Raw genomic sequence first — 55,561 nt, forward strand, 5'->3', positions numbered from 1 at the left:
CACCCCGGCCGACGCCTCCCCCCGGGGCCGCAGCACCGAGCACCGTCCCCGGCTCGGCGGCCGCAACCCCACCGCCCAACAGGGCGCAATACGCTCCGCCGACGGTTGCGCCGGCCTTCCGCGCCGCGCCCACGACGACCACACCCCTGCCTCCACCGCCGCGTCCGCCACAGCGTGATCTGACGCCGATCGCGATCGGTGCAGGTGTCGTCGCCGGTGCTGTGATCGGCGCCACCATCGCCGACTACCGCAACCAGCGCCGCGAATCCGTCGAAGGCGGCCGCACCGTTTACACCGAGCCGGACCGCATCATCGTTCGAGATCCGGGTGGGCAGACATACGTCCGCGGCAACGATCTCTATCGCTTCCGCTATGGCGCCCGCGACATCCGCACCGACACTGTCGGCGGCGATAACCGCACCGTGGTGATCCGTCCCGACGGCAGCGAGATCATCACCGTGGTGGGTCAGGACGGTCGATTGCTGCGTCGAATCCGCAGGGACCCAGCCGGGCGCGAGATCATCATCATCGACAACAGCTACCGCGATCCGCGGTCGGTCGGCGGCTTCTACGTCGACGCGCCGCCTCCGGTGGTCAACATTCCCTACGATCGCTACATCGTCGACGCCGAGGAGGCGTCGCCGGACGTGATCTACCAGACCATGGTGGCACCGCCGGTGCAGCGGATCGATCGCCGCTACACGCTCGACGAGATCCGCTACAGCCCCAATGTTCGCATGCAAATGCCGAGCATCGACGTCAACACGATCAACTTCGAGACAGGATCGTGGACCATCCCACCGGACCAGGCGGAGAAGCTGCAAGCGATCGCCGACGGTCTCAACCGCGCTATCCAGGCCAACCCGCGCGTGGTCTTCCTGATCGAAGGTCACACCGACGCGGTCGGCAACGACGTCGACAATCTGTCATTGTCGGACCGCCGTGCGCAATCCGCGGCCGAATTGCTGACCCAGCAATTCAGTGTGCCGGCTGAGAACCTGACGTCGCAGGGCTACGGCGAGCAGTACCTGAAGGAGCAGACGCAAGAGCCGAGCGCGATCAACCGGCGCGTCACCGTCCGCAACATCACGCCATTGCTCAACGGCGGCCAGGCCTCACTGCCGCCGCCCCCGCCCGGCACTGCGCCGCCGCGCTGAGGCGACACACAAATGCAAAATGGCCGGGAGCGATCCCGGCCATTTTTTTCGTCATTGCGAGGAGCGAAGCGACGACGCAATCCAGACTGCCGCCGCGGAAAGATTCTGGATTGCTTCGCTTCGCTCGCAATGACGAACGAAATCGCAATCCCTGTTCCGGCTAACCCTTGTCGTTCTCCAGCCGGAAGATCTGCGAGCCTTCGCTGCCCGAGAGCAGACCCGTGTCGCTGTAAAGCTTCAGCTTGGCGCGGGTATCGTTGATGTCGAGGTTACGCATGGTGAGCTGACCGATGCGGTCGGCCGGTGTAAACGCCGCGTCCTCCACCTTCTCCATGCTGAGCCGCTCCGGCGCATAGGTGAGGTTGGGGCTCTCGGTGTTGAGGATCGAATAGTCGTTGCCGCGGCGCAGCTCGAGCGCCACCTCGCCGGTGACGGCGCGCGCGACCCAGCGCTGCGCGGTCTCGCGCAGCATCAGGGCCTGCGAATCGAACCAGCGACCCTGATAGAGCAGGCGGCCGAGACGCATGCCGCTGATGCGATATTGTTCGATGGTGTCCTCGTTGTGGATACCGGTGACGAGGCGCTCATAGGCGATGTGCAGCAGCGCCATGCCCGGCGCTTCATAGATGCCGCGGCTCTTGGCTTCGATGATGCGGTTCTCGATCTGGTCGCTCATGCCGAGGCCGTGGCGGCCGCCGATCGCGTTGGCTTCGAGGAACAGCGCGACGGGATCGCTGAAGGTCTGGCCGTTCAGCGCAACCGGCTGACCTTCCTCGAAACGCACCACGACCTTCTCGGCCTTGACGTTGCAGTCGTCGCGCCAGAACGGCACGCCCATGATCGGGTTGACGATCTTGATGCCGCTGTCGAGGCTTTCGAGATCCTTGGCCTCATGCGTGGCGCCGAGCAGATTGCTGTCGGTCGAGTACGCCTTCTCGGCGCTCATCTTGTAGGCAAAGCCCTGCGCCGCCATGAAGGCCGACATCTCGGCGCGGCCGCCGAGCTCGTCGATGAACTGCTGGTCGAGCCAGGGCTTGTAGATGCGCAGGCCCGGATTGGTCAGAAGGCCGTAGCGGTAGAAGCGCTCGATGTCGTTGCCCTTGAAGGTCGAGCCGTCGCCCCAGATGTTGACGCCGTCTTCCTTCATCGCCGCGACCAGCATCGTGCCGGTGACGGCGCGGCCGAGCGGCGTGGTGTTGAAATAGGTGATGCCGCCGGTCGAGATGTGGAAGGCGCCGGACTGGATCGCGGCGATGCCTTCGTGGACGAGCTGCGTGCGGCAATCGACCAGCACCGCTTTCTCGGCGCCGAACTCCATCGCCTTGCGCGGGATCTCGTTGTAGTCGGCTTCATCCGGCTGGCCGAGATTGGCGGTATAGGCGTAGCAGCGCGCGCCCTTCTGCTTCATCCAGAGCAGCGCCGCGCTGGTGTCGAGGCCGCCCGAAAAAGCGATACCGACTTTCTCACCCTTGGGCAGGCTTTTCAGGATCGTGGTCATGGGGCTTCCAATCGGTCTCGAAGGGCTGATGTCGTTTCACGGGTTGACCGCGCGATTATCAAATTTCGCGGGTCTCGGCACCCATTTAATGGCTCAAACTGAGGGCTCGGCGCCCGTCTTGCGGCCGAACAGGCGCTGACGAAGCCTGTAGGCGGGCCAGTTCAGCCGGGTCAAGGCGGCATCGACCGCCGCGTCCGAGAACCGGGTCCGCGGCCAGCGGTAGATCAGCGCGAAGGCAAACCAGATCACGACGAAGGTCACGAGGCCGGCGATCGAGACATCGGTGAAGAAGTGGCCGCCGAAGGCCATCCGCAGCCCGCTGGTCACGAGGCCGAACACCACCGCTCCGGCATAAGCGAGCGGCCGCCACGCCGGCGGCGCCAGTGCCGCCGGCGCCAGCGTCCAGAACGCGGTCGCGCCCTCGCCCGAGAAGAACGAGCAGTTGCGCGCGCAGCCGCCGCGCGGATCCCACCACGGCACGAATTGCTGGTCGCCGGCAAACTGCGTCACCACCACCGGGCGCGGCCGACCCCAATAGGTCTTGAAGGTGAGATTGGTCAGGATGCCGGCCGACAGGATGATCGTGACCAGCAGGAAGACGATCGCGCGCCCCGATACCATCAGCGGGCGGTCGGGACGGACCATCTTGACCACAAGCGCGATCAACGGAGGCAGCACGAACGCCCAGGAGACCCACATCGCGGCATCGCGCGCGAAGCCGGCCCAGCCGTTCAGCTTGAGCGGAAACGTCTTGGTGTCAGGGTCGAAGAACAGCGCAGCAAGCTTGAGATCGAGCTCGGGATAGACGCCGAAAACGACGCCGATCACGAGCCACAGCGCCAGGGCGATGAAGAGTCCGGTCCGGTTCATGGCGCGCGGTTTAGCGGAGTGGGGCGGGGATGGAAACCCCGAGGGAAGCCAGGAAAGTCAGCGCGAATCCGGCCTTGAATTCGCCGGCAGCGGCGGAGGCGGCGTGCGCGGGGGCGGCGGATTACGCCAGGCACCGGCGTTGCGGCCGGCGATCAGCCAATAGACGATTCCGGCGACAATACCGGCACCGGTCATGATCTCCAGATGCCGCCGCACCACGCCCTCGAACTGCAACGTATCGGGGTGAAAGGGGATCAGGCCGAGATAGCAGGCGAGCCCGACGATGCCACCGCCGCCGGCGTAGGCAAGCGCGCTTCGGATGTAGAGCGCTTCGGTGATCGCGACGATCACCGCCGCCGGCACCAGCGCAAAGCCCGAGACGAAGATGAAGCCGAAGCCGAGCAGGATGTCGATCGCGCCCTGATCGACGGGGCCGGCGCCAAGATCGGCAAATTCCGGAAACAGCAGCGCGACGACGACGATCATCCCGCCGACGAAACAGGCGGCGAGAAAGCCGATGAAAATGACGATGAGGCGGCCGATCAGGGACATGACGCCAAAACCACCGTCATTGCGAGGAGCCCGCGACAAAATTGCGAAGCAATTTTGCGCTGGTGCGACGAAGCAATCCAGACTGCTTCCGCGGTGACATTCTGGATTGCTTCGCTTCGCTCGCAATGACGAGGAGGCGAGAGCGCGAGCATGATCAGGTCAATCCGTCATCGCCATGGCGCGCAGCGTCTGGCGTTCGCGCACCGAGAGCTTTTCAGTTTCCGACTTGAGCTGGCCGCAAGCGGCGAGAATATCGCGGCCGCGCGGAGTGCGCACCGGCGAGGAATAGCCGGCGTTGAAGATGTATTCGGAGAACTTTTCGATCTGGTCCCAATCCGAACATTCATAGGCCGTGCCGGGCCAGGGATTGAACGGGATCAGATTGATCTTGGCGTGAACGCCTTTGAGCAATTTCACCAGCAGCTTCGCATCGTCGAGCGAATCGTTGACGCCCTTGAGCATCACATATTCGAAGGTGATGCGGCGCGCGTTGGACGCGCCGGGATAATCGCGGCAGGCTTGCAGCAGCTCGGCGATCGGATATTTGCGATTGAGCGGCACGAGCTCGTTGCGCAGCTCGTCACGCACCGCATGCAGCGAGATCGCGAGCATCACGCCGATCTCGTCACCGGCACGCACGATGTTCGGCACCACGCCCGAGGTCGACAGCGTGATGCGGCGGCGGGAGATGCCGATGCCTTCATTGTCGCCGACGATGAGCAGTGCATCGCGCACCGCCTCGAAATTGTAGAGCGGCTCGCCCATGCCCATCATCACGATGTTGGTGACACGACGCGTGCCGTCCTCGCGATCGGCCCAGTCATTCAGACGATCCCGCGCGACCATCACCTGTCCCACGATCTCGCCGGCGGTGAGATTGCGCACCAGCCGCTGCGTGCCGGTGTGGCAGAAGGAGCAATTCAGCGTGCAGCCGACCTGGGAGGACACACACAGCGTGCCGCGATCGGTTTCGGGGATGTAGACGCACTCGACTTCATGCGCCCGCTCGACATTGTCGCCGCTCGGCAGCCGAAGCAGCCATTTGCGGGTGCCGTCGTTGGAGACCTGCTCCGCCACGACTTCGGGCCGGTCGACGGTAAAGCGCTCGGCGAGATCGGTCCGAATGCCCTTCGAGATCGACGTCATATCGTCGAAGCTCCGGGCGCCGCGGAAATAGAGCCAATGCCACAGCTGCTGCACGCGCATCTTGCGCTGCGCCGGCGCGACGCCGATCTCGCCAAGGCAATCGGCAAGCTCGGTGCGCGACAGACCGACGAGCGAGGGCCTCGCCGGCGGCACATAGGTTTCGAGCGGAGTCTTCTCCACCAGTGTTGCGTTGTGCGGCTCGGTCATCGGTTGCCTGAGATTGCTGCTGTCTCGTCATGGCCGGGCTTGTCCCGGGCATCCACGTTCTTTATCCGCCCGTAGCCAGCGCGTGGATGGCCGGGACAAGCCCGGCCATGACGGCTGTACCTTGGGAATAGCCCCTATATAGCAACCGGAACCGCCGATTGCGACCGTGATACCGCCCGCAGCCTTAACGCCTGCAATCCTGCGAAATCCGGTCAAGCGCCTGCGCGAGGCCCTTCAGCGAGAAGGTGTCGGTTGTCTCGGTTCCCTTGGCTGAGACGCCCTTGACCACGAGATCGGCGGATTTGCGCATGGCCTCGACCATCCGCTCTTCCTCGGCCGCGTTCTTGATCCAGAGACCGTCGCCCTGCGAGTACATGGCGAAAGCGCCGCCACCGACTTCGACCGAGGATTCGGAGCCCGGCTTCAGCGCGTAGCCGATCATGACCGAGACTTCGTTGTTGACCTTCTCCGCCGGGCGGGTGGAGACGAAGGCATAGGCTGGATCGCGCGGCCGATTCGGCGGGTTGGTCTTCGACGACGACGGCTTGGCCAGCGCGAAGCAGACCTTTTTGCCGTTGGGCGCGGCCGAATAGGCGCCCCAGGTGCCGAACTGGCCGATCAGGGTTGGCTCGGCGCCGCCCGCAACCGCCGCGGGAGGGGCCATCGGCTTGCTCTCGGGCTTTGCAGCCGTCTTTCCGGTCGTATGGGCCGCCGGCGCAGCCAATTTCGGCGCGGTCTCCTTCGGTGCAGTTTTGGGCGCCGGTTGCGCCGTCTGCGCCCGCGCGGAATCGGTGATTCCACCGGCTGCCACGCCAGTCATTAGAGCTAAAATCAGCACCCGCCACATGCTGGAGTGGTTCCCTCAATATTGTGACTGGAAGATGGCCCGGCCGCGCGTTGTCCCCGCGGCAGGGATAGCCGGAAAAGTCCAATTTGGGAAGGCAGTTAGCGAAGGTCGCGGTGACTAGGCCCTGGATCGCGCCGCACGCTGCTCCGTCCATTGCGCATCGGTCCAGCGCAACAAATCCTCGGCGCCGGAGCTGCGCAAATGCGCGCCACCGTCGATCACCACCATCTCGCCGTTGATGTAGCCGGCACGATCGGAGACCAGAAAGCTGGCGAGGTCGGCAAGCTCGCTGTGCTCGCCGGCGCGCCCCATCGGGTTGCGCGCGGCCCACCCTTCGTCGCGGCCCTCGGGACGAAGCTGCCCTGAGGCACCAGCGGTCGGGAACGGTCCCGGCGCGATCGCGACGGTGCGGATGCCCTTCGGGCCCCACTCGACCGCAAGACTCTTGGTCATCGCCAGCACCGCCGACTTCGCCATCGCCGACGGCACGGTGAAGGCGCGGCCGGTGATGGCCGATGTCGAGAGAATCGAGAGCACGACGCCGCCATGCTTGCCATCGATCCAGCGCTTGCCCGCGGCAAGCGTGCAATACATCGCGCCATGCAGCGTCGGCGCGAGGACCGCATCCGCTGCACGGAACGACAGATGCTCACTCTGCGCGATGAAGGTCGCAGCGGCATTGTTGACGAGAATATCGAGCGGCGCCTCGCGCCAGATGGCATCCATCATGTTCTCGACGGCGGCGCCGTCGCGGATATCGCAGGCCACGGTGGTGATCTTGCCGCCGGTCTCTTCGCGCATCGAGCTCGCCGTCGCTTCCAGCCGATCGAGCTTGCGACCGCAGATCACGAGCTCCGCACCGAGCGCAAGGAAGCGGCGCCCCATCGCCGCGCCGAGACCCGAGCCACCACCGGTGACGAGGATGCGCTTGTCCCTAAGCAGGCTCGTTTCAAACATCCTTTGAATCCTTCTTGTTATTTCGTCGTTGCGAGCGAAGGCAAGCCATCCGGAAACCGTACCGCGGAAATAGCCTGGATTGCTCACAATGACTGGAGGATAGGCCGGCGCGCAGATTCTACAAAGAAACCGGATTGTCGCCCGTGCCTAAATCCGGCAGAAACGGGCAAACTGTAATTCCACTCGAAACGCCCAAGGTGCCGCCATGAAAGCCATCCTCTGCTCGCAATATTGCCAGCCCGACGATCTCGTTCTGGCCGACGTGCCGGATCCGGTGGCAGGTCCCGGCGAAGCCGTGATCGCGATCAAGGCGGCGGCGCTGAACTTCTTCGACATCCTGATGATCCAGGGCAAGTACCAGATCAAGCCGCCGTTCCCGTTCTCGCCGGCCGCCGAAGTCGCGGGCGTGATCGAGAGCGTCGGTCCCGGCGTGACCGACGTGAAGGTCGGCGACCGCGTCGTCGCCTCCTGCGGCCACAACGGCGCGCGCGAAAAGATCGCGCTGCCGGCGGCATCGATCGTGAAGATTCCCGACAATCTCGACTATGACCGCGCGGCTGGCATCATCATCATCTACGGCACCGCGCTGCATGCGCTGGAAGATCGTGCGAGCCCGAAGCCGGGCGAGACGCTCGCAGTGCTGGGCGCCGCCGGGGGCACCGGCCTTGCCGCCTGCGAGCTCGGCAAGCTGATGGGCCTGAAGGTGATCGCCTGCGCCTCGTCGGACGAGAAGCTCGAATTCGCGAAAGCGCATGGCGCCGAGCTGACGCTGAACTACGGCAAGGAAGATTTGAAGGAAGGCTTGCGAAAACTCACCGGCGGCAAGGGCGTCGACATCATCTTCGATCCGGTTGGTGGCACCTATGCCGAGCAGGCGTTGCGCTCGATCGCCTGGGAAGGCCGCTTCCTGGTGATCGGCTTCGCAGCCGGCGACATTCCGAAGATGCCACTGAACCTCGCACTGCTGAAGGGCTGCGACATCCGCGGTGTGTTCTGGGGCGCATGGACGCGCCTCAACCCGGAAAAGAACCGCGCCAATCTCGAGAAGCTCGTGAAGTGGACGGCGGAAGGAAAAATCTCCTCGCATGTCGACCGCGTCTTCCCGCTGGCACAGACTGCCGACGCGCTGAAGGTGCTCGCGGGACGCCAGGCCATGGGCAAGGTGATCTTGCATCCGTGAGGTCAGGGCGACGCAGTCGCCCCCATGCGCAACCGTCATCGCGCGAAAGCCGGCGCTGCTGAAGCTGCGCCGGTTTTTTCGTGCGCGCTCCATGGTGAAAATGCCGTCAACCATCACCGCCAAAATTGCGGTGCATTCCCCCGCCTCGCCGTAATCAAACCCAAATGTTTCCCAATTCGCGCAAACCGCCGTCGTTTTTTGGGCTGAATCGGACGGCGATTTACCGGTTCCAGTTTGCGGGGCGCTTCTGGACAACAACAAGAAGACTGGAGCCGGGAAGGCCCCTGCGTTGCGTAATAATGGGGAGCATCACACCATGGAGACGACGGCATACCGTCCGTCCAAGGAGTCGGGGGCGTTCGACTCCGATCAATCTGCGTCACATCCGCCTGCCAGGTCCTACATCCGTGCGCGCGCCGCACGGGCCGATATTTCAGACGATCCAATGCCGCTGTTCCTGTCCGATCCGCTCGGGGCACCGGACCCATTGGAGTACGCGCCACCGGGTTTGCGTCCCAGAACGAGGATGGTCTCGCGCGTTCTGGCCGCCATTCTGGTGGCGTCCACCCTCGCGATCCCGGTCACGTTGTTTCAGTCCGACCTTCGCCGGCTGCTGGCCGGCGATGCCGGAGGCTCGACCGACGCAGCCCCGCAGCAAATTGCGACACCGGTCGGTCCGCCGGCCGCCCGGCAGACCCCGCTGAAGGATCCCGCCCGCGTAACCAACCCGATGCTGGCGAGCGCCGACCCGCAGGCCCTCCCTGCACCGTCGATGCCAAGCCGCGAAGCGATCGCGACCGCCTATCAGATCGCGCTGCAAACCCAAGGTCCCGTGCCGGCACCGGCGCCGCTCGTGGCGCAGCTTCCACCACCCGAGCCCGTCAGGGCACTCGATGCCGAGACGCTGGCGGGGCTGATGACGCGCGCAAGGAGCCTGATCGGCATCGGCGACATCACATCGGCGCGTTTGCTGCTCGAACGCGCGGCCAATGCTGGGGATGCAACGGCCGCGCTTCTGCTCGCACAGAGCTATGACCCCGCGGTGCTTGGCGCCAGCGACGCGCGGAGCGTCATTGCCGACGCATCGGTCGCACGTGACTGGTACCAGCGAGCTGCATCGCTCGGATCTGCGGAGGCACGCCAGCGCCTCGCCCGGTTTCAGAACTAGAACTCTTCAGGGGACATCATGCGTAACACTTTGCGAATGGCGCTTGCCGCCATCATGACGATCTGTGCCTTCACCGCCCGCGCCGAGCAGACCGAATACGATCCGGCGAAAGTATCGGACAGTTTGAAAGCCATCTTCCAGTTCGGCTCGAGCTCGACCAAGCAGGCGCTGAACGCCAACACCGTCACGCTGATAACAGGCACGATCGGCGGCACCTATGTGCAGTTCGGCGCCGATCTCGCCTCCGTGCTCGACGACGGCAACAAGATTCGCGTGCTGCCGATCGTCGGCCGTGGCTCGGTACAGAGCGTCGCCGACATCCTGTTCCTGCAAGGCGTCGATCTCGGCGTCGTGCGGGCCGACACGCTCGACTATCTCGAGCGCAAGGGTTTTGCCAAGGACATCAAGCGGCAGTTCACCTATGTGACAAAACTCTACAACGAGGAGATGCAGGTGATCGCACCGAAATCGGTTGCGACGCTCAAAGACCTCGAAGGCAAGACTGTCGGCGTCGATCTGCCGAACGGCGGCACCTTCGTCACCGCGCTCACCGTGTTCGAACGGCTCGGGATCAAGGCAAAATTCGTCTATGTCGAGCAGCGCATCGCGATGGAAAAGCTGAAGGCCGGCGAGATCGACGCCGTCATCGTGGTCGGCGGCAAGCCGTACAAATCGGTCTCGACGTTCGGCAATGACGGCCGCTTCCATCTTGCGAAGGTCGACTATGCTAAGCCGCTCCAGAACGACTATCTGCCGGCGACGCTGACTGCAAAGGACTATCCGAACCTGATCAAGGAGGGCGAAAGCGTCGACACGATCGCGGTGCCGGCGGTGCTCGCGGCCTATAATTGGGCGCCCAACACCGAGCGCTACCGCAAGCTCGCGCTGTTCGTGGACGCATTCTTCACGAAATTCCCTGCGCTCCAGAACCCGCCTTTCCATCCCAAATGGAGGGAGGTTTCGCTCGCGGCACCGCTGTCCGGCTGGAGCCGATTGCCGGTGGCGCAGCAATGGCTCGACAAACACGGCGTCGAGCCAGTGACGCAGAAGCGCTTCGAGGCCTTTTTGAAGCAGAGCTCCACGGCTGCGAAAGTCTCCGACGCGGACAGGGAGACGCTATTCAAGCAATTCCAGGCGTGGGACGCGGAGAAGGCGCGGGCGCAAGCTGGGCCGGAGAAGAAGTAGCGAGCGCTCGTATCCACACACTCAGTCGTCATCGCCCGGCTTGATGACCGGGCGATCCAGTACCCGGACGCGGCAATGATTGAACCGCACGGTCGCGGCGTACTGGATTCCCCGCCTTCGCGGGGAATGACAGCGTGCTTGTGGCGAACGCTACGACAAGGCTCCTAGATCGCCTCCACCTCATCCACCCCGCGCTTCAGTGCGGCGCGGGCGGCTTCGCGATGCTCGCTCGTGATGTGGCTGGCGACCATGCGGATCGCGGTGGCGAGCACGGCGGCGTCATCGGTGAAGCCGAGGATCGGCATCACGTCGGGAACGAAGTCGAACGGCAGGATGAAATAGGCGATCGCCCCGAGCAGCGACGCCTGGATATGGCGCGGCGTCTGCCGGTCGAAGGCGCAGTAATAGGCGGCGAGCAGATCCTCTGCGAATGGCAGTTGCGCGGCGACACGCTTCAGCTTGCGCCAGAAGCGGCGGCGCACGCTCTCGCGATCTTCCGCGAGCCGGTCGGCCGGCTCGAAACCAACGCTGTGTTCGGCAGCCATGGTCGACAAACTCCATTTCAGCCAAGGGTGGCGTCAGAGCGGCAGATCGCCGCATCGCGTACTGATCACAAGATGGGGACGCGGCAGCGCCTCGCAAGACGTCAGCCTGGTGTCAGCTTGGCGATGGCGTTCATCGCCTTGGCGAGCTCGATGTCGAGCGCGGTGACGCCGCCGGCATCATGGGTCGCCAGCACCACCTCCACCGTCTTGTAGACGTTGCGCCATTCGGGGTGGTGGTCCATCTTTTCGGCGACCAGCGCGACGCGTGCCATAAAGCCGAACGCCTCGTTGAAATCCTTGAAGACAAAGGTCTTCCCGATCGCGTCGCGTCCTTGAACCACGGTCCAGCCAGGGAGTCCGCCCAGCGCCTGTCTGCGCGCCTCCGCCTCGAGCCGTTCTGCCATCGTCGCCTCCGTCCTTCAGGGGAACTTTACCCTAACACCGTGCTGGCGCCCCGGGTTCATACGGGATTTGTGCCGTCCGCTAACCATGACGGAGATGTAACCCCGCCGGACAGGAAATTTGCTACACTTGCGGGTGTAAATCGCCGGCCAAGATGAAACTGAACCTCAAGCGACCGTTCGGGAGATCGATGACCGGGGGATTGGACCTGGCCGAAGCGCCCACCCCGCCTTCGCCGCGATCAGCGGCGCGGAAGACGGCGCTCGTGTCTCTGGCACTCGTGCTTGCGATCGTGGGCGCGCTTGCCGGCGGCTATTATTTCGCGATGCGGCCGGTGACGCTGAAGATCGCGGTCGGTCCCGCCAACAGCGATGACCTCAAGGTCGTGCAGGCGCTGACGCAGGCCTTCACTCAGAACAAGAGTCAGGTGCGGCTTCGGCCGATCCAGACCGACGGCGCCACAGCCAGCGCCGAGGCGCTCGCGGAAAGCAAGGTTGATCTCGCCATCGTGCGCGGCGACGTCGACGTGCCGAAGAACGCGCAAGCGGTCGCGACCCTGCGCAAGAACGTCGTGGTGCTGTGGACCGTGCCCGGCAAGGGCAAGAAGAAGGGCGCGAAGATCACCAAGATCGCGCAGCTCGCCGGCCATCGGGTCGGGGTGATCGGCCGCACCCAGGCTAACGTCAATCTGCTCAAGGTGATCCTCCAGCAATACGGCGTCGATCCTGCCAAGGTCGAGGTCATACAGTTCCCCGCCAACGAAGCCGCCGAGGCGATCAAGGCCCAGAAGGCCGATGCCTATCTCGCGGCCGGCCCTGTCAACAGCAAGATTACGTCGGACGCGATCGCCGCCACTGCCAGGGAGGGCGGCACGCCGGTCTTCCTCGCGATCGATTCCGCGGATGCGATCGCGCAGAACCATCCGGTTTATGAAGCCTCGGAGATTCCGGCCGGCACCTATGGCGGCTCACCCGTTCGCCCCGATGACGAGGTCAAGACGATCAGCTTTTCGCACCACATCGTGGCGCGCAAAGGCGTATCCGAAACCAACATCGCCGCGTTCACGCGCCAGCTTTTTGCCGTGCGCCAGCAACTGGTGACTGAATTCCCGCTGGCGGCGAAGATCGAAACGCCCGACACCGACAAGGATGCGGTGATCCCGGTGCATCCCGGCGCGGCCGCCTTCGTCGACGGCGAGGAAAAGACCTTCCTCGACAAATACAGCGATTACATCTGGTGGACCCTGATGGCGCTCTCGGCCATGGGCTCGATCGGCGCCTGGTTTGCGGGCTATTTGAAGAAGGACGAGCGCGACAACAACAACCATCAGCGTGAACGCCTGCTCGACATGATCGCGGCGGCACGCAAGAGCGAGACGACCGAAGACCTCGACCAGATGCAGACCGAGGCCGACGACATCCTGCGCAATACGCTGCGCTGCTTCGATCACGGCGCGGTCGAAGAAGCCGCGCTCACCGCCTTCAACATCGCGCTCGACCAGTTCCATGCGGCCGTCGCCGATCGTAAGGCTGTGCTGTTCAGCCTGCCGCAGAACCTGCAACGTGCGGGCGCGCAGTTCAGGGCCGCCGGCAGCGCGTAATCGCTGCGTCACATTGTCTCGATATAGCGTCGGACTTCACCGTAGCGGCCGCCTTGGGCGGTCGCGTCACGCGATATCGAGACCGTCCCATGAACATCAAATTTTCACGCCGCCGTTTCCTCACGACCAGTGCCGGCGCGCTTGGCGCGGTCGCAATGCCGCATCTTTCCCGCGCGGCCGACCGGCCGGCTGTGACCCATGGCGTGCAGTCTGGCGACGTCACCGTCGACGGTGGCGTGGTCTGGGCGCGCGCCGACCGTCCCTCGCAGATGCTGGTCGAGGTGGCGACGACGGAGTCGTTCAGGGATGCCCGCGCGCTGCCGCCGATCGCGGCGCTGCCCGAGAGCGACTTCACCGCAAAGATGCTGATCGAAAACCTGCCGGGCGGGCAGGACATCTTTTATCGCGTCCGCTTCCGCGACCTTTCGCACACCGCGGTGGAAAGCGAGCCGGTGACCGGCCGCTTCCGCACCGCGCCCGCCGACCGCCGCGACGTCAGCTTCGTCTGGGGCGGCGACGTCGCAGGACAAGGCTGGGGCATCAATCCCGACGACGGCGGCATGTTCACCTTCTCGGCGATGCGCAAGCACCGTCCGGATTTCTTTCTGCACTCCGGCGATACCATCTATGCCGACGGTCCTATCCAGTCCGAGGTAAAGCTCGCCGACGGCAAGATCTGGAAGAACGTTACGATCCCCGAGAAGGCCAAGGTCGCCGAGACGCTGGACGAGTACCGCGCCGCGCACAAATACAATTTCACCGACGATAACGTTCGCGCCTTCAACGCCGAAGTGCCGATCTTCGTGCAGTGGGACGACCATGAGGTGACCAACAATTGGTCGCTGTCGAAGGAGCTGCCGGCGACCTACAAGGAGCGCGACGTCACGCTGCTCGCGGCGCGCGCAGGCCGCGCCTTCCACGAGATGTATCCGATGCGCGAGAGCATCGTCGAGCCCGGCCGGGTCTATCGCCAGATCTCCTACGGCCCGCATCTCGAATTGTTTGTGATCGACGAACGCAGCTATCGCGGCCCGAACGGCCCCAACCTCGAGACCGCTTACGGCCCGGCCAGCTACTTCCTCGGCCCGGACCAGATGACCTGGCTCAAGCGCGGCCTCCTAAATTCGCGCGCGACCTGGAAGGTGATCGCCTCTGACATGCCGCTCAGCCTCGTCGTGTCAGACACGCCGAAGGGCGGCTCCGAGGCGTTTGCGCAGGGTGACGGCCCGGTGCGCGGCCGCGAATTCGAGATCGCCGACATCCTGCGCTTCATCAAGATGGCGCCGATCAAGAACACCGTGTGGCTGACCGCGGACGTGCACTACGCCGCCGCGCATTATTACGATCCGAACAAGGCGCAATTCCAGGAGTTCGAGCCGTTCTGGGAATTCGTCTCGGGGCCGCTGCATGCGGGCACGTTCGGTCCGAACGAACTCGATAACACTTTTGGGCCGGAGGTGCGCTTCGTCAAGGCGCCGGGCAAGGACAACCAGAACCTGCCGCCGTCCACCGGCATGCAGTTCTTCGGTCACGTCAAGATCGACGGCGGGTCCGGCCAGATGACGGTGACCTTGCGCGACCGCGCCGACGTCGCGCTGTGGTCGACCACGCTTGATCCTAAACCGGCTTGACCAGCTTCAGGCGCCACGCGACCGCAGCGCGATCTCCAGCGCCTCGCTCGAGCATGGCTTTTGCAGACGCGGCCGCTTGACGAAATCGGGCGCGATCCGTGCTTCAACGTCGTAACCGGTGACAAAGACAAAGGGAATTTGCAGGGCCGCCAGCCGCTCGGCGACCGCAAAGCTCTTCTCGCGGCTCAGCTCGACGTCGAGCAGCGCAAAATCGGGAGCCCGCGCCGCGATCGCGGCCAGCGCCTGCGCCACCGATCCCACCGTGCGCACGCTCTTCACGCCAAATCCGAGCAGGCGATCCTCGAAGTCGATTGCGATGATCGGATCGTCCTCGACGATCAGCACATCGGCAGGACAGTCTGAACCATCGGAAAGAGCGGGTGCCATCGCCACAACTTGGAGCATGAGGTTTCTCTGATCAGGACAGCCGCGTCACGACGCCTGCGCCCAGCGCGCCGGAGGGTTCCCGGAACGAAACCCACCACATCGCAGTTGTTAGGTCTGTCCACTTGTGCACACAGGACCTGGCCGGAACTCGCTAATGTGGAGGCGGATGGGAGTTTAAGATGGACGCGCGCACCAGCAACGCCACCGAGATCGACAGCCGGCCGACCAACAATCTGCTGCGGCGCCTGAGCCAGGCCGATTTCGCCCTGCTTGCACCACACGTCATGGTCGAAAACGCCACGGCGAATGAACTGCTCTACAACCCCGGCGACGACGTCCAAGTGGTCCATTTTCCATGCGGGCCGGCGCTTGCGACCTTTGTGGTTCCCAATGAGGACGGCCGCGATGTCGAGACCATTCTGGTCGGCCGCGAAGGCGCGGTCGGCGGCATCGTCAGCGAGGGCTATCTGCCGGCCTATACCCGGATCTGCGTGAAATTCGGCGGGCCGTTTGCGCGAATTCATGTCAGCAAGCTGGAGGCCGCCAAGCAGCGCTCGCCGTCGTTGCGCCATGTCTTCGCTCGCTATGCCGATTGCATGCTGGCGCAGATCTTCCAGTCCACCGCCTGCAACGCCATTCACTCGATCGAGCAGCGCACCGCCAAATGGATGCTGGCGGCGATGGAGCGGACCGGCGACGCGAGCAGCGTGCCGCTGACGCACGAACAACTCGCGACGTTGCTCGGCGTCGGCCGCAGCTATGCCAGCCGCGTGCTCCAGTCGTTCAAGGCGGAAGGCGTGCTCGACACACGGCGCGGATCGATCCTGGTCCGCAACCGCGAGGGCCTCCGCCTGCGCGCCTGCATGTGCAACGAGGCCGTGAAGATGCACTTCGAGGAGGTGCTGCGCGGGGTCTATCCGACCGAGGAGGGCGAACCTCAACTCGGCATGAGGTCCAAACGCTGATACGCGCGCCGAAGCTTGGCTCAATAAGACCGCGAACCCATGCCAGAACTGTTGAGCGGGAAGAATTGAAATACGATCCGATAATGCCCGCGAGCAGTTTGCTAAAAGTCGGATCCAACCTCTTCCATTTTGGCCAGCATGCCTGGCCAACCGCCGCCCATAGCGCGATAGCCGCCTTCGTCTTCCGGCCGGAAGCCAGATTGCTCCATCCGAACGGCTGTGCCGCCGCCGACTGCTGTCAATGTCCAGGTCACGATGGTTTTGAGGCCGCCTTTGGCCTGTTCGCCGGATGCGTTCCAACTGTAGACCAGCCGCTCGTTCGGAACGATTTCCAGAACTTCGCAGTCCGTAACGCCATTCCATCCGTAGATGGGCTGAGCGCGAAAATTAAAATGGTGGCCGACGCGAAGCTCGAAGTCGTTCTTCATCAACCATCGGTCAATGAGAGCTGGCCGCGTCAGTACACGCCACACCTTGTCGGGTTGGTAAGGCAGCGTGCGCTCAACAATCAATGAGCGCAGGGCGACAGCTTCGGTCACTGATCCATCTCCCTCAGTAAATTTTCCATTTGATTGAAGCGCTCGCGCCAGAAACCTTCGTAGTGCCCAAGCCAATCGATAAGAGGCGCGAGACCATCGGGCTGGGCGCGATAGAACACCTGCCGACCATGACGCTCGTCCGTGACCAATCCGGCCGAGCGCAAGGCTTTGAGATGTTCCGATACCGAAGGCTGCGAGACATGGGCGCCAGCGGTTAGGGCGCTCACGGTCAGGTCTCCCTCTCGCGAAAGCCGCTCGAACAGGCCCCGTCTGGTAGGATCGGACAAAACTCGAAAGAGCTCAGTCGCCTGTGTTTGGCTCATCATTATCCATAGGGTGCTACCTATGGATTTGTCAAGAATACATCGGCGTATGCCTATGGATCGTGGTTCACGATGATCCCGGTCGAACCGCGGCGGCGGGCATCGCGGAACCCTGGACGCTAACCGCCATCCGGTTGGGCCCGAGTCGAGGTTCGCAATGTCGGAGAAGCTACGAACTGGTCAAAGTCGCCTTTCCCCAAGCAGCCGGTAACGTCCGGGCACGGCTGGCGATCGAAGAGTTCTCTCCCGGCCTGCCCCATAACCCCCGGGGATTCCCGGACAAAATTCAATCAACCAACCGCCAAAGAACACATTGTTTTTTGGCGGTTTTTGCATATATTGCGCCGCAACGCACAGGGTACTCGGTCGCAGAGACCGGGTTTCCTTTTTGGGCGGAAAGCGCCCCGTTTCCAGACTTTCAGCGTTGTTTCGAGAACAGGTCCCGGTCTGACCGGCGAGATCGCGCTTAACCCATTGTCCGACCGCAAAGAAGCTCACTCATGAACCTTCGCAACATCGCTATCATCGCCCACGTCGACCACGGCAAGACAACGCTCGTCGACCGTCTCCTCCAGCAATCCGGCACCTACCGCGAGAACCAGAAGGTGACCGAGCGCGCCATGGACTCCAACGATCTGGAGCGCGAGCGCGGCATCACCATTCTGGCGAAGGCGGCCTCGGTGCAGTGGAAGGACACGCGCATCAACATCGTCGACACTCCCGGCCACGCCGATTTCGGCGGTGAGGTCGAGCGCATCCTCAACATGGTGGACGGCGCGCTGGTGCTGGTGGACGCCGCCGAAGGCCCGCTGCCGCAGACCAAGTTCGTGGTCTCCAAGGCGCTCAAGGTCGGTCTGAAGCCGATCGTCGTCATCAACAAGGTTGACCGTCCCGACGCGCGGGCGACCGAAGTCATCAACGAGGTGTTCGACCTGTTCGCGGCGCTCGACGCCAGCGAGGAACAGCTCGACTTCCCCATCCTCTACGGGTCGGCCAAGCAAGGCTGGATGGCCGAGAGTCCGGATGGGTCGCACGAAGCCGGCATGCAGCCGCTGTTCGACCTGATCGTGCGCCATGTCGCGCCGCCGACCGTCGAGGAAGGCCCGTTCCGCATGATCGGCACCATTCTCGAAGCCAACCCCTATCTCGGCCGCATCATCACCGGCCGCATCACCTCGGGCTCGATCAAGCCGAACCAAGCCGTGAAGGTGCTGGGCGCCGACGGCAAGATGATCGAGCAGGGCCGCATCACCAAGATCCTCGCCTTCCGCGGCATCGAGCGCACCCCGCTCGAAGAAGCCGATGCAGGCGACATCGTCGCGATCGCCGGCCTGACCAAGGGCACTGTCGCCGACACCTTCTGCGATCCGTCGGTCGAGACCCCGCTCGTGGCGCAGCCGATCGACCCGCCGACCGTGTCGATGTCCTTCATCGTCAACAACTCGCCGCTCGCCGGCACCGAAGGCGACAAGGTGACCAGCCGCATGATCCGCGACCGCCTGCTGCGCGAGTCCGAAGGCAACGTTGCGCTGCGGGTCGTCGAAGCCTCCGACAAGGACGCGATGGAAGTCTCGGGCCGCGGCGAATTGCAGCTCGCGATCCTGATCGAGACCATGCGCCGCGAAGGCTTCGAGCTTTCGGTGTCGCGTCCGCGCGTCGTGCTGCAGAAGGACGAGTCCACCGGCGCCACCCTGGAGCCGATTGAGGAAGTCGTCATCGACGTCGACGAGGAGCATTCCGGCGTCGTCGTGCAGAAGATGAGCGAGCGCAAGTCCGAGCTGGTCGAGATGAAGCCGTCCGGCGGCAACCGCCTCCGGCTGGTGTTCTACGCGCCGACCCGCGGCCTGATCGGCTATCAGGGCGAACTGCTCACCGACACGCGCGGCACCGCGATCATGAACCGTCTGTTCCACGGCTACGCGCCCTACAAGGGCGAGATCCAGGGCCGCCGCAACGGCGTCCTGATCTCCAACGATCAGGGCGAAGCGGTGGCTTACGCCATGTTCAAGCTGGAAGATCGTGGTCCGATGATGATCGAGCCAGGCTGGAAGGTCTACAAGGGCATGATCGTCGGCGAGCATACCCGCGAGAACGACCTCGAGATCAACATTCTCAAGGGCAAGCAGCTCACCAACATCCGAACCACCTCGAAGGACGAAGCGGTGCGCCTGACGCCGCCGATCCGGATGACCCTGGAAAAGGCGCTGGCCTATATCGAGGACGACGAGCTGGTCGAGATCACGCCGAAGTCGATCCGTCTGCGCAAGCGGCACCTCGACGCCAACGAACGCAAGCGCGCGGAAAAGTCCAAGGAAGCGGTGGCGTAAGAGCCACTCAGACACACGACGAATGCATCATGGCCGGGCTTGTCCCGGCCATTGACGTCTTCGATACTGGTGTCAATGACGTGGATGCCCGGGACGAGCCCGGGCATGACGATGAAATTGACCGCTATGTCCCTTCCCTCCTCAGTCGACGTCGCGATCATCGGCGCGGGCGCCGCCGGCCTCGGCGCGGCGCATGCGCTGGCAGGCTCAGGCCTTTCCGTGATTGTGCTGGAGGCGCGTAACAGGCTCGGCGGCCGCGCCTGGACCGTACAGGCCTCGCCCGAAGTCACCTTCGACGTCGGCTGCGGCTGGCTGCACTCTGCCGACAAGAACTCCTTCGTTCCGATCGCTCGGCAGCTCAATTTCGAACTCAATAACGACCTGCCGCCCTGGAGCGATCGCGCCTTTGGCGACGCGTTTCCGGAAATTCTGCGCCAGGATTTCGTGCGCGCGATCGATCAGTTCTACGATCGCGCCTCCGAAGCTGCGGAAGCAGGCGAGGATGCTCCCGCCTCCCGCTATCTCGAACCCGGCAACCGCTGGAATCCCATGATCGACGCGGTCTCGACCTATGTGAACGGGTGCGAGCTCGATCAGGTCTCGCTCCTGGACATGGAAGCCTACGAGGACACCTACTTCAATTGGCGCGTGCGGGCCGGATATGGGACCCTGATCGCGGCCTATGGCGCGCCTTGCCCGGTGGCGCTGAACTGCAACGTCACGCTGATCGATCATTCCGGCCAGCGCATCCGCATCGAGACATCCCAGGGCGCGCTGATCGCGGACAAGGTGATCGTCACCGTGCCGACCAATCTCATCGCCAACGAGGCGATCCGCTTTCGCCCGCGGCTCCCCGCCAAGGTCGATGCCGCGGCCGGCCTGCCGCTCGGTGTCGATGACAAGGTGACGCTGGCGCTTAGTGATGCCGAGGCCTTCCCCAGGGAAGGAAACCTGCGCGGCGCCACCATGCGCACCGACATGGGCACGTACCACATCCGCCCGTTCGGCCAGCCCTGCATCGAAGGCTTTTTCGGCGGCAGCTTTGCCCGCGAGCTGGAAGACGCCGGCGAAGGCGCTATCGCCGCGCAAAGCATCGACGAAATCGCAGGTTTTCTCGGCAACGACATCAGGCAAAAGCTGAAGCCGCTCTACGAGTCCCGCTGGGCCCACGATCCCTTCGCGAGAGGCTCATATTCGCACGCGCTGCCGGGCCACTCCGGCGACCGCGCCGTGCTGGCCGCGCCGGTAGATGGGCGGTTGTTCTTTGCGGGAGAAGCGACGTCGCCGAACTTCTTCACGACGGCGCATGGCGCGAGGGACTCAGGGGAGCGCGCGGCGCAAGAGGTGTTGGCGGCACTTGGGAAGCGCTAGCCCTTAAATATCTTGTCTCTATGAAATTTCAGAAAGAGTGCGTTCGGGTAGAAAGCGAGGTCGTTTGGGAGATTAATCGTACGGCTTTTATTGAGGAGCCGCACGGCATCGTCTGGAACGTGATTTTCCGCAGTTAGGATTTTGTAATCATCTCCTATCGAGATGAGACCCCGGTCAAACATCCAGTGTACGGTGCCGGAAAGCGCTAACCCGTTGCGAACCGAATCCGGTCCTTTCTCTGCGACGGGCTGAATGTGCGCCGCCTGAACCTCAGGGCGACCGCCTCCATTGATAAGTCGAAGTCCCGTCATCGCGCATCGATTCTCGTACGCAGCACGAACGTTGTACATGAATGACCTCTCGCGAAATGGCCGCGAGATTGTCATCTCGATGATCGGGCGCTCAAAGGGAACAGTCGGCTCTGATATTTCGAACTGACGCGGCTGATGGCGCAGCGTCTCTTCGCCAAGAATCGGCGCGAACCCGGCCTTCCAAATCTGATCAAACTCAGCATCAGGGATCAGCCGAACAGCACGGCCGAAGGCGCCCTTGTTGGTACTTCCATCTGACTTTCTCAAAGCGCTTTCGTAGTAGTGGCCGCCTTCGGTGAAAGGCACCGGTCGATCGAAGTCCAGATAGTCGTCTACGAGGGCGTAATAATGATCTGCTTTGTCCTTGTCTTCGATGAGATCCACTACGCGAGCGATTCCGAAGTACGATTGCCGCCCACCGAAACTTGACAACTCTACTGTCGTGCGCCTGGGCTCGTAATAAAGAGCATAATCGCCGAGCGCCTGCCGAACCTGATTGAGATAGGTACGAGGAAAATGGTAGCGGACCTCAGGCAGGTCTTTGTACCCGGGAGTTACTTTCGTTGTGAGAATTACCTTCGACATTCCTTGGACTTGTCGCTCCCGAAGCTTGGCTTCTTATAGACCGATGGCAGATTCACCGCACAATCAAAATCACTCAATCACCCGCGCTCGCAAATCCGCATCAGGTACGAAGCAGGCGTCGTACTTGCCGAAGATGCGATAGCGATTCCGCGCGACGAGGCCGTAAACCGCATTCCGCAACGGCTTTGGCACCACGAACAATGCACGCACCCAGCCCCAGCCGGGAAGTTGCGACAGCACCGTCAGCGCAGCGTCCGATTTCATGAATATCTCGCCGCCATGAACCACGGCATTGGTATCGGGATCATCCGGATCGATGCCGAACGTGCGCGCGAGCCGGGTGCCATAGTCCGACTGGATCGGCGTGAAGCGAAATAGCTTCGCCTTGTCGCGCGCGGCTACGAACCGCACCCAGCGCGAGCAGAAGATGCAGACGCCGTCGAACAGGATCACGTCGTCGTCGGGCCATTTTGGCATCAGCGATTATCCAGCATCGGGAGCGCGACCAGGAAATACAGCATCATGGCTTTTTGCCAGCCACCGGCTTCAGTGCGCGATCGAGTTCGGCACTCGCGGCTTTGACGCCTGCTTCGCTTTCGATCATCCAATGGCCCTCGCCGCCGGCGGCCGGCAGGGTGCGGAAATCGACCTTGCCGCCGCTGCCGCGAAATGCGTCGACCAACATTTTCGAGAATGCCGGTGCAAAATAGCTGTCATTGGTGGCAACGAGCCACGTGACGGGGATGCGCGCGGCCTTGCCGAATTCAGCCGCTGCCGCGAGAAGCGTCTGCGGCGCGCAGATCCGGTTCGGCTCGTCATTGGCATGGCCGCCGCGTCCCGGCGCAAAGGCGATGATGGCGGAGATCGCTTTCGGATCGGCATTCGCGAGCGCCAGCGCGCCCCAACCGCCGGCGGAATGGCCGATCACGATCGCGGCGTCCTTGCGGATAAAATCTTGCTTTCGCAAATCCTCCAGCGCGAGTGAGATTGCGTCGGCCGTTGCGCGGCCCGAGCGCGCATAATCCGCCTCGTCACAGCCGCCCTGGTCCTCGACATAGCGGCCGCCGGTCGCGCCATGGCCGAGCCGTTCCGGCACCAGCACGGCGAAGCCGCGCGCGATGAGGAATGCGGTGAGCGCGCGGTATTCCGGCTGTGGCATTTGCGCGCGCCGCAAGCCATTTTGCGTCGAGGCATGCGCGATCACCGCAAGCCGGAACGGACCGGCACCTGGCGGGCGAAACAGCAGAGCATGCGCGGCGATGTCGGTATCCGGCGATGGCACGCGCCATTGCTGCCGGCGAAATGGATCACCCTCCGCTCCGGACGAGCCAAACGTGACCTGGGCGCACAGAGGCGGCGCAGTCAGCAGGGCCAGGAGAGGCAGAAGCACGAGGGTGTTGAGGAGCCGCATGAATTGCCGGAGGCGAGAACAGCGACCGTCACACTAATAGGAACGAATCAATATCGGCAGACTTTCTGCGTTGCCATTGCCGTTCATTCGTTGCCGCAAAGCAGTTTTGCACCGACGCACGGCACTCCGGTGCCATTCGAATCGGCGCCTTGTCTTTTTTCGGTACAACATGGTGAAAATACTGATGCAGAAAGTCCACAGGTTAACCCATAATTAACGATAGGTCTTGCCGTTGGCGCGGCGACTTGGTTTGATTGCGTCCATGAGCACAACCCTGATCGAGGTCCGGCCGGCCAAAGCCGCAGATGCAACCGCGGTGGCGTCCACCCATGACGAAGCCTGGCGCTCCGCCTATCAGGGCATCATTCCCGGCGCCGAGCTGGAAAAGCTGATCAACCGCCGCGGTCCGCAATGGTGGGACAGCGCGATCCGCAAGGGCAGCCGCGTCAGCGTGCTGGTGTTCGGCGACAAGATCGCGGGCTATGCCAATTACGGTCGCAACCGCGCCCGCAGCCTGCATTTCGACGGCGAGGTCTATGAGCTCTATCTGCGTCCCGAATTCCAAGGCCTGGGCTTCGGCCGCCGCCTGTTCACCGCGGCCCGCCGCGACCTGATGCAGAGCGGCCTGAAGAGCATGGTGGTGTGGGCACTCTCGGACAACGATCCGGCCACCGAGTTCTACCGTGCCTTGGGCGGCCGCATGGTGGCGCGCTCGTCGGAGCGTTTCGGGCCGAAGTCGCTCGACAAGGTTGCCTTCGCTTGGACCAATTGAGCTGCTGAAGTCCAGCCGGCAGCGCTTCCCTTCCGTCGATACCGCTGCCTTTTGAGCCGGTGATCGCTGGATTCATTATTTCACAAAAACGCGATGGATCAGCGGGGCAAGCCCGCGTATGACAGCGCCAAAATCGCTGCCGGGTGCGATTTAACCTCGGCAACAACGGAGCCTTGAATGCGTATCGATGCGGTCTCGATCGGGAAAAACGTACCACAGGACGTCAACGTCATCATCGAAGTCCCTGTGGGCGGTGAGCCGATCAAATACGAGATGGACAAGGAAGCCGGCACGCTGGTGGTCGACCGCTTCCTCTACACGCCGATGCGTTACCCCGGTAACTACGGCTTCATCCCGCACACGCTGTCCGATGACGGCGACCCCTGCGACGTCCTGATCATCAACACCCGCGCCATCATCCCCGGCGCCGTCATGAGCGTGCGCCCGGTCGGCGTGCTGTTCATGGAAGACGAAGCCGGCGGCGACGAGAAGATTTTGGCGGTGCCGTCCTCGAAGCTGACGCAGCGCTACGACAAGGTGAAGTCGTATTCCGACCTGCCGGACATTACGCTCCAGCAGATCCAGCACTTCTTCGAGCACTACAAGGATCTCGAACCCGGCAAGTGGGTGAAGATCCTGCGCTGGGGCGGCCCCGAGGATGCGCACAAGCTGATCCTCGAAGGCATTGATCGCGAGAAGAAGAAGGCCTGAGCTGTCCTGTCCCAGCGCAGCACCGCATCGTTGCACGCGGCGCTGCGGCGGGACGCGAGAATTTGAGTTACACCGCCGGCTTCGGCAGACCCGCGATCGCGCAGGCGGCGCGCAGCGTATTCACCAGCAGGCACGCGACCGTCATCTGACCGACGCCGCCCGGCACCGGCGTAACGGCGCCAGCCACTGCGAGCGCTTCCTGGTAGGCAACATCGCCGACGAGACGCGTCTTGCCGTCGTCCTTCGGGATCCGGTTGATGCCGACGTCGATTACGGTCGCGCCCGGCTTCAGCCAGTCGCCGCGCACCATCTCGGCCTTTCCGACCGCGGCGTAGACGAGGTCGGCGCGCTTCACGAGCCCGGGCAGGTCGCGCGAGCGCGAATGTGCGATGGTCACCGTGGCGTTCTCGTTCAGCAACAGCTGCACCAGTGGGCGGCCGACGAGGTTGGAGCGGCCGATCACGATGGCGTTCATGCCTTCGAGCGAAGCATGCACGCTCTTGGTCAAAATAATGCAGCCGAGTGGCGTGCAGGGCGACAGCGCCTCGAAACCGCTGGCGAGGCGGCCGGCATTGTTCGGATGCAGCCCATCGACATCCTTGGCGGGATCGATGGCATTGACGACGGTCTCGGTGTTGAGGCCCTTGGGCAGCGGCAGTTGCACCAGAATGCCGTGCACGGCGGGATCGCGGTTGAGTTTTGCGACCAGCGCCAGGAGATCTGCTTGCGAGACGTCGGCCGCCAGCTTGTGCTCGAACGACGCCATGCCGGCAGCCTGGGTCTGGGTGTGTTTCGAGCGGACATAGACCTCGCTCGCCGGATCGCTTCCGACCAGGACCACAGCAAGGCCCGGCACCAGATTGTGCTCGCGCTTGACGCGGGCGACCTCGTCCGCGACGCGCGCACGCAGTTCTGCGGCGATGACTTTTCCGTCGATGATCTTGGCGGTCATGCCTCTTTCCTCAGTCTGTCGATTTGGCTGATGCGAGCTGGCGCAGAGCTTCGCCGAGCCGCGCCGGATCGCCGTCGACCGCGATCTGCTTCAGCCGGGAGGTCGCTCCCGACAGGAGCTTTACGCTGGCCTTGGGCACGGCAAGCGATTTCGCCAGCAGCACCAGAACGGCCTTGTTAGCCTCGCCGCCATCTGCGATGGCGCGCACCCGCACCTTGAGCACGCTGCGGCCATCGGCCAGCTGCTCGATGCCGTCGATCTCGTCGCGGCCACCGCGCGGCGTCACCCGCAGCGCGATGCTGATTCCTGCGGCTCCGTAACGCCAAGGTTCCATCAATATCCGATGACGAGAGGCATAACGTTGTAAACGATCAACTTCTCGATCAGATAGATCAGCAAGATCAGGATAATGGGCGAAATATCGAGGCCGCCCAGATTTGGCATGATCGACCGGATCGGCGCCAGCAGAGGCTCGGTGATTCGGTACAGAAATTCGGCAATTGCTGCGACCAATTGATTGCGCGTATTCACGACGTTGAACGCGATGAGCCACGACAAGATGGCTGAGGCGATCAAGAGCCAGACGTACAGGTCCAAGATCAGCAGAATGATTTCGAGAATAGCACGCATCTGATGGGGAGCTCGCAGGGGAGGAAGACTGCTAGATATCGGTTCCCCCCGAACCAAACAAGGGAAGTCGGTGCCGGGATGGCTAAAACCGGGTTGCACCCGTCCTTGACTTGACCTTGCCGGGGACTTAAATGGCGCCCGGTTGTCGGCCGCATTGACCAGAGCGGCCAGCAAAGGGGCCATAGCTCAGCTGGGAGAGCGCGTCGTTCGCAATGACGAGGTCGGCGGTTCGATCCCGCCTGGCTCCACCAGCCTTCGCAGGCTGCGCCTGCTTCGGCTCGGCAAGCCGCTTCGTGGCGAAGGCTGCCGCACCATAGCTCGAAGGGGCGACGGCGGCCTCCATCCGAAATTCTCCCCTACTTCCCCGTAAACCTTGGCGGCCGCTTCTCCATAAAGCTCGCCACACCCTCCCTGAAATCGCTGCCGTTCAGCGCCACCATCATTTCCCGATTGGCCTCGATCGTCGCTTCCGCCAGCGTCTGGAACGGCACCTCGTAGAGCTGCCGCTTGATCACGGCCATCGCGCTCGGCGAGACGAAATCGGCGAGATCGCGTGCATAGGCATAGGTCTCCTCGCGGAGCTTTTCCGGCGGGCAGAGCCGGTTCACCAAACCGATCCGCAATGCCTCGTCGCTCCCCACGCGCCTCGCCGAGAGCAACATATCCATCGCGTTGGCATGACCGACGATGCGCGGCAGCATCCAGCTGATGCCATGCTCGGCAATCAGACCGCGCCGCGCGAAGGCGGTGGTGAACACGGTGTTGTCGGCGGCAAAGCGCAGGTCGCAATAGAGCGCGTGGACGAGGCCGATGCCGGCGGTCGCCCCGTTGAGCATGGCGATCACGGGCTTCCCGATCGACGGATAGAAGCCATAGCGCGTCTGCCAGTCGGGCCGCCGGTTCATGTCGAAGGGCGGCAGGTTCGACGCTCGCCTGACGTCATTGGGGTCAAGCCCCTTCAGTGCATCCATGTCGGCACCAGCGCAGAAGGCCCGTCCCGCGCCGGTGAGCACAATGACGCGGACATTTTCATCCGCGCTCGATGCTTCCATCGCATGGCGCACGTCGCGTTCCATGATGGGCGTCCACGCATTCATGCGGTCGGGCCGATTGAGCGTGATGGTCGCGACCTTGTCGCTGACCTCATAGAGAATGTGTTCATAGGCCATGGCGCTCTCCCTTTGTTTGCCGGCGCAGTTTCACACGCGCTCGTTGGCGGCAAGCCTAGCATATAAAGGGATGAGACAAGGGCTTGCGCCAAGGACCTGAGAAGGCGCGATCACTCGGCGGCTTGCGCCAGCATCGGCCGGCGCGTCAGCCAGCCGTCGATGAAGTGATCGAGCCAGGCGCGTTCGGCGGCATCGTAGACGGCACGGTCCGCGAAATGGTGATGCCGCTGCCGCGCGCCGGGCGCGCTGAGGCCGTCATAGCCGCGCGTGGTCCAGCAATGCATCATCGCGTAGGTCACGTCAGGGTGAAACTGCACGCCGAACGCGTTGCCGACGCCAAACGCCTGCACCGGAAAATCATCGCCTTCCGCAAGCAATTCAGCGCCGACCGGCAACTCGAAGCCTTCGCGATGCCAATGATAGACCCGCGCCGGCCAATTCGGGCAGAGCCGGTGTCCCGCTTCTGTCGGGCGGATTGGGTAATAGCCGATCTGGGTCAGGGCATCCGCATGCGGCGCGACGCGGGCCCCTAACTGCTTCGCGAGCATTTGCGCGCCGAGGCAGATGCCAAGGAATGGCCGCTGTTCGCGGAGCGGAATTTCGATCCAGTCGATCTCGCGGCGAATGTAGTCGTCGGGATCATTGGCGCTCATCGGGCCGCCGAAGACCACGGCGCCGGCGTGCTGGTCGAGTGTCTCGGGCAGGGGATCGCCGAAGCGGGGACGACGGATGTCGAGGCGATGGCCGAGCGCGCGCAGCGCATTGCCGACGCGGCCCGGCGTCGAGGACTCTTGATGCAGGATCATCAGAACCGGCAACCGGGTTTCGGAGGCGGCGACGTGTGGCGTCCTTCTGGGGAAGGGCACCACTTCTGCGTCACCAAACCTGTTCGTCCGGAACGACATGGTCTCTGCGAGTGCTATCGGTTCAGAGCGCCAGCATAACTAAGCGATCGTTAATTTCGTGTGAGTTTGCGCACACACGCCCGATATTGAAGCAAGCTCCGGGCCACGACGGACTCGGAGCTCCCTTTACTGCCTTTGCCTCTGGAACCGGCTGGTGGCGGACAGGATGAAGCCGCGCGGGAAGAAACGCAGCGCGAACGGCACAATCTTGATGCCCAGGCCGGGAAGCACTGCCCGTTTGTTGGCCATCAGGCCGCGATAGGCCTGCTGTGCAACGTCGGCGGCAGAAACATTGAGAAGGGCCGTGTCATGTCCCGACCCAACGCCGGCGCGCGCCTGGAATTCGGTGGGCACCGGCCCCGGGCAAAGTACGGTGACGCGGACGCCGTGCGGTGCAAGCTCCGCCCGAAGGGCCTCGGTGAAGGAAATCACATAGGCCTTGGACGCGTAGTAGACGGCCATGCCGGGGCCGGGCAGAAAACCGGCGACCGATCCGACATTGAGAAGACCACCCTTGTTCCTGATGAGCTGATCGGCAAAGCGCAGCGACAGATCCGTCAGCGCGCGGACGTTGACATCCACGATGCCGAGCTGCTCGACGCGGTCGCGCTCGATTGCGTCACCGAATACGCCGAAGCCGGCATTGTTGACGAGATGATCGAGCTCGACGCCTTCGGCAGCGAGTGCGGCGGCGATCTTCTCGCCGGCATCCGCGTCCTCGAGATCGCAGGCGATCACGATCGGCTTCTTGCCGCCCTTGGCGGCGAGCTCGTTCGCGAGCGCCACGAGCCGGTCCGCCCGTCGCGCCGTCAGCGCAAGACGGTGTCCGTTCGCGGCGAACACACGCGCCAGCTCCGTGCCGATGCCCGCCGAGGCACCGGTGATCAACGTTACCCGCTCAGTCACGATCGAAGTCTCTTGAATTGAAGTTTTTTGGCCTGCAATGCTGGAACGAGAGCATGGGCCGTGCGCGACAGGCAAGCGGCGCCCGCCGCATAGCCACTTGAGCGGGAAACGGGGAAGCAGGAAAACCATGGATTTACAGGGGAATCCGGAACCCAGGCAGCCCAGAGGCTACATTAAAGTTTCGTCATGTGGTCTGTACAACCGCCAATTCGCGGTGTTGGCACAGATCACCCACCGACCGCGTTGTCCTTGACTGGGCCGCCGGCGCGGTCTGCGACCGCGTGCTTCAGGTCGATCCGGTCGCGCTGGGAAATCCCGAGCAGGTCAGAGGCGCGCCAGACGACATTGTCCTCAAATTCAGTAACCTGGCCATCGGCATAGACCAGCTCCCACATCATCTGGACGATGCGCCTGCGGCCCTCTTCGTCGAGCGAGCGCATCATGACGCTGGTGAAGTGATAGAGGTCGACCGCCTCGCCCTCGACCTCCGTCGCATCCGCGATCAGACGATCGGCAGTGCCGCGATCGAGCCCGAAATGGCTTTCGATCAGGCTGTGCAACTTGCTCTGCTCGGCAGCCGTCGGCTGACCGTCGAGCGAGACCACATGAACCAGCAGCGCGGTCGCCGCCAGCCGGTAATCACCGTCACCGAATGCGCGGTCCTGGGCATGAGGAGCAACAATGTCGGCGATGAATTGGCGCAGGCCGTCGAGCATAAGGTCCTACCGAAATCGATGAAGCCGCGGGAGCGCGGCCGCTATCAGCCTTATATGAGTGGGAAACTCAACCGGCGCAACGTGCGTCAGTTACGCACGCTGATTACGTTTCGGCAATCTGTTCCACCTCCGTCATTGCAAGACTTTGGTGAGCGTGATCCGCCCCTCACGGTATCTCGTACACCACCATCTTGTCGGCGATGCCGCGCAGGGCCGCCTGTTTCTGGATCGGCTTGATCGCACGCTGCTGGAGCAGCTCGGCAACCGCGGGCGCATCCAGCACCGGCCCCGTGATGTGAATCTCTTGTGCGGTCGACAGGCTCTGCACGCGGGCGGCGATGTTGACGGTCTGGCCGAAATAATCCTGCCGCTCGTTGAGCATCACCGCAAGGCACGGGCCTTCATGGATGCCGATCTTGACGATGAGGTCGCCAGTGCCGCGCTTCTTGTTGAGCTCGTCCATGGCTGCGCGCATCCGCAGGCCGGCGACGATCGCATGCTCGGGTCGGACGAAGGTCGCCATCACGGCGTCGCCGATGGTTTTCACCACCGCGCCTCTCTCCGAGGAGATGATCTCGAGCAGCGCATGGAAATGCGCGCGCACGAGATCGAACGCGGCCAGATCGCCGACACGCTCGTAGAGCGCGGTCGAGCCCTTCAAATCCGTGAACAGGAAGGTGAGCGAGGTGATCTGGAGCCGCTGGTCGAGACTGAGATTGTCCGCCTTGAACACATCGCGAAAGGTCTGGTTCGACAGCATCCGCTTGGCAGTCAGGAACGGCTTGCGCTTGCCGATGAGATGATGGAGCGCCTCGGCCGCGATGAACACCGACGGCAGCACACGCACGCCGGCCTGATTCTCCAGCGACAGCCGTAGCGGGCCCGGCCGCAGGGTCGTGGTTCCCGTCGGCGCCTGCACCTTGTTGTACATGATGGCGAACTGCTGACGGTCCTTGGTCGGCTCGCCCTGCACGTCGATGAAATGGGCTGCGTGCGTCACCGGCTCGAAGATGATGATGAAGTCGTTCGGCAGTTGCAGCGACATGGTCGCCCTCTCGCCGGACGAGAGCTCCATTGTATCCAATGTCACCTCGTTGGCGAGCGTCGCGAACGATTCCTTGTTGAAGTCGACGCCCGAACTCCAGAACACCTGCTTGAAATACTCCCACACCGGAAGCGTATCAGGATCATGCGCCGCAATGCGCCGGACACGCGAGTTCACGGTGAAGGAGACCTCGACCTGATCGTCGACGGAGGTCTTGTAGCCGCAGGCGCAAAGCGCACAGTGATACTCATCCGGCTTGAGCGCCTTCAGGGTCGAATGCGCCCCCAGCACGCCGCCGCAGCCCGGGCAGAGCACGTTCCAGCCGAGATCGAACAGGCCGAGCCGTGCCGAATGCAGGAACGCCGAGATCACGCGCTCTTCATCGAGGCTGTGCTCCCTAGAGAAGTCGAGGACATTGACGCGGTTGAGCTCGTGATCCTCGCCGTCCTCGATGAGGCGCGCAATCGCGTCGACCACCTTCGCATCGGCGGTCTGCTTCAGAACGGAAAACTGGGCCTGGATATCGCTCATGGCGCAACTCTATCTGTGTTGGATCACGCCATCGGCGAGGCGAGCGCCTCTCACCGACGCGTAATGCGGAACAGGGGTGAACGGTCCGGCTGGGTCGTGACGACGCCGAGCGGGATCACGGGATTTGCCGTATCTGCAAGCTCGACACGGAACGCGCCGATCAGCCGGCCCAGCGCCAGCACGGATTCGGCTTGCGCAAACGGAGCGCCGATGCAGACGCGCGGCCCCGCGCCGAACGGCAAATAGGCGAAGCGGTCGGGCGCTTCTTTCGCCATGAAGCGCTTGGGAATGAACGCATTCGGCTGATCCCACAGCTTCTCGTGCCGGTGCAGCAGCCACGGCGCGATCATGATGATGTCGCCCTTGCCGATCTCGACGCCGGCCGCGTTGTCGTTCTCGCGCGCAGCTCGGGCGATCAGGAAGGCCGGCGGGTAAAGCCGCATGGTCTCCTCGATCACCGCGCGGGTAAACTTCTGGCGATCGATGTCGGCCATGCTGTCGAGGTGCTCGCCACGGGTCTCGGAGGCGACCTCCTCCTGTGTGTCCGGATCGAGCGCGAGCAAATAGAGCGCCCAGAACAGTGCCGTCGCCGTGGTCTCGTGACCCGCGAGGATCATGGTCGCGACTTCGTCGACAAGTTGCTCGTCGGAAAAGCCCTTGCCGGTTTCAGGATCGCGCGCCTCGTCCATGAGGTCGAACAGGTCGCGCGGCGGCGCGCCGTCCTTCTTGCCCATCTCACGCCGCTCGGCGATCAGCATTGCGACGAATTCAGTCCAGCGCTTGCGGAAACGGGCGCGGGCAAAATCCATCGGGCTCGGCCAGGACAGCGGCAGCACCATGTCGAGCAAGTACGGCCGCCCGAGCCGTGCTCCGTACTCCATGACGAAGTTGCGCAAGGTCGGGCCGTGCCGGTCCATGCCGAACGAGAACATGGTGCGTCCGGCGATCTCCAGCGTCATGCGCTGCATGATCTCGCGCAGATCGACCGGCTCGCTCGTGCGTGCATCCAGCTTCACAATAGTCTCGTCGAGCACCGCCGTCATGGGCGGGACGAGGTTTGCCGTCGCGCGCGGCGTGAACGCCGGCGCGAGGGTGCGGCGCTGATGCGTCCACGCATGGCCTTCGGCAATCAGAAGACCTTCCCCGAGCACGGGACGCAGCATGCGGATGCCCGCCGGGGTGCGCGAATAATTCTCGTAATTGCTGAGCAGAACGTGCCGGATCGCATCCGGCTGGTTCAGGATGAAACTGTTGCGGAAGACGAAACGGCCCTTGATGACGTCTTCCTCATAGGCCCGCTGTCCCCAGGTCGCGATCATGTTCCGCTTGATCACCGCAAGCCGGCCGAGGAACGACATATCGTCGGGCGCACGCGGCGAGGTCGGAGGGACGATGGGCCGACGCACGCTGGCGATATTCATGGCTCTCTCCCGCGGAGGTGACGCAGGCAAATAGCTAGTAAGTCAGCTCGGCAATCGCAATCCTGTTCTTGGAGGCAGGCCAGGCGCGTGCCACAATTCGTTCTTCGTTGAATTGAGCCCCGATGCTACGCCCGACGTCGCCGGCCGGAAGGCGCAGTGTTGCTGTCGAATCCGTGGGCACGCCCGATTTGACGTCGGCCGGGCCCTTGCCGTCGAGCAGCACCACGTCGCGCGGCAAGCCGAAGTAACCGCGCGGACGCGACAGGATGACGACAGCCGCGGCGTCCTTGTCCGCGGGCCCGAGCGGGCGCGCGGCGCGCAGATGCACCATTTCTGACGAGCGGGGGAAGGGTGAGCGGTAGATGTGCGTTGTCGGCGCATCCGGCGATGTCAGGACGAACTCGAGCGACCAGGAAGGCTCGACCTGCGCCGGGCCCCAGCGGCCGTCGGCGCCGGTCTTCGCGCTGTGCACGGCATTGCCCTTGCGCTCACCGGTTTCAGGATCGACGCGAAAGACATCAACGGTTGCGCCCGCCACCGGCCGATTGGTCGGCGCGCCGCCCGGCGTGCCCGTCACCAGTCCGCCCAGCTTCACGCTCTGCTCCGGCACGATCGCGATGCGCGCGGGCTCACGTCCCGCGATGAATTTGTAGATCTCGCGGAAAGCCCGGGGGTGAAACGCCACCTCGCGATGATCAAGCGCGCCGAGCACGAGATTGGTAGCCCCCGTCAACTCTGGACCTTCAACGGTGACGCCAGTTGGCGTGCCCGGCTTGCCGATAAAGCGGCCATCGGCCTGCGCGTATTTGTCCATGCCGTCGCTGCGCAAGGTGAGAAAGGCAACACCCGGCGTCACCTCGCTCTTGCCATCGTTCAGGCCGCGCAGGAATGCGCCGCGGCCGTTGAACTCGCTGTTGAGCTGGTCGTCGGTCGCGAACACGCCGTGATTGGGCGTGCCGCACAGCACGGCATGGCTGACATCGCCGGCACCGCCGTTCTTGATCACGTTACGGATCGCATAGCCGCCGCGCGAGCTGCCGACCAGCGCCACGCGGGATGCACCGGTGCGACGCTTCAATTCAACGATGGCGGCGGCGAGCTCGCGGCGCTGGTCCTCGGTCGAGGAGCGGCCCGCTTGCTCGACCTTGTCGTCGCTTCGTGCATTGGGATCGGTGAAATTGATTGCCTGCATGCGGTCACGCGCAATGCCGTTGGATTCCATCCGCCACATCGTGGTCATCCAGAGCGCGTCGTAGTCGCCATTGCCATGGACGAACAGGATCGGCGGCACCTCGCCCGGCGCGGCGGGGGCGGGTTGGGCCAACGCGCCCGCCCGCAAGCTCGCAATTGCGAAAGGCAGGCTGCCCGCACCTTGCAAGATCATCCGTCGCGACAGCTTCATGTGTTCCTCCCCGGCAAAACCATCTCTTTGCACCGCTTATACCGGCCTAACCACTGGACAGCGAAGGACTTTCGCGGGCATCACTGAACATACCGGAATCGCTGAAGCCACTTCTGCCAGACCTCCTGGAAGGGGATATGACCGAGCAGACGAACCGTCAGAGAATTGCCGCAGACGGCATCACCGCGCCGCTACGTTACACCGTGTTCCGGCGCATCTGGCTCGCCAGCCTGCTCTCCAATCTCGGCCTGCTGATCCAGGGCGTGGGCGCCGCCTGGGCGATGACGCAGATGGCGGCCTCGGCGGACAAGGTGGCGCTGGTGCAGACCGCGCTGATGCTGCCGATCATGCTGATCTCGATGCCGGCCGGTGCCATCGCCGACATGTATGACCGCCGTATCGTCACCCTGATCGCGCTCGTGATCGCGCTGACTGGCGCGACCGCGCTCACGATCCTGGCCGGGTTCAATCTCATCTCCCCGGAAACGCTGCTCGCTTTCTGCTTCGTGGTCGGCAGCGGCAACGCGCTGTTCGGTCCGGCCTGGCAGTCCTCGGTCAGCGAGCAGGTGCCGCCCGATGCACTACCTTCGGCCGTGGCGCTGAACGGCATCAGCTACAACATCGCGCGCAGCTTCGGCCCTGCGGTTGGCGGTGTCATCGTCGCCGCGCTCGGCTCGGTGGCGGCGTTTGCGTGTAACGCGATCCTCTATCTGCCGCTGCTGGTGGTGCTGCTGCTCTGGCGGCGCAACAACGAGCCCTCGCGTCTTCCGCGGGAGAAGCTCAACCGTGCCATGGTGTCGGGCTTCCGCTACATCACTAATGCGCCGCCGATCAAGATCGTGCTGCTGCGCACGCTGGTGATGGGCCTGATTGGCGGCGCCATCATGGCGCTGATGCCGCTGGTCGCGCGCGACCTGCTGCATGGCGGCGCGCAGACCTACGGCATCATGCTGGGCGCCTTCGGCATGGGCGCAGTGGTCGGTGCGCTCAACATCCACGAATTGCGCAAGCGCATGAGCGGCGAAGCCGCGATCCGCGCCTGCACCATCTCGATGGCGTTTGCGATGGCCGCGCTCGCGGTCAGCACCGAGCCGGTGCTGACCGCGGCTGCGCTGGTGCTCGCAGGCGCAGTCTGGATGGCCGCCGTCGCGCTGTTCAATATCGGCGTGCAGCTCTCGGCGCCGCGCTGGGTCGCCGGCCGCTCGCTCGCGGCGTTCCAGGCCTCGATTTCCGGCGGCATCGCGATCGGTGCCTGGGGCTGGGGCCATCTCACCGACTATGCCGGTGTCGAGGTTGCGCTGCTGACGGCCGCCGGCCTGATGCTGATCTCGCCGGTGCTCGGGATCTGGCTCACGATGCCGCGCGTCGGTGCCCGCAACGAAGACGCCGATGTGCTGGCCGATCCGGAAGTCAAACTGTCGCTCACGGCGCGCAGCGGGCCGCTGGTGGTCGAGATCGAATATCGGGTCAGCCAGGAGAACGCGCGCGCTTTTCACAACGTGATGCAGGACGTGCAACTCTCCAGGCAGCGCAACGGCGCCTATGGCTGGTCGATCGCGCGCGACATCGCCGATCCCGAATTGTGGACCGAGCGTTATCACTGTCCGACCTGGCTCGACTATCTGCGCCAGCGCAACCGCTCGACCCAGTCCGAACGCGCGCGGCATCAGGAGGCGATCGCCTTCCATATCGGCCCCGATCCGGTGCGGATCCGCCGCATGCTGGAGCGCCCGTTCGGCTCGGTGCGCTGGAAAGAAGACACGCCGGATCGCGCCAGCACAGAGGTGCTACCGGTGGTCGCGACCGCGGCGGGGAGCAGCACGTAGGTTTTTCGCAATCCGACCCCGCGTCCTACTGCCCGTGGTCCGTCAGCACCTTCTCGCAGCCTTTGCTGAGTCGGGTACGGTTCTGCTTCAAGCAAGCGAGCACGGCGCCATCGCCGTTGTTCATCACCGGACGGCAGAAGCGCGTGACGTCGCGTGCGCAGGCGTCGTGTCCGGGCTGCTGTTGCGCGGACGCGCCCGATGCGCACACAATCAAACAAACAATGAAAAGAAATCTGGTCATCGCGCAATGCCTCTTACCCGGAAGAACGTGCGGGCGAAGCTAGTGCGACGATCTCCTGGTCGCAACGGCTTTATTCGCAGACTGTATGCGCCGCCGCGTGGCCCCGGCTTGACGCCGGGGCACATCGCGAGGGGAGCTAACCGACGCAACGATCGTTACCGTTGCTGTTACTGACCGTCTCTTACTAACCGTCCTGGGCGTCAGCGACCTTGCGTGACGCGCCACCCTTGGCGAGATCCTTGTCCATCACCGCGCGGCAACCGACGCTCAGATCCGAACGATGCTTCATCATGCACGCCGTGATCTTCGGGATGTTGGGGATTTCCGACGAGCACAGGCGGAAGGCATCGCTGGTGCACTGCTGCTGCGCTTCGGACGAGAAGGCGAAGCTCGAGCCGGTTGCGGCGATCGAGACGATGGCGGCAAAGCCCAGAGCCAGGCTGGTGTCGCGGATCTTGCTACTCAAGGACTTGGTGTTCAGCGAGATGGTCATTTGAAGCTCCCATTGGCACCGCGGAACCGGGCCCGTTGTTGATGGGAACGACGATGCTCCAGCAAAACAGTTTCGACTGTGATGACGGTCACGGGCGGCCCCCGCTCTGTGACATCGGTCACTTTGGCGCACCCCGCTGAAATTCCTTCGGATCCGCTGTCGTGTTGGTGTCACGTTAACCGATCCTTCGCATTAATGGATCGGCGAGCGGGAAATTCCGCAGATTTGGTTGCGTAATTGGAAAGAGTAGCGATGCGTAATGCGTTGGGCCTGATGCTGGCCAGTGTAGTTGCAGCGGTCGTGATTGCCGCCGGCGGTTGGTTTTATTATTCCTCGCGCGCCGATCAGGCCGCTCCCAAGACAATTGCAGCCCGTGCCGCCGATCAACTGCCGGCACCGGCAAAGCTCGCCGCCAGGGATGACGTCGAGACCACTGCAGCGATCGCCGGCAAGCCGGCGTTACCCGCTCCGGCGCCAGCCCCGGCCATGCCGGTGCAGCAGAAATCGACCTGCGCAAATCCGAATGCACTGGGCGTGTCCCGCGTGGTCGAGATCGACACCACCGGCGGTCCGGGCTTCGGCTTCGAAACCTTCAAGCAGTTCGACTTCCTCACCGACAAGGAGGTCGTGCTGACCTTCGACGACAGTCCCTGGCCGGTCAACACGCCCGCGGTGCTGAAGGCGCTTGCGGATGAATGCACCAAGGGCCTGTTCTTCTCGGTCGGCAAGCACGCGACCTACCATCCGGAAATCCTGCGCCAGGTGCTGGCCCAGGGCCACACGGTCGGCACACACACCTGGTCGCACCTCAATCTCAACAGCAAGAAGTTGACGGAGCAGCAGGCCAAGGACGAGATCGAGAAGGGGTTCAGCGCGGTGAAGCTCGCGCTCGGCACCAACCCTGCGCCGTTCTTCCGCTTCCCGCAGCTTCAGCATAATCCGGCAATGGTGAGCTATCTCGGCACCCGCAACGTCGCGATGTGGTCGACAGATCTCGATTCTTTTGACTTCAGGAAGGGCGCTACCCCCGAGAAGATCGTCGAGACGGTGATGACCAAGCTCGACAAGCTCGGCAAGGGCATCGTCCTGATGCACGACTTTCAGAAGCACACCGGCGAGGCACTGCCGACGCTGCTCGCACGGCTCAAGGCCGGCGGCTACAAAATCGTGCAGATCAAGGCGAAGACGACCTTCCAGACGCTGCCGGAATATGACGAGGCGCTGCTGAAGGACCTGAAGGTACCGACCTCGAGCGCGCGTCCGATCGGAAACGTGGTGCAGACGGTTTCGCAGTAACGCGCCCGATCAGATCAAAAACTCTTGCGTCATGGCCGGGCTAGTCCCGGCCATATGCTTTTGGGACCAAAGACACCTTACCAATAGATGCCGTGGCGATGCAGCTCGCCGATGATGCGACCTTCGGTCCAGCTGCGCTTGTGCTTCGGCTTGTCCGCCTTCGCGGCGGGTTGGATCGCCGCGGGTGCTGACGTCGCCATCGTCGTGGTCGGCGCGGTCGCAGCAGGGGCCGTGAGCGAAATCGCGGGCGGGCGATCGAGATATTTCGGAGCTTCGGCGGCTGGCGCTGCTTCGCTCACCTGCGTCGGCGCGCTCGTTGTCGCCGTCGTTTGCGGAGCCGAAGCCTGTTCGTTGGTCGAGGCCAGTGACAAGCCGCGCGGGCCGCCGGCCTGGGCAGATGCGGAGGCCAGCACCATGGCGGCGGCTACCAGAATGATCTTGCGCATATGAATTCTCCCCGTGTTTGGCGTGAGCTGGACACTATGGGAGCCGATCGCGAGGTTATGTGATCACGATCACTCATGCTGGCCGGCCAGAAACTCGGCATCAAGGAGGTCGACGACGGCATTTGGCTCGCCAGCTTCATGCACTATGATTTGGGATATTTCGACCTGGAGCAGAAAACCCTGCAACCCCTCGACAACCCGTTCGGCACGAGGTTGTCACCCATGTCTTAGGTACGACCTGTTACCGATGTCTCCGGACTGGACACTGAGGCGCTGGTGCCGCAAGAGGGATTCGAACCCCCGACCCCGTCATTACGAATGACGTGCTCTACCAACTGAGCTATTGCGGCGAACCCCGCCGGAACACGGCAATGCCGGTCCCGATACGCGCGATCGTGATATCGGGCATGGCCCGAATTGGCAAGGTGGAGCCGGCTTCGAAATGCCGCTCACCCGCCCCAGCGGGACCAGAATCCGCGCCAGCCGCCGGCCTGGACCTTGGCCGTGCCGATTTGTTCCGTAAATTCATCGCTCGGACCCTCGTCGTCGATCCCGGGATCATCCGGGGCGCGGATGATCGGGATGACGGCGGGAATAGGCGCTGGTGTCGGCTTGCCGAGGTCGGCGCGGGTCCGGAACACCGGCGTTGCTGCCGCCGGGGATGATTCGGCGATCTCGGGATCCGGCTTAACCGGCTCGGCGGGCGCGACGACCGGCTCTTCGTTGGCGGCCTCTTTGACTTCGGGGGGCGAATTGTCCTGTGCGGCAGGCAACGGATCCGGCGCCGTTACCGGCGGTTCCGCCGGGCTTTCGCTCGGGGCCGCCGTCACCCGCTTCGGCGGCGGGGCCGCCAGCATGGCTTCCTCGAAGGCCGAGGATTCGATCGTGTCGCCCTTGCCGGAAGGAAGACTCGCGACCGGCGTTTGCCACTGGAACGCGTCAAGGCGGCCGGTGACCGGGGAAACCGGACGCCAGCGCTCGCTGACATAGCCGTCCGCGGTCCAGGCCGGATCGTGGCGGGCGCGCACCGCGCGCAAGGTCCAGGCGCGGGCACGGCCGCCGTCACCGTGCTCGGTGCGCTCGATCTCGGCCATCAGCAGCGCCACGCGCTGGGTCGGATCGTTGATGTAAGGCGCCAGCACCTCGCGCGCACGGGCAAACTCGGACGCATCGATCGCGGCGCGCGCGATCGCGAGCTGGCCCTCGGCATAACCAGCCTTATCGACAGGAATCTTGGCGGCAAGCGTCTCGACCCGCTGCAGGCGCTGCCGTGCGGAATCGCCGAGCTTCACATGCGCATAGGCATCCGCGAGGTCGGGATGCGGATTGGCGAGCCAGGCGGCTTCCACCAGCTTCATGGCGCGGCGCACCTGATGCGCCTCGCTCTCGAATTTTGCGGCAAGCACTGCGGCCGGCACCAGGGTCGGCGCGAGCTTGATCGCCTCCATCACGCTCCCGCGCGCGACATCGCGGTCCATCGTCTCCAATTCCAGCGCGCGTGCGGCGAGCAGCACGCCGCGCTGGCGGCGATAGGCCTGCTTGTCGATCAGGCCCGCGGACAGATTCGAATCGAGGATCGCGAGCGCGCCGCTCCAGTCACCGCGCGCGCAGCGGAAGCCGAGCACCGCATGCGAGGCCCAGGTCGAGGACGGCGACAGCTTGATCGCTTCCTCGGCGATCATCACCGCGCCGACCGCATCGTCGGCGCGCTGCGCCTCGATGAACAGGCCGCGCAAGCCGAGCAGGCGCGTGTCCTCGCGCTCGGCCATGGCACGGAAGACGCGCTGGGCTTCGTCGCGATTGCCTTCGAGCTGCGCGGATTGCGCATGCAAGAGAAGTGCGAGCGGGTCGTTCGCGGCCAGCCGCCGCGCGGTGTCGGCGTGGCGACGAGCAAGCGCGGTGTCGCCATGGCCGATCGCGAGCAGGCCGTGGGTGATGGCGTGACGGCCGCGGGCGTGACGCTTCTCGTGACGACGGCGGCGCAGACGCCCCGGCGCGCGCCAGATCATCGTCAGGAGACTCCAGACCAGCACGACTGCCGCGGCAAAGAGGCCGAGCAAGAACACGAACCTGGGCAACGTCGTTGTGGCGCGGAACGCGCCTGCGGTCAGGACGAGATCGCCGGGCTGGTCGGCGACCCAGGCCGCGCCGGCCGCCGCCAGCGCGATCAGGACAAGGAAGAGGACGATGCGAAGCATGACGATCCCTATACGCGCGGATTATTGCGCGAATCTTTATTGACCGGGCTTGACGAGATCCGCCATGGCATCGTCGGCGAATTTGCGGGACGCCGCGAGCGCGGCGTCGCGGGCATCGGCCTTGTCGAGCCAGGCCTGCGCCGGTGCGCGGTCGGCCTCCGGCAGCGTCTTCACCTCGCGCCGAGCTTCCACGAAATCGTTGCGAAGCGCTGCGGCCGTCACCCTCGAGACGATAGCGCCGCGATCGCTGCCGATCCCGTCGGTACGTTCGATGCGAACGAGTTTTGACGCCCCCGCCTGAAGGCGCTCGACGATGCCTGCGCTGCTGGCCGGGGTTTCCGGCGGCGGCGACAGTTTTGGCACGATATTGAGGAGCTCGCGGCTCAGCGCGACCGGCGTCGGAATGCCGGACGGTGCAAAGGTGTCGAGCGGCTTCAGCATATCGGGCTTTGCCGCAAGTGACCGCGCCGCGGCGAGCTGCGATTCGTAAGCGTCGCCGTGGCGAACGGCGACGTCGAGCAGGGCCGCCGCGACCACATGGCGCAGCGGCTTGTCGTCCATCGTCCTCGCGTCGGCAATCTTCTCGCCCTGCTGCGCGAGTTCGGCACGTTCGGTCTTGGTGGCACGCTCGAGCTGCGCGAGGCGGTCGTTGAGAGCGGCAAGATCGGGCGCGGCAGGGGGCGGCGCCGATTTCGCGTCGTTCAGGGCGCCCGCGGTCTTGTCGGACTGCGCGCGCAGATTGGCGATATCGCTGCGCAGGCCGGTTGCGGATTTCTCCAGCGCATCGATCCGCGCCAGCATGGCCGGATCGGCGGCAGGCTTGCCCGCCTTGGCTTCGACCGCGGCAACGCGCCCGCTCAGCGCATCGACCGTTGCGCCCGTCACTTGCGGAGCGGCCGGCGGTGCCTGCACCGCAGGCCAGCCCAGCATCCAGCCGACGGCGATCACAATTGCGGCTGCGACCGCGCCCGAGAACGGAGCGATAACCCAAGGTGAAATCGATGGCGATACGGACGCGGACGCAACGGAAGACCGCTCCTCGGCAGGTTCGGGCTGCGGCTCGGCATTAGCTTCGTCGAACTTGGCGGCTTCGGACTTGGCCTCTTCGGGCTTGACCTCTTCAGATTTGGCTTGCTCCTGCGCGGCCTGTTCGGTCGCCGCAGCCTGCGGCTGGCCCGCCACCTCCTGCGGCTGGGTGGAGATTTCGGTTGCCTCGAGGTCGATGGTGGGCGGGGTGCGCTTGGCACGGCTGGACTCGGGAGCCAATCCTGCGTCTTCAGGCTTGTCGTCGGCCATCGTGACGGTTCCTCACACTTACATGCCCTAAACGAACCCGATTGCGTGGGATTCGGCCCGACCTCTTACGCCAAACGGGTGCGCAAAGCACGCTCCAAGGAGTCAAATAAGGCATTTTCGTCCGGCGTCGCGGCCACCAGAACCTGCGAGGCACCGGCCTCGCGCAATATGCCTGCGACCGTCTCGGACAGGCAGCATTGCGGGATCGCCAGAGCCGAGATTTCGACACCTTCACCCCGCGCGGCCTCCAGGAAAGCCCGCGCGCTGCGCCGGGAGTAATGCAGCACCGCCTCGATCCCATGGGCGGCAAAGCCCTCACAGACATCGCGCGGCAACAGCTTGACCGGGACCATGCGATAGGTCGTCTGCGTGACGATGCTAAATCCTTCGGCGCCCAGCTCATCGCTGAGGTCGCGCGACAGATCCGCGCCCGCGAGATAAAGCAGCGTGCTCTTTTTCTTCAGCCGCTTGTTGCGCGCGCTCTCCATCACCTTGTCGCGCAAAGCCGCGGCATCGCCGCCGGCGACCACCACCTCGGCAAAGCCTGCATCGCGCGCCGCGGCAGCGGTGTGCTCGCCGACCGCAAACAGCGGCAGCGGAAGGAGGCCAAGATCCGGCAATTGCGGTGCGACGGCACGGATCGCATTGGCCGACGTGACGATGACGGCGCTGTAGCCCGTCTCACTCTCGTCATGAAAGGCGACCGGCTCGAACTTGAGCACCGGCGCAAGCAGCACCACATGACCCCGCGCGCGCAGATTTTCCGCTGTCGCCACATTGTCGGGATGCGGCCGTGTGACAAGAATGGACATCGCTTGGTTCCGGGCACGTGGCGGTGACGCATTCACGAGGAGAGCTGCGCGTGGCGATTGCGCAAGCCGACCCCGGAATGCTACCGGACGTACCAGAACTCTGCTTTGCGGATGAGCGCAAGGGGTGAGAAGGGCGCAGATTGGATACCAATTCGCCAATGCTGGTACTGGGCATAGAAACCACCTGCGACGAGACCGCCGCGGCCGTGATCGAGCGCACGCCTGACGGCAGCGGCAAGATCCTGTCCAATATCGTGCGGTCGCAGGTCGAGGAGCATGCCCGTTTCGGCGGCGTCGTGCCGGAGATCGCCGCACGCGCCCATGTCGACCTGCTCGACGGCATCATCGACCGCGCCATGCAGGAGGCCGGCATCGACTTCACCCAGCTCAACGGTGTCGCGGCCGCCGCGGGCCCCGGATTGATCGGCGGCGTCATCGTCGGTCTCACCACCGCGAAGGCGATCGCGATGGTCCACGCCACGCCGCTGGTCGCGGTGAACCACCTCGAAGCGCATGCGCTGACGCCGCGCCTCACCGATGCACTCGAATTTCCCTATTGCCTGTTCCTCGCCTCGGGCGGCCATACCCAGATCGTTGCGGTCACCGGCGTCGGCCAGTATGTGCGGCTCGGCACCACCGTGGACGACGCGATCGGCGAGGCCTTCGACAAGGTCGCGAAGATGCTGGGCCTGCCCTATCCGGGCGGCCCGCAGGTCGAACGCGCGGCAACAAGCGGCGATCCGGGGCGATTTGCGTTTCCGCGGCCGATGCAAGGACGCCCCGACGCCAATTTCTCGTTGTCGGGATTGAAGACGGCGGTGCGCAACGAAGCGAGCCGGCTAGCTGAGATCACGCCGCAGGACGTCAGCGATCTCTGCGCGAGTTTTCAGGCTGCCGTGCTCGACTCCACCGCGGACCGGTTGAGCGTCGGTCTCAAACTTTTCCGCGAGCAGTTCGGCGCGCCGCGTGCGCTGGTGGCGGCCGGCGGTGTCGCCGCCAACCAGGCTATCCGCGGCGCCCTGCATGACGTTGCGAGGAAAGCCGGAACGCAACTGATCATGCCACCGCCCGCACTCTGCACCGACAACGGCGCGATGATCGCCTGGGCCGGCGCCGAACGTCTCGCGCTCGGCATGACCGACACGATGGAAGCGCAGCCCCGCGCGCGCTGGTCGCTCGACGCGAACGCGACGGCACCGGCTGGGTACGGCAAAACGCGGGCGGGATACTAGCAATGACAGCGTTCCGATCCGTCGCGGTGATCGGTGCAGGCGCCTGGGGCACGGCGCTCGCGACTGTGGCTGCGCGAGCCGGACGAAACGTGACGCTCTGGGCTCGCAATGCCGAGCACGCAATACGAATCGCATCGAGCCGCGACAATCCGCGGCTGCCCGGCGTACGGATCGCGCCGGAGATCATCGTCACGAGCGATCTCACCATGGCGGCGCGCGCGGACATGCTGCTGATCGCGACGCCGGCGCAGCATCTGCGCGGCGCGGTCAACATGCTGGCTTCGCACCTCGCAAAGCCGGTGCCGATCGTCGCCTGCGCCAAGGGCATCGAGCACGGCACGCACAAATTCATGACCGACGTGATCGCGGAGGCCGCGCCTCACGCGCAGCCGGCGATCCTGTCGGGCCCAAGCTTTGCCGACGACGTCGCGCGCGGCCTGCCGACTGCGGTAACGCTGGCGGCGGTGGAAGAAGCGCTGGCCAGCAGCCTCGTGCAGGCGCTGGGCTCGGCGACCTTCCGGCCCTATCACACAACGGATGTCCGCGGCGTCGAGATCGGCGGCGCGGCCAAGAACGTGCTGGCGATTGCCGCCGGCATCGTGGTCGGCCGCAAGCTCGGCGCCTCCGCGCTCGCCGCACTGACCACGCGCGGCTTCAGCGAGCTGGCGCGGCTCGGCCGCGCCTGTGGCGCGCGCACGGAAACGCTCTCCGGCCTCTCCGGTCTCGGCGACCTGCTCCTGAGCTGTTCGACCGCGCAATCGCGCAATTTCGCGCTCGGGATAGCGCTCGGTCGCGGAGAGGCGGCGCCGGCGGGCAAGCTTGCGGAAGGTGCATTCACTGCGCCCGTGCTGGTCGAGCTCGCGGCCGCGCGGCACGTCGACATGCCGGTCTCCCAGGCAGTGGCTGCCATCCTGGATGGCCGGTTGACGATTGACGCCGCGATCGAAGGGCTGCTGACAAGGCCGTTCAAGGCTGAGGAATGACGGCGGCCTCTACCGCGTCGCAGGTTGCACTTAACGACCTGTGCGCGCTGTTTAGCCTAGCAGCGAACCGCAGGGATCCCGGTCCAACAACAATGAGGTGAGTTTGCGATGAACTACTGGCTGGTGAAATCCGAACCGTCGGTGTGGTCCTGGGACCAGCAGGTGGCGAAGGGCGCCAAGGGCGAAGCCTGGACCGGCGTGCGCAATTACACCGCGCGCATAAACCTCGTGAACATGAAGAAGGGCGACAAGGCGTTCTTCTATCATTCCAACGAGGGCAAGGAGATCGTCGGCATCGCGGAGATCATCAAGGAAGCCTATCCCGATCCGACCGACAAGACCGCAAAATTCGTCTGCGTCGACATCAAGGCCGACAAACCCTTGAAGACGCCGGTAACGATGGCCACGATCAAGGCCGAGAAGAAACTCGCCGACATGGCCCTGGTGAAGTATTCGCGCCTCTCGGTGCAGCCGGTGACGGCCGAGGAATGGAAGCTCGTCTGCAAGATGGGTGGGATGTAGTTGCTGCAATTGCAGGTGTGTAGTCCGATCCGGGATTAGCTTTGCTCCATCAGCGCTACGATATCCGAGCTTGCGTCTCCGGCAACGCAAACACCTCACATGGCGCAGCGATGCCGCGTAGCGAATGCGATCCAAGCGCGATCAGAGGCATGTCCGTCTCGGCGGCGACCGCGCCCGACACCAGCACGGTTCTGCCGAGCGGCTTGCACAATCCTTCGAGCCGGCTGGCGAGATTGACGGCGGGACCGATCGCCGTGAAATCGAGCCGGTTGGCGGCGCCGATATTGCCCCAGAGCATCCCGCCGAGATGCAGCGCCGCGCCGAACGCGAGCGGCGGCAGACCTTGGGCGCGGCGTTCCGCGTTGAGATACGTCATCCCGGCTTCGGCTGCGCTCGCGGCGCGCAGAGCCGCATCGCAGGCGTGGCGCGGGGACGCCTCGACCACCGGAAAGATCGCCAGCACACCGTCGCCGATGAATTTCAGCACCTCGCCGCCGAAGGCGTGAACCGCGCCGGCAATCCGATCGAACCAGGCATCGAGCGCCGCGATGACGTCGGCAGGCGGCGTGGCTTCCGACAGGAGCGTGAAGTTGCGCAGATCGGCATAGAGCAGCGCGGCCTGTATGGTCTCGCCGAGATCGCGGCGCAGGGGTGCCGCCAGTACCCGCTCCGCACTGCGCTTGCCAAGATAAGCATCCAACGTCGCGCGCAACGTTGCACGCGCGGCAAGCACCGCAAGGGGCGTCGCAGCAAAGCGCGCAGCCTGGCGCAATTGCTCGATCTCGTCCGCGGTGAACGGACGCGGCCCGATCCAGCCGAGCAAAGGCCCATCGGGCGGTCCGACCGCGTCTTCGTGCACCTCACCGTCCGCGATGTCGCGCAGCCAGCGGCGGCCGGCATCGTTGGGCGTGTCGGGCGCGAGGCCGCTTGGTGCGAAGCCAAGCGCTTCGATCACCCGGCCGCTCTCCGCGCGCCACAACCAGGTCCGCTTCGCGATCAGCGGATGTGGCACCTCCAGCGTCAGGCTGCCTGCCGCAAGCGGCACGCCGTCAGCGACCAGATGTGCGCCGAGTTCCGTGAGCAGGCGGTCGGCCCCGGCGCTATCGGCGGCGGCATCGACAAGCCAGGCGAGCGTCGGCGAGAGGTGCATGGTCCGATCATGACGAAGGCAGGCCGTCTTTGTCACGGGCAATCCTTGACGGGCCGCGCGAGCGCCGCCATGTCCCAGTGTCAGCCCAGGGATGATCGCCGATGACCGAGCCGTTCATAGTGCGACGCGAGACCCAGATCGCGGCCCCACGCGCCACCGTTTTCGCTTACCTGACCGACCCCGAGAAGATTTTGAGCTGGATGGGCTCAGACGCGACCACGGAGCCGCATCCCGGCGGGCTGTATCTGCTCAAAGGCATCGGCCCGCGCGGCAGCGTCGCCCGCGGCGCGTTCCGCGAAGTCGTGCCGGTGCATCGTCTCGCCTACACTTTTGGATGGGAGAGCGGCCAGGAAGTGCCGCCCGGCTCGAGCCTGATCGAGATCGACCTGATCGAACGCGACGGCGGCACGCTGCTGCGCATGACCCATAGCGGACTGCCGACCGAGGAACAGGCTGCCGCCCACGCGACGGGATGGACGCATTATCTGGAACGGCTCACGACCGCGGCCGCAGGCAGCGATCCCGGTCCCGACAGGGGTGTTTCCAACAAGGCGTAGCGACGGGAGAAGGTCAGACCGCCGCGGTCGCCACCACCTGCTGCAAGAGTTGCTCGCGCCTGGCCTGCGAACGCTGGCCCTTCATGGTCGCGGCGAAGCGCTCGAGGATGCCGTCCTCGAACGCGGTGACGATGGTGTCATGCACATAGCTCTTGCGGCAGATCGCCGGCGTATTGGAGAGCTGGTCGGCGGCGGCGCGGATCGCTTCCAGCACCTGCTTCTTGCGGCCGTGCTGACTGGTCGCCGGGGTGATCCGCGACAGCGATTCCACGACGACGGCGGACGCCATCAGCGTACGAAAATCCTTCAGCGAGATCTTGATGCCGGCGATCTCGCGCAGGAACGCGTTCACCTGCGTGGTGTTCACCGCGCGCACGACGTCGTAGGCATCGCGATACTGGAACATGCGCTTGCCGGGAACGTCCTGCAAAATGCCGATGGCACGCACCAGCTTGGAAGCATCACACTCTTTCCGCACCGCCTTGCCGCCCTTCGCCTTGAAGGTCAGCACGAAGCAATCGTCTTCTAGCGTGACGTTGGACTTCAGCAGCGTGGTGGCGCCGCGGGTGCCGTTGAGGCGGGCGTAGGATTCGTTGCCGGGGCGGATCGCGGTGCGCGCAATCAGTTCGATCACGGCCGAGAGCGCGAACTCGCGCGTCGGCTCCTCGCCCGACAGGAACGCCGAAACCTTGCGCCGGATCTTTGGCAGCGCGCCGACGAGTTTCTCCAGCCGATGCGCCTTGCGTTGCTCGCGGACCTTCTCCCAATCGGCGTGATAGCGATATTGCAGCCGGCCCGCGGCATCGCGTCCCACCGCTTGGAGATGCGAGCTCGGATCGGCCGAGTAGCGCACCTCGCGATAGGCCGGTGGCACCGCCATGGAATGCAGCCGGCGGATGGTGCGGGCATCGCGGATATGCGCGCCATTGGGACGGACGAAGGAATAGCCCTTGCCGCGCTTGATGCGCCGGATCTTCAGCTCGTTCTGGTCGCCGAGCCGCAGGCCCAGTTCCTTGGCGAGCGCCTCGACCGTTGCAGCAGGCGCCGTGTCGAACGCTTTTTTCGGGCTAAGACGGGCGGAACCTGCCGGTTTCGGCCATTGTCCGAGTGCTTTGGCCAGCGCAACGGCTGCAGGATCGGCTGAAGCGGGCCGTATCGTCCCGAAATTCTGCTGATCCATCATAGTCTTAAGCCTTAGCCCTGTCTGTTATCGGTCAATGCCGCTATTCTGATCTTTGTTCCAAGGGTCTCGTTGGACCCGGGTTAGCCACTTAGGGTGTTCCGAACGGCATTGCGAGTCCCGAATCAGTGAGGTGCGGTTTCTAAATACCTCTGGCGAATGCATGGGGCTCTGCGGCGGCCTGTTCCGAGGGTTTGGGCAAAGGCCCGAAAGCCGCCCCGGCCTGTTCCAGATCTGCGACAGTCCGGCCCGATGGCCTTGATCCTTCGCCTGGCCGGGCGCTCGCCGAAGGTCCAGCTTGTGCACCTTGTCGGGTCCGGTTAGCCCGACGCATAATCAGCTCAACGATCAAGCCGGCTCGCCAGTGGCCCGTGCTCGGCTTGCCGTATGTGGAGGGAGGGAAACATGTCCGAGAAGATCTACGACGTCCCCGCGGAATGGGCGAAGCGCGCCTGGATCGACCAGGCCAAGTACAAGGACATGTACGCCCGCTCGATCTCGGACCCGAACGCCTTCTGGGCCGAGCAGGCCAAGCGCGTCGACTGGATGCACGCGCCGACGAAGATCGAGAACGTCTCCTTCGCGCCCGGCAACATCTCGATCAAATGGTTCGAGGACGGCGTCCTCAACGTCGCCCATAACTGCATCGACCGGCATCTCCACACCCGCGCCAACCAGACCGCGATCATCTGGGAAGGCGACGATCCCTCGCAGTCCAAGCACATCACCTACAAGGAGCTGCACGACGAGGTCTGCCGGATGGCCAACATCCTGCGCACCCGCAACGTCAAGAAGGGCGATCGCGTCACCATCTACCTGCCGATGATTCCGGAAGCGGCCTACGCGATGCTGGCCTGCGCGCGGATCGGCGCGGTTCACTCCGTGGTGTTCGCCGGCTTCTCGCCCGACAGCCTCGCCCAGCGCATCAACGACTGCCAGTCCAAGGTGATTATCACCGCCGACGAGGGCCTGCGCGGCGGCAAGAGGGTGCCGCTGAAGGCCAATGTGGACGCGGCGCTCGCCAAGTCAGACGGCGTCGACTGGGTCGTCGTGGTCAAGCGCACCGGCGGCAAGGTCGACATGAACCCGACGCGCGACCTCTGGTATCACGAGGCTGCCGCGATGGTGACGACGGAATGCCGGGTCGAGCACATGCACGCCGAAGATCCGCTGTTCATCCTCTATACGTCGGGCTCGACCGGCCAGCCGAAGGGCGTGCTGCACACCTCCGCCGGCTATCTCCTGTTCGCCGCGATGACGCATCAATACGTCTTCGACTATCACGACGGCGACATCTACTGGTGCACCGCCGACGTCGGCTGGGTGACCGGCCACAGCTACATTCTGTACGGACCGCTCGCCAACGGCGCGACCACGCTGATGTTCGAAGGCGTGCCGAATTACCCGGATAATTCGCGATTCTGGAACGTCATCGACAAGCACAAGGTCAACATCTTCTACACCGCGCCGACCGCGATCCGCGCGCTGATGCAGTTCGGCGACGAGCCCGTGAAGAAGACCTCGCGCGCCAGCTTGCGCCTGCTGGGCTCGGTCGGTGAGCCAATCAATCCGGAAGCCTGGGAGTGGTATCACCGCGTCGTCGGTGACGACCGCTGCCCGATCGTCGACACCTGGTGGCAGACCGAGACAGGCGGCATTTTGATCACACCGCTGCCGGGCGCGACCAAGCTGAAGCCGGGCTCGGCGACGCAGCCGTTCTTCGGCGTGGTGCCTGAGATCGTCGACGCCGACGGCAAGGTGCTGGACGGCGAGACGTCAGGCAATCTGTGCCTGACGCGATCATGGCCGGGCCAGATGCGCACGGTCTATGGCGACCACGCCCGCTTCGAGCAGACCTATTTCTCGACCTACAAGGGCAAGTACTTCACCGGCGACGGCTGCCGACGCGATGCTGACGGTTATTACTGGATCACCGGCCGCGTCGATGACGTCATCAACGTCTCCGGCCATCGCATGGGCACGGCCGAAGTCGAGAGCGCGTTGGTCGCGCATGAGAAGGTGTCGGAGGCCGCCGTCGTCGGCTTCCCGCACGACATCAAGGGCCAGGGCATCTACGCCTATGTGACCCTGATGGCCGGCGTCGAGCCGACCGAGGATTTGCGCAAGGAGCTTGTCACCTGGGTGCGCAAGGAGATCGGCCCGATCGCCTCGCCCGACCAGATCCAGTTCGCGCCCGGCCTGCCCAAGACCCGCTCCGGCAAGATCATGCGCCGCATCCTGCGCAAGATCGCCGAGGACGAACCCGGCAGCCTCGGCGATACCTCGACCTTGGCCGATCCCGCGGTGGTCGACGATCTCGTCAAGAACCGGCAGAACAAGAAGTCGGTCTGAGCCAGGGTCTCTCGTGCCCCGGACGCTGCGCAGCCCTGGCGATGCGAAGCATCGTCCAGTTAGCGGTGCGCTGCAGAGCCGGGGTCCATGCAACAGCGGACTCTGTGGCTTTCTGGGTCCCGGCTCTGCGTCGCACCGCTTCGCGCTGCGCCGCGTCCGGGACACGAGACCGCATCTCCGCGTTAGCGCCCCCAAACAACAGCGGTTCACACGCTCACGCGTTCGTCGGGGCGCGTGCCCGCGCGCCCGCATGTTTCCGGCTGAGTGTTGTTTTCAAGTCATTTACTTTGTTTCGAACATTTCCTTTGTTCCCCCTGCTGGCTGGCCCTTGGCGGCCGTGCGTGGAAACCATCCGGTTAACAGGCGCGGTTAAGAATGCCCCCTAACGAGGACTTGGCGGGTCGGCGATTGCCGGTTGTGCGTCATTTTGGACGATTGGTTCGGGTCAAGGGGAAAATCGATGTCGATCAGGATTGCAGTGGCGCTGGCTGCCACCATCGGAGCGGTGGTCGTGATGTCGACCGCGGCGCAGGCCCGGCCGGAAATGGTGGGGACGCACCTGGCCGACTATTCGCCGGGCACCATCGTGGTCAAAACCAACGAGCGTCGGCTCTATCTCGTCCTCGATAACGGCCACGCCGTGCGCTATCCGGTGGGCGTCGGCAAGTCCGGCAAGCAGTGGGCCGGCACCACCCGCATCGACGGCAAGTACCGCAATCCGGCCTGGTCGCCGCCTGCCGAGGTGAAGCGCGACAAGCCGAGCATCCCTGACGTCATTCCGGGCGGCTCGCCGCGCAATCCGATGGGCGTCGCGGCGATGACGCTGTCCGGCGGGGAATACGCGATCCACGGCACCAACGTGCCGGGCTCGGTCGGCGGCTTCGTCTCCTATGGCTGCATCCGCATGCTCAACGACGACATCACCGATCTCTACAGCCGCGTCTCGGTCGGCACCACGGTGGTCGTGACGCGCTGATCCCCGGGACGAGATCCCGACAACAAGAGCCGCGTCCGTTGACGCGGCTTTCTTGTTACCAGAAGCGCCAACCGTGCGCGCACCAGCCGTCGCGATGGCCGCCATTGTAGCTCCGTGCGTAACCGCCGGCGAGCAACACCGCCGAAACGTTGGCGGTTCGCCTGGTCGCGACGTCGGCGAGAACCCGACCATATTTGTCAGGGCCAAGATTGGTGATCGTCACGCCGCCCTGGCCGAGCAGATCGCGCAATGCGCGGGCCGCGGCTTCGGCCTTGTCCAGTTCCTCCTGGCAGGATGCTTTCATCTCGGGTGCGTCGATGCCGCGCAAGCGAACGCGCACGACGAGATCGCGGCCGTCGCGCTGACGAAAACGCGCGAGAAAGGTGTCACCGTCAATGGTGCGAACGACGTCGACCGACTCGCGACGATCGGGATGGCCGCCCTGCTGGAGCACGATCTCGGCGTCCCGCGTGCCGCCGCCATCCGGGTGCGGGACCGTCCAGTTCGTCCCGTGCCTGAAGATGAGCACAGCCGCCAGCGCGACGCCGACCACGAACATCCACGGCAACAATCCGGAGAAACGACGGCCGAACGGCGAGCCGCGGAATGAGGGTCGATACTGATGGCTGGGATCGAAGCGCGGCATTCGCGCACGCTAGGGCTGAGTCGGCTGCACCGGCAAGTGTGCGTGAAACGCGCCTCAAAAGTCCGAGGCGATGCCTTTTCGTTCCCAATCACCGTACCGGGTGGGCTCGGGTCCCTTTGGTCCCTGCACCTCTTTCGGCGCAGCTTCGGCATGCGCCACCGCCGCAGCCTGCCGGCGCGCTTCGGCTTCGGCCAGCGCTCGCTGGGCCGCCGGCGATAGCGGCTTGCGGTCGGAAACGTGAGGCCGGTCACTCATCGTCGAATTTCTAGCGCAGGACGATCCGCGGCGCGACGCCCAATAACGCATTCCTGAAATTGCTCCGAAAGGGTCGAAAAACCCGGAAGCGATTCTTACATTTGGCATATTCGCGTGTCAGAGATCGCGTCCTCAAGGCATGCGCCCATTGCGGCGGAACTGCCGCTTGCTGAGAACCTTGCTTCCGCATGCCATCTCAACGTTTTGCCCCTCCATCCGAAGTGCCTGGTCTTGCCGCGCGGCGGATTGCTGCCGACATCGTCGACGGCGTGCTGCAGAAGCACCGCACACTTGACGAGCAGCTCGACGGCAGCGGCGCCCATCCCGGACTGAAGACGCTTCCCGACCGCGATCGCGCGCTGATGCGGCGCCTGGTCGCCACCGTGCTGCGCCGGCTCGGCACGCTCGGCCACGTGATGTCCCGCCTGCTCGACAAGGGCATCCCCTCCGATGCGCCGCGCGCGCAGAGCGCGCTGCTGATCGGCGCCGCCCAGATCCTCTGGATGGACGTGCCCGATCACGCCGCCGTCGATCTCTCCGTTCGCCTCGTGCAGTCCGACCGCCGGGCCGCCCGCTATGCCGGCCTCGTCAACGCCGTGCTGCGCCGTTGCGCCCGCGAGGGCAAGGCGCTGATGGAAGAGGTTGCCGCGCAGTCGCTGGATTTGCCGCCCTGGATGCTCGCGCGCTGGAGCGCGCATTACGGCGAGACAGTCGCAAGGGACATGGCGCTCGCGCTCAGCCACGATCCTTCGCTGGATCTGACCGTGAAGTCGGACGCCGCGCAATGGGCGAGCCGGCTACATGGCGAGGTGCTGCCGACTGGATCGGTGCGTACGGTGCTGCACGGCGCGGTGACCATGCTTCCCGGCTTCGCCGAAGGACAATGGTGGGTGCAGGACGCCGCCGCCGCGCTGCCGGCCCGGCTGTTCGGCGACATCGCCGGCAAATCCATCGCCGATCTCTGCGCCGCTCCCGGCGGCAAGACCGCGCAGCTGGCGCAGGCCGGCGCGCATGTCACGGCCATCGACCGCTCGCCCGCCCGGGTGGCGCGGCTGCGCGAGAATCTGACGCGGTTGTCGCTCCAGGCCGAGACCGTCGTCGCCGACGCCGTGGAATGGGCGGGTCCGGCCGATGGCTTCGACGGCATCCTGATCGATGCGCCCTGCACCTCGACCGGCACGATCCGACGCCATCCCGATGTGTCCTGGCTCCGGCAGGAATCCGACATCCCCGCGATGACCACACTCCAGCAGCGGTTGCTGCAAAAAACGGTCTCGCTGCTCAAGCCCGGCGGAACGCTGGTCTACTGCACCTGCTCGCTGGAACCCGAAGAGGGCGAGCATGCGATCGCCACGCTACTGGCCGCAGAGCCTGCGATTCGCCGCGTCCCGGTCGATGCGTCCGAGGTGTCGGGGCTCAGCGAGATCATCACCGCCGAGGGCGATTTGCGCACCCTGCCCAGCCATCTGCCGAACGCCGATCCCAAGCTCGGCGGGCTCGACGGATTTTTTGCGGCTCGGCTCGTTAAATCCTGATTTTGCAGTGGATTTTGCGACCACGGCGCTGATTCGCATCGTTCAAGGTGGTGTCGGCCGCCCGATTTTGGGATTAAGAAGGATTCGTCGGAATCCTCTCCCCATCAAGGCAAGGCGTGTCGGTCGCTCAACGCAGACGTATCTCGACGCTGGTGATGAACCGCTTCGCGCGGAATGTGCTCGCGCGCGCGAGCGGTGGTTCCGTCGCCCTGTCGCGGGTCTGGCCCGGCCGCTCCGACCGGCTGATCATCGCGCCGCATGACCTGCGCACCGCGGATGCGACCCGCGCCGCCGAGATCTATGCCGGCCGCTTCGTCTTCGCCGGCAAGATCGTCAATTGCCACGGCCGCTCGATCTTCGATCTCGAGCCGCCGTCGGAGGATTGGGAGGTCGCGCTGCTCGGCTTCGGCTGGTTGCGCCATTTGCGCGCCGCCGACACCGCGTTGACACGCGCGAATGCGCGCGCGCTGATAGAGGACTGGATCGCCAACCCCGGCGGCAAGCGCCGTGCCGTCGCGCGACGCGCCGACGTGCTGGCGCGACGCGTGATCTCGCTGCTGTCGCAGGCGCCGCTGGTGCTCAACGACACCGACAACAAATTCTACCGCCGCTATCTGCGCGCGCTGGCGCGCGAGATCCGCTTCCTGCGCTACACCATGGTCAACATCCCCGACGGGGTGCCAAAACTCCAGGTGCTGATCGCGCTGTGCTATGCGGCGCTGTGCCTCGCCAACCAGGCAAGTCACATCCGCAGCGTCTCGAAGAAGCTCTCGGATGAATTGCAGCGGCAGATCCTGCCCGACGGCGGACATATCTCGCGCAACCCGGGTGCGCTGATCGAGCTCTTGATCGACCTGTTGCCGCTGCGGCAGACCTTTGCCGCACGCAACATCGCGCCGCCGCCGGCGCTGCTCAACGCGATCGACCGCATGATGCCGATGCTGCGCTTCTTTCGCCACGGCGACGGCAATTTCGCGCTGTTCAACGGCATGAGTGCGACACCCTCGGACCTGCTCGCGACGCTGCTTGCCTATGACGACACCCACGGCGCGCCGATGGCGAACATGCCGCATACCGGTTTCCAGCGCCTCGATGCCGGACAGACCACCGTGATCATCGACACCGGCCCGCCGCCGCAGGCCGGCGTCAGCCATGACGCCCATGCCGGCTGCCTGTCGTTCGAACTGTCCTCCGGCATCAGCCGCATCGTCACCAATTGCGGCATGCCGACCACGGGCCGC

At 64.4% G+C, this 55,561-nt stretch carries 56 protein-coding genes and 2 tRNA genes (1 of these 58 cut by a window edge); 23 read left to right on the forward strand and 35 right to left on the reverse strand.

Annotated features, from left to right (window positions below; all coding sequences use genetic code 11):
* Positions 1-1,157 (forward strand): OmpA family protein (locus IVA74_RS36450; RefSeq protein WP_247352386.1); only part of this gene is annotated, 1,157 nt, incomplete at its 5' end.
* 160 nt (positions 1,158-1,317) lie between these two features.
* Here IVA74_RS36450 and argG read toward each other — a convergent pair.
* The 6 genes from argG to IVA74_RS36480 all read right to left on the reverse strand — a co-directional run bounded on the left by argG (position 1,318) and on the right by IVA74_RS36480 (position 7,234).
* The gene (gene argG / locus IVA74_RS36455) at positions 1,318-2,655 is read right to left on the reverse strand and encodes an argininosuccinate synthase (protein ID WP_247352388.1); all 1,338 of its coding nucleotides are present in this window, start codon (positions 2,653-2,655) and stop codon (positions 1,318-1,320) included.
* A 93-nt stretch (positions 2,656-2,748) separates the two neighbouring features.
* On the reverse strand, positions 2,749-3,525 hold the full coding sequence (locus tag IVA74_RS36460; RefSeq protein WP_247352390.1) for a phosphatase PAP2 family protein: 777 nt from the start codon (positions 3,523-3,525) through the stop codon (positions 2,749-2,751).
* 57 nt (positions 3,526-3,582) lie between these two features.
* A complete protein-coding gene (locus tag IVA74_RS36465) occupies positions 3,583-4,077 on the reverse strand; it encodes a hypothetical protein (protein WP_247352392.1) in 495 nt (164 codons plus the stop codon).
* Between the two features lie 159 nt (positions 4,078-4,236).
* On the reverse strand, positions 4,237-5,430 hold the full coding sequence (gene rlmN / locus IVA74_RS36470; RefSeq protein WP_247352395.1) for a 23S rRNA (adenine(2503)-C(2))-methyltransferase RlmN: 1,194 nt from the start codon (positions 5,428-5,430) through the stop codon (positions 4,237-4,239).
* A gap of 184 nt (positions 5,431-5,614) precedes the next feature.
* Positions 5,615-6,277, reverse strand: a complete 663-nt coding sequence (locus IVA74_RS36475; RefSeq protein WP_247352397.1) for an invasion associated locus B family protein — start codon at positions 6,275-6,277, stop codon at positions 5,615-5,617.
* Between the two features lie 117 nt (positions 6,278-6,394).
* Positions 6,395-7,234 carry an SDR family oxidoreductase gene (locus IVA74_RS36480; RefSeq protein ID WP_247352398.1) on the reverse strand — a complete coding sequence of 280 codons (840 nt, stop codon included), beginning with the start codon at positions 7,232-7,234 and terminating at the stop codon, positions 6,395-6,397.
* A 205-nt stretch (positions 7,235-7,439) separates the two neighbouring features.
* On the opposite strand from IVA74_RS36480, the gene IVA74_RS36485 reads away from it, so the two are divergent.
* From IVA74_RS36485 to IVA74_RS36495, 3 genes are all read left to right on the forward strand, one after another.
* Entirely contained in the window at positions 7,440-8,414 is a 975-nt protein-coding gene (locus IVA74_RS36485) for an NADPH:quinone oxidoreductase family protein (RefSeq protein ID WP_247352400.1), read from the forward strand.
* A 316-nt stretch (positions 8,415-8,730) separates the two neighbouring features.
* On the forward strand, positions 8,731-9,582 hold the full coding sequence (locus IVA74_RS36490) for a hypothetical protein (protein ID WP_247352402.1): 852 nt from the start codon (positions 8,731-8,733) through the stop codon (positions 9,580-9,582).
* A gap of 18 nt (positions 9,583-9,600) precedes the next feature.
* Positions 9,601-10,767, forward strand: coding sequence for a TAXI family TRAP transporter solute-binding subunit (locus IVA74_RS36495; RefSeq protein WP_247352404.1), 1,167 nt, complete (start codon positions 9,601-9,603; stop codon positions 10,765-10,767).
* 164 nt (positions 10,768-10,931) lie between these two features.
* On the opposite strand, the gene IVA74_RS36500 is transcribed toward IVA74_RS36495, so the two are convergent.
* Together IVA74_RS36500 and IVA74_RS36505 are read right to left on the reverse strand one after the other, a co-directional pair.
* Entirely contained in the window at positions 10,932-11,312 is a 381-nt protein-coding gene (locus tag IVA74_RS36500) for a YkvA family protein (RefSeq protein ID WP_247352406.1), read from the reverse strand.
* A 101-nt stretch (positions 11,313-11,413) separates the two neighbouring features.
* Entirely contained in the window at positions 11,414-11,716 is a 303-nt protein-coding gene (locus IVA74_RS36505) for a 4a-hydroxytetrahydrobiopterin dehydratase (RefSeq protein ID WP_247352408.1), read from the reverse strand.
* A 152-nt stretch (positions 11,717-11,868) separates the two neighbouring features.
* Here IVA74_RS36505 and IVA74_RS36510 point away from each other — a divergent pair, with 152 nt between their 5' ends.
* Together IVA74_RS36510 and IVA74_RS36515 are read left to right on the forward strand one after the other, a co-directional pair.
* Entirely contained in the window at positions 11,869-13,314 is a 1,446-nt protein-coding gene (locus IVA74_RS36510; protein ID WP_247352410.1) for a TAXI family TRAP transporter solute-binding subunit, read from the forward strand.
* Between the two features lie 89 nt (positions 13,315-13,403).
* A complete protein-coding gene (locus tag IVA74_RS36515) occupies positions 13,404-14,945 on the forward strand; it encodes an alkaline phosphatase D family protein (protein ID WP_247352411.1) in 1,542 nt (513 codons plus the stop codon).
* Positions 14,946-14,951: 6 nt separating this feature from the next.
* Here the strand turns inward: IVA74_RS36515 and IVA74_RS36520 are convergent, their stop codons facing one another.
* Positions 14,952-15,350, reverse strand: coding sequence for a response regulator (locus tag IVA74_RS36520; protein WP_247352413.1), 399 nt, complete (start codon positions 15,348-15,350; stop codon positions 14,952-14,954).
* Between the two features lie 161 nt (positions 15,351-15,511).
* Here IVA74_RS36520 and IVA74_RS36525 point away from each other — a divergent pair, with 161 nt between their 5' ends.
* Positions 15,512-16,297 carry a Crp/Fnr family transcriptional regulator gene (locus IVA74_RS36525; RefSeq protein ID WP_247352415.1) on the forward strand — a complete coding sequence of 262 codons (786 nt, stop codon included), beginning with the start codon at positions 15,512-15,514 and terminating at the stop codon, positions 16,295-16,297.
* 101 nt (positions 16,298-16,398) lie between these two features.
* On the opposite strand, the gene IVA74_RS36530 is transcribed toward IVA74_RS36525, so the two are convergent.
* On the reverse strand, positions 16,399-16,836 hold the full coding sequence (locus IVA74_RS36530; protein ID WP_247352417.1) for an SRPBCC domain-containing protein: 438 nt from the start codon (positions 16,834-16,836) through the stop codon (positions 16,399-16,401).
* Positions 16,833-17,159 (reverse strand): metalloregulator ArsR/SmtB family transcription factor, encoded by a 327-nt coding sequence (locus tag IVA74_RS36535; RefSeq protein ID WP_247352419.1) that lies wholly within the window; start codon positions 17,157-17,159, stop codon positions 16,833-16,835. Before IVA74_RS36535 ends, IVA74_RS36530 begins: the two co-directional genes overlap by 4 nt.
* A gap of 500 nt (positions 17,160-17,659) precedes the next feature.
* Between IVA74_RS36535 and typA the strand changes: the two genes are divergently transcribed.
* Together typA and IVA74_RS36545 are read left to right on the forward strand one after the other, a co-directional pair.
* On the forward strand, positions 17,660-19,486 hold the full coding sequence (gene typA / locus IVA74_RS36540) for a translational GTPase TypA (RefSeq protein ID WP_247352421.1): 1,827 nt from the start codon (positions 17,660-17,662) through the stop codon (positions 19,484-19,486).
* 126 nt (positions 19,487-19,612) lie between these two features.
* Positions 19,613-20,857 (forward strand): NAD(P)/FAD-dependent oxidoreductase, encoded by a 1,245-nt coding sequence (locus IVA74_RS36545; RefSeq protein ID WP_247352884.1) that lies wholly within the window; start codon positions 19,613-19,615, stop codon positions 20,855-20,857.
* On the opposite strand, the gene IVA74_RS36550 is transcribed toward IVA74_RS36545, so the two are convergent.
* The 3 genes from IVA74_RS36550 to IVA74_RS36560 all read right to left on the reverse strand — a co-directional run bounded on the left by IVA74_RS36550 (position 20,854) and on the right by IVA74_RS36560 (position 23,164).
* Positions 20,854-21,753: an HNH endonuclease gene (locus IVA74_RS36550; protein WP_247352423.1), complete on the reverse strand. Its 900-nt coding sequence runs from the start codon at positions 21,751-21,753 to the stop codon at positions 20,854-20,856. The two genes, IVA74_RS36545 and IVA74_RS36550, sit on opposite strands and share 4 nt — an antisense overlap.
* A 69-nt stretch (positions 21,754-21,822) precedes the next feature.
* Positions 21,823-22,230: a DCC1-like thiol-disulfide oxidoreductase family protein gene (locus IVA74_RS36555; RefSeq protein WP_247352425.1), complete on the reverse strand. Its 408-nt coding sequence runs from the start codon at positions 22,228-22,230 to the stop codon at positions 21,823-21,825.
* A 43-nt stretch (positions 22,231-22,273) separates the two neighbouring features.
* Positions 22,274-23,164, reverse strand: coding sequence for an alpha/beta fold hydrolase (locus tag IVA74_RS36560; protein ID WP_247352427.1), 891 nt, complete (start codon positions 23,162-23,164; stop codon positions 22,274-22,276).
* A gap of 262 nt (positions 23,165-23,426) precedes the next feature.
* Between IVA74_RS36560 and IVA74_RS36565 the strand changes: the two genes are divergently transcribed.
* Together IVA74_RS36565 and ppa are read left to right on the forward strand one after the other, a co-directional pair.
* Positions 23,427-23,936: a GNAT family N-acetyltransferase gene (locus IVA74_RS36565; protein ID WP_007598725.1), complete on the forward strand. Its 510-nt coding sequence runs from the start codon at positions 23,427-23,429 to the stop codon at positions 23,934-23,936.
* A 177-nt stretch (positions 23,937-24,113) separates the two neighbouring features.
* Positions 24,114-24,647 carry an inorganic diphosphatase gene (ppa, locus tag IVA74_RS36570; RefSeq protein WP_247352428.1) on the forward strand — a complete coding sequence of 178 codons (534 nt, stop codon included), beginning with the start codon at positions 24,114-24,116 and terminating at the stop codon, positions 24,645-24,647.
* Between the two features lie 67 nt (positions 24,648-24,714).
* Here ppa and IVA74_RS36575 read toward each other — a convergent pair whose 3' ends face one another.
* The 3 genes from IVA74_RS36575 to IVA74_RS36585 are packed head-to-tail and all read right to left on the reverse strand — an operon-like array spanning position 24,715 to position 26,229.
* On the reverse strand, positions 24,715-25,599 hold the full coding sequence (locus IVA74_RS36575; protein ID WP_247352430.1) for a bifunctional methylenetetrahydrofolate dehydrogenase/methenyltetrahydrofolate cyclohydrolase: 885 nt from the start codon (positions 25,597-25,599) through the stop codon (positions 24,715-24,717).
* A gap of 10 nt (positions 25,600-25,609) precedes the next feature.
* Entirely contained in the window at positions 25,610-25,933 is a 324-nt protein-coding gene (locus IVA74_RS36580) for a DUF167 domain-containing protein (protein WP_247352432.1), read from the reverse strand.
* Complete coding sequence (locus IVA74_RS36585; protein WP_247352886.1) at positions 25,933-26,229, reverse strand: YggT family protein; 297 nt, start codon at positions 26,227-26,229, stop codon at positions 25,933-25,935. Before IVA74_RS36585 ends, IVA74_RS36580 begins: the two co-directional genes overlap by 1 nt.
* A 175-nt stretch (positions 26,230-26,404) precedes the next feature.
* On the opposite strand from IVA74_RS36585, the gene IVA74_RS36590 reads away from it, so the two are divergent.
* Positions 26,405-26,480: transfer RNA gene (locus IVA74_RS36590), tRNA-Ala, on the forward strand.
* 105 nt (positions 26,481-26,585) lie between these two features.
* Here the strand turns inward: IVA74_RS36590 and IVA74_RS36595 are convergent.
* The 7 genes from IVA74_RS36595 to IVA74_RS36625 all read right to left on the reverse strand — a co-directional run bounded on the left by IVA74_RS36595 (position 26,586) and on the right by IVA74_RS36625 (position 34,324).
* Positions 26,586-27,398: an enoyl-CoA hydratase gene (locus tag IVA74_RS36595; RefSeq protein ID WP_247352433.1), complete on the reverse strand. Its 813-nt coding sequence runs from the start codon at positions 27,396-27,398 to the stop codon at positions 26,586-26,588.
* Between the two features lie 110 nt (positions 27,399-27,508).
* Positions 27,509-28,303, reverse strand: coding sequence for a glutamine amidotransferase (locus tag IVA74_RS36600; RefSeq protein ID WP_247352435.1), 795 nt, complete (start codon positions 28,301-28,303; stop codon positions 27,509-27,511).
* Between the two features lie 126 nt (positions 28,304-28,429).
* Entirely contained in the window at positions 28,430-29,209 is a 780-nt protein-coding gene (locus tag IVA74_RS36605; RefSeq protein WP_247352437.1) for an SDR family oxidoreductase, read from the reverse strand.
* Between the two features lie 227 nt (positions 29,210-29,436).
* A complete protein-coding gene (locus tag IVA74_RS36610; protein WP_247352439.1) occupies positions 29,437-29,925 on the reverse strand; it encodes a TerB family tellurite resistance protein in 489 nt (162 codons plus the stop codon).
* 166 nt (positions 29,926-30,091) lie between these two features.
* On the reverse strand, positions 30,092-31,501 hold the full coding sequence (locus tag IVA74_RS36615; RefSeq protein ID WP_247352441.1) for an adenylate/guanylate cyclase domain-containing protein: 1,410 nt from the start codon (positions 31,499-31,501) through the stop codon (positions 30,092-30,094).
* A 50-nt stretch (positions 31,502-31,551) separates the two neighbouring features.
* Entirely contained in the window at positions 31,552-32,922 is a 1,371-nt protein-coding gene (locus IVA74_RS36620; protein ID WP_247352443.1) for a cytochrome P450, read from the reverse strand.
* Positions 32,923-32,956: 34 nt separating this feature from the next.
* Complete coding sequence (locus IVA74_RS36625) at positions 32,957-34,324, reverse strand: hydrolase (RefSeq protein ID WP_247352445.1); 1,368 nt, start codon at positions 34,322-34,324, stop codon at positions 32,957-32,959.
* 137 nt (positions 34,325-34,461) lie between these two features.
* On the opposite strand from IVA74_RS36625, the gene IVA74_RS36630 reads away from it, so the two are divergent.
* On the forward strand, positions 34,462-36,150 hold the full coding sequence (locus IVA74_RS36630) for an MFS transporter (protein ID WP_247352447.1): 1,689 nt from the start codon (positions 34,462-34,464) through the stop codon (positions 36,148-36,150).
* Positions 36,151-36,175: 25 nt separating this feature from the next.
* Here the strand turns inward: IVA74_RS36630 and IVA74_RS36635 are convergent, their stop codons facing one another.
* Positions 36,176-36,391 (reverse strand): hypothetical protein, encoded by a 216-nt coding sequence (locus IVA74_RS36635; protein WP_247352449.1) that lies wholly within the window; start codon positions 36,389-36,391, stop codon positions 36,176-36,178.
* Positions 36,392-36,575: 184 nt separating this feature from the next.
* Complete coding sequence (locus IVA74_RS36640; protein ID WP_247352451.1) at positions 36,576-36,884, reverse strand: hypothetical protein; 309 nt, start codon at positions 36,882-36,884, stop codon at positions 36,576-36,578.
* 252 nt (positions 36,885-37,136) lie between these two features.
* Here IVA74_RS36640 and IVA74_RS36645 point away from each other — a divergent pair, with 252 nt between their 5' ends.
* Positions 37,137-38,180 carry a polysaccharide deacetylase family protein gene (locus tag IVA74_RS36645; protein ID WP_247352452.1) on the forward strand — a complete coding sequence of 348 codons (1,044 nt, stop codon included), beginning with the start codon at positions 37,137-37,139 and terminating at the stop codon, positions 38,178-38,180.
* A 77-nt stretch (positions 38,181-38,257) separates the two neighbouring features.
* Here IVA74_RS36645 and IVA74_RS36650 read toward each other — a convergent pair whose 3' ends face one another.
* Positions 38,258-38,626 carry a hypothetical protein gene (locus tag IVA74_RS36650; protein WP_247352454.1) on the reverse strand — a complete coding sequence of 123 codons (369 nt, stop codon included), beginning with the start codon at positions 38,624-38,626 and terminating at the stop codon, positions 38,258-38,260.
* 75 nt (positions 38,627-38,701) lie between these two features.
* On the opposite strand from IVA74_RS36650, the gene IVA74_RS36655 reads away from it, so the two are divergent.
* Positions 38,702-38,857 carry a hypothetical protein gene (locus tag IVA74_RS36655; protein WP_247352456.1) on the forward strand — a complete coding sequence of 52 codons (156 nt, stop codon included), beginning with the start codon at positions 38,702-38,704 and terminating at the stop codon, positions 38,855-38,857.
* A 43-nt stretch (positions 38,858-38,900) separates the two neighbouring features.
* Here the strand turns inward: IVA74_RS36655 and IVA74_RS36660 are convergent.
* The 4 genes from IVA74_RS36660 to IVA74_RS36675 all read right to left on the reverse strand — a co-directional run bounded on the left by IVA74_RS36660 (position 38,901) and on the right by IVA74_RS36675 (position 42,932).
* Positions 38,901-38,976 (reverse strand) — tRNA-Thr (locus IVA74_RS36660).
* A gap of 99 nt (positions 38,977-39,075) precedes the next feature.
* The gene (locus IVA74_RS36665; protein WP_247352458.1) at positions 39,076-40,824 is read right to left on the reverse strand and encodes a heme biosynthesis HemY N-terminal domain-containing protein; all 1,749 of its coding nucleotides are present in this window, start codon (positions 40,822-40,824) and stop codon (positions 39,076-39,078) included.
* Positions 40,825-40,860: 36 nt separating this feature from the next.
* Entirely contained in the window at positions 40,861-42,120 is a 1,260-nt protein-coding gene (locus tag IVA74_RS36670; protein WP_247352460.1) for a hypothetical protein, read from the reverse strand.
* Positions 42,121-42,185: 65 nt separating this feature from the next.
* Positions 42,186-42,932 (reverse strand): uroporphyrinogen-III synthase, encoded by a 747-nt coding sequence (locus IVA74_RS36675; protein WP_247352461.1) that lies wholly within the window; start codon positions 42,930-42,932, stop codon positions 42,186-42,188.
* A 158-nt stretch (positions 42,933-43,090) separates the two neighbouring features.
* Here IVA74_RS36675 and tsaD point away from each other — a divergent pair, with 158 nt between their 5' ends.
* From tsaD to IVA74_RS36690, 3 genes are all read left to right on the forward strand, one after another.
* Positions 43,091-44,164: a tRNA (adenosine(37)-N6)-threonylcarbamoyltransferase complex transferase subunit TsaD gene (gene tsaD, locus IVA74_RS36680; protein WP_247352463.1), complete on the forward strand. Its 1,074-nt coding sequence runs from the start codon at positions 43,091-43,093 to the stop codon at positions 44,162-44,164.
* A 2-nt stretch (positions 44,165-44,166) separates the two neighbouring features.
* Positions 44,167-45,147 carry an NAD(P)H-dependent glycerol-3-phosphate dehydrogenase gene (locus IVA74_RS36685; RefSeq protein WP_247352465.1) on the forward strand — a complete coding sequence of 327 codons (981 nt, stop codon included), beginning with the start codon at positions 44,167-44,169 and terminating at the stop codon, positions 45,145-45,147.
* A 108-nt stretch (positions 45,148-45,255) separates the two neighbouring features.
* Positions 45,256-45,669: an EVE domain-containing protein gene (locus tag IVA74_RS36690; protein WP_247352467.1), complete on the forward strand. Its 414-nt coding sequence runs from the start codon at positions 45,256-45,258 to the stop codon at positions 45,667-45,669.
* A gap of 55 nt (positions 45,670-45,724) precedes the next feature.
* Here IVA74_RS36690 and IVA74_RS36695 read toward each other — a convergent pair whose 3' ends face one another.
* A complete protein-coding gene (locus IVA74_RS36695; protein WP_247352888.1) occupies positions 45,725-46,819 on the reverse strand; it encodes an adenylate/guanylate cyclase domain-containing protein in 1,095 nt (364 codons plus the stop codon).
* A 101-nt stretch (positions 46,820-46,920) separates the two neighbouring features.
* Between IVA74_RS36695 and IVA74_RS36700 the strand changes: the two genes are divergently transcribed.
* Positions 46,921-47,376, forward strand: coding sequence for an SRPBCC family protein (locus IVA74_RS36700; protein WP_247352468.1), 456 nt, complete (start codon positions 46,921-46,923; stop codon positions 47,374-47,376).
* Between the two features lie 13 nt (positions 47,377-47,389).
* Here IVA74_RS36700 and IVA74_RS36705 read toward each other — a convergent pair whose 3' ends face one another.
* Positions 47,390-48,559, reverse strand: coding sequence for a DNA topoisomerase IB (locus IVA74_RS36705; RefSeq protein WP_247352470.1), 1,170 nt, complete (start codon positions 48,557-48,559; stop codon positions 47,390-47,392).
* Positions 48,560-48,961: 402 nt separating this feature from the next.
* Here IVA74_RS36705 and acs point away from each other — a divergent pair, with 402 nt between their 5' ends.
* Entirely contained in the window at positions 48,962-50,908 is a 1,947-nt protein-coding gene (acs, locus tag IVA74_RS36710) for an acetate--CoA ligase (protein ID WP_247352472.1), read from the forward strand.
* Positions 50,909-51,368: 460 nt separating this feature from the next.
* Complete coding sequence (locus IVA74_RS36715; protein WP_247352474.1) at positions 51,369-51,884, forward strand: L,D-transpeptidase; 516 nt, start codon at positions 51,369-51,371, stop codon at positions 51,882-51,884.
* A gap of 55 nt (positions 51,885-51,939) precedes the next feature.
* Here IVA74_RS36715 and IVA74_RS36720 read toward each other — a convergent pair whose 3' ends face one another.
* Positions 51,940-52,530 carry a thermonuclease family protein gene (locus tag IVA74_RS36720; RefSeq protein ID WP_247352476.1) on the reverse strand — a complete coding sequence of 197 codons (591 nt, stop codon included), beginning with the start codon at positions 52,528-52,530 and terminating at the stop codon, positions 51,940-51,942.
* A gap of 54 nt (positions 52,531-52,584) precedes the next feature.
* Positions 52,585-52,785, reverse strand: a complete 201-nt coding sequence (locus tag IVA74_RS36725) for a DUF1674 domain-containing protein (protein ID WP_247352478.1) — start codon at positions 52,783-52,785, stop codon at positions 52,585-52,587.
* Between the two features lie 188 nt (positions 52,786-52,973).
* Between IVA74_RS36725 and IVA74_RS36730 the strand changes: the two genes are divergently transcribed.
* Both IVA74_RS36730 and IVA74_RS36735 read left to right on the forward strand, forming a co-directional pair.
* Positions 52,974-54,320, forward strand: a complete 1,347-nt coding sequence (locus IVA74_RS36730) for a transcription antitermination factor NusB (RefSeq protein ID WP_247352479.1) — start codon at positions 52,974-52,976, stop codon at positions 54,318-54,320.
* A gap of 155 nt (positions 54,321-54,475) precedes the next feature.
* Positions 54,476-55,561, forward strand: partial view of a heparinase II/III family protein gene (locus IVA74_RS36735; protein ID WP_247352890.1) — the 5' portion only. It continues 633 nt past the right edge of the window; only the first 1,086 of its 1,719 coding nucleotides appear in the window; it begins with the start codon at positions 54,476-54,478; the stop codon falls past the right edge of the window.

This window comes from Bradyrhizobium sp. 132 (assembly GCF_023074185.1).
In the GTDB taxonomy this organism is placed as follows: domain Bacteria; phylum Pseudomonadota; class Alphaproteobacteria; order Rhizobiales; family Xanthobacteraceae; genus Bradyrhizobium.

Coding starts and splice junctions, on each gene's coding strand:
- IVA74_RS36565 (WP_007598725.1), top strand. CDS start 23,427: ATGAGCACAACCCTGATCGAGGTCCGGCCGGCCAAAGCCGCAGATGCA.
- IVA74_RS36690 (WP_247352467.1), top strand. CDS start 45,256: ATGAACTACTGGCTGGTGAAATCCGAACCGTCGGTGTGGTCCTGGGAC.
- IVA74_RS36515 (WP_247352411.1), top strand. CDS start 13,404: ATGAACATCAAATTTTCACGCCGCCGTTTCCTCACGACCAGTGCCGGC.
- IVA74_RS36725 (WP_247352478.1), bottom strand. CDS start 52,785: ATGAGTGACCGGCCTCACGTTTCCGACCGCAAGCCGCTATCGCCGGCG.
- IVA74_RS36625 (WP_247352445.1), bottom strand. CDS start 34,324: ATGAAGCTGTCGCGACGGATGATCTTGCAAGGTGCGGGCAGCCTGCCT.
- IVA74_RS36505 (WP_247352408.1), bottom strand. CDS start 11,716: ATGGCAGAACGGCTCGAGGCGGAGGCGCGCAGACAGGCGCTGGGCGGA.
- IVA74_RS36635 (WP_247352449.1), bottom strand. CDS start 36,391: ATGACCAGATTTCTTTTCATTGTTTGTTTGATTGTGTGCGCATCGGGC.
- IVA74_RS36610 (WP_247352439.1), bottom strand. CDS start 29,925: ATGCTCGACGGCCTGCGCCAATTCATCGCCGACATTGTTGCTCCTCAT.
- IVA74_RS36600 (WP_247352435.1), bottom strand. CDS start 28,303: ATGTCGTTCCGGACGAACAGGTTTGGTGACGCAGAAGTGGTGCCCTTC.
- IVA74_RS36575 (WP_247352430.1), bottom strand. CDS start 25,599: ATGACCGCCAAGATCATCGACGGAAAAGTCATCGCCGCAGAACTGCGT.
- IVA74_RS36545 (WP_247352884.1), top strand. CDS start 19,613: ATGTCCCTTCCCTCCTCAGTCGACGTCGCGATCATCGGCGCGGGCGCC.
- IVA74_RS36640 (WP_247352451.1), bottom strand. CDS start 36,884: ATGACCATCTCGCTGAACACCAAGTCCTTGAGTAGCAAGATCCGCGAC.
- IVA74_RS36630 (WP_247352447.1), top strand. CDS start 34,462: ATGACCGAGCAGACGAACCGTCAGAGAATTGCCGCAGACGGCATCACC.
- IVA74_RS36650 (WP_247352454.1), bottom strand. CDS start 38,626: ATGCGCAAGATCATTCTGGTAGCCGCCGCCATGGTGCTGGCCTCCGCA.
- IVA74_RS36585 (WP_247352886.1), bottom strand. CDS start 26,229: ATGCGTGCTATTCTCGAAATCATTCTGCTGATCTTGGACCTGTACGTC.
- IVA74_RS36480 (WP_247352398.1), bottom strand. CDS start 7,234: ATGTTTGAAACGAGCCTGCTTAGGGACAAGCGCATCCTCGTCACCGGT.
- IVA74_RS36645 (WP_247352452.1), top strand. CDS start 37,137: ATGCGTAATGCGTTGGGCCTGATGCTGGCCAGTGTAGTTGCAGCGGTC.
- IVA74_RS36595 (WP_247352433.1), bottom strand. CDS start 27,398: ATGGCCTATGAACACATTCTCTATGAGGTCAGCGACAAGGTCGCGACC.
- IVA74_RS36520 (WP_247352413.1), bottom strand. CDS start 15,350: ATGCTCCAAGTTGTGGCGATGGCACCCGCTCTTTCCGATGGTTCAGAC.
- IVA74_RS36510 (WP_247352410.1), top strand. CDS start 11,869: ATGAAACTGAACCTCAAGCGACCGTTCGGGAGATCGATGACCGGGGGA.
- IVA74_RS36730 (WP_247352479.1), top strand. CDS start 52,974: ATGCCATCTCAACGTTTTGCCCCTCCATCCGAAGTGCCTGGTCTTGCC.
- rlmN (WP_247352395.1), bottom strand. CDS start 5,430: ATGACCGAGCCGCACAACGCAACACTGGTGGAGAAGACTCCGCTCGAA.
- IVA74_RS36525 (WP_247352415.1), top strand. CDS start 15,512: ATGGACGCGCGCACCAGCAACGCCACCGAGATCGACAGCCGGCCGACC.
- IVA74_RS36500 (WP_247352406.1), bottom strand. CDS start 11,312: ATGGCTGCCGAACACAGCGTTGGTTTCGAGCCGGCCGACCGGCTCGCG.
- IVA74_RS36580 (WP_247352432.1), bottom strand. CDS start 25,933: ATGGAACCTTGGCGTTACGGAGCCGCAGGAATCAGCATCGCGCTGCGG.
- IVA74_RS36495 (WP_247352404.1), top strand. CDS start 9,601: ATGCGTAACACTTTGCGAATGGCGCTTGCCGCCATCATGACGATCTGT.
- IVA74_RS36555 (WP_247352425.1), bottom strand. CDS start 22,230: ATGCCAAAATGGCCCGACGACGACGTGATCCTGTTCGACGGCGTCTGC.
- IVA74_RS36715 (WP_247352474.1), top strand. CDS start 51,369: ATGTCGATCAGGATTGCAGTGGCGCTGGCTGCCACCATCGGAGCGGTG.
- IVA74_RS36490 (WP_247352402.1), top strand. CDS start 8,731: ATGGAGACGACGGCATACCGTCCGTCCAAGGAGTCGGGGGCGTTCGAC.
- IVA74_RS36705 (WP_247352470.1), bottom strand. CDS start 48,559: ATGATGGATCAGCAGAATTTCGGGACGATACGGCCCGCTTCAGCCGAT.
- IVA74_RS36700 (WP_247352468.1), top strand. CDS start 46,921: ATGACCGAGCCGTTCATAGTGCGACGCGAGACCCAGATCGCGGCCCCA.
- IVA74_RS36685 (WP_247352465.1), top strand. CDS start 44,167: ATGACAGCGTTCCGATCCGTCGCGGTGATCGGTGCAGGCGCCTGGGGC.
- argG (WP_247352388.1), bottom strand. CDS start 2,655: ATGACCACGATCCTGAAAAGCCTGCCCAAGGGTGAGAAAGTCGGTATC.
- IVA74_RS36550 (WP_247352423.1), bottom strand. CDS start 21,753: ATGTCGAAGGTAATTCTCACAACGAAAGTAACTCCCGGGTACAAAGAC.
- IVA74_RS36695 (WP_247352888.1), bottom strand. CDS start 46,819: ATGCACCTCTCGCCGACGCTCGCCTGGCTTGTCGATGCCGCCGCCGAT.
- IVA74_RS36675 (WP_247352461.1), bottom strand. CDS start 42,932: ATGTCCATTCTTGTCACACGGCCGCATCCCGACAATGTGGCGACAGCG.
- acs (WP_247352472.1), top strand. CDS start 48,962: ATGTCCGAGAAGATCTACGACGTCCCCGCGGAATGGGCGAAGCGCGCC.
- tsaD (WP_247352463.1), top strand. CDS start 43,091: ATGCTGGTACTGGGCATAGAAACCACCTGCGACGAGACCGCCGCGGCC.
- IVA74_RS36460 (WP_247352390.1), bottom strand. CDS start 3,525: ATGAACCGGACCGGACTCTTCATCGCCCTGGCGCTGTGGCTCGTGATC.
- IVA74_RS36560 (WP_247352427.1), bottom strand. CDS start 23,164: ATGCGGCTCCTCAACACCCTCGTGCTTCTGCCTCTCCTGGCCCTGCTG.
- typA (WP_247352421.1), top strand. CDS start 17,660: ATGAACCTTCGCAACATCGCTATCATCGCCCACGTCGACCACGGCAAG.
- IVA74_RS36465 (WP_247352392.1), bottom strand. CDS start 4,077: ATGTCCCTGATCGGCCGCCTCATCGTCATTTTCATCGGCTTTCTCGCC.
- IVA74_RS36485 (WP_247352400.1), top strand. CDS start 7,440: ATGAAAGCCATCCTCTGCTCGCAATATTGCCAGCCCGACGATCTCGTT.
- IVA74_RS36615 (WP_247352441.1), bottom strand. CDS start 31,501: ATGAGCGATATCCAGGCCCAGTTTTCCGTTCTGAAGCAGACCGCCGAT.
- ppa (WP_247352428.1), top strand. CDS start 24,114: ATGCGTATCGATGCGGTCTCGATCGGGAAAAACGTACCACAGGACGTC.
- IVA74_RS36620 (WP_247352443.1), bottom strand. CDS start 32,922: ATGAATATCGCCAGCGTGCGTCGGCCCATCGTCCCTCCGACCTCGCCG.
- IVA74_RS36655 (WP_247352456.1), top strand. CDS start 38,702: ATGCTGGCCGGCCAGAAACTCGGCATCAAGGAGGTCGACGACGGCATT.
- IVA74_RS36535 (WP_247352419.1), bottom strand. CDS start 17,159: ATGAGCCAAACACAGGCGACTGAGCTCTTTCGAGTTTTGTCCGATCCT.
- IVA74_RS36475 (WP_247352397.1), bottom strand. CDS start 6,277: ATGTGGCGGGTGCTGATTTTAGCTCTAATGACTGGCGTGGCAGCCGGT.
- IVA74_RS36720 (WP_247352476.1), bottom strand. CDS start 52,530: ATGCCGCGCTTCGATCCCAGCCATCAGTATCGACCCTCATTCCGCGGC.
- IVA74_RS36665 (WP_247352458.1), bottom strand. CDS start 40,824: ATGCTTCGCATCGTCCTCTTCCTTGTCCTGATCGCGCTGGCGGCGGCC.
- IVA74_RS36670 (WP_247352460.1), bottom strand. CDS start 42,120: ATGGCCGACGACAAGCCTGAAGACGCAGGATTGGCTCCCGAGTCCAGC.